This window comes from Arthrobacter sp. cf158, assembly GCF_900106835.1.
GTDB lineage: Bacteria > Actinomycetota > Actinomycetes > Actinomycetales > Micrococcaceae > Arthrobacter.
Map to the genome: position 1 here is coordinate 454,341 of NZ_FNNR01000002.1, position 56,456 is coordinate 510,796.

General features: G+C 62.3%; 57 protein-coding genes (2 of these 57 cut by a window edge). 48 read left to right on the top strand and 9 right to left on the bottom strand.

The features are described 5' to 3' along the window. From BLW08_RS05130 to BLW08_RS05200, 15 genes are all read left to right on the top strand, one after another. A protein-coding gene (locus tag BLW08_RS05130) for a glycosyltransferase (protein WP_091323725.1) crosses the window boundary here: on the top strand, positions 1–723 show its 3' portion. Its footprint begins 234 nt before the window's first position; only the last 723 of its 957 coding nucleotides appear in the window; its start codon lies beyond the left edge, outside the window; its stop codon occupies positions 721–723. 282 nt (positions 724–1,005) lie between these two features. Next, a complete protein-coding gene (locus BLW08_RS05135; RefSeq protein WP_090818573.1) occupies positions 1,006–2,118 on the top strand; it encodes an MraY family glycosyltransferase in 1,113 nt (370 codons plus the stop codon). 120 nt (positions 2,119–2,238) lie between these two features. Next, complete coding sequence (locus BLW08_RS05140; protein WP_091323727.1) at positions 2,239–2,730, top strand: Cg1360 family ATP-synthase-associated protein; 492 nt, start codon at positions 2,239–2,241, stop codon at positions 2,728–2,730. Beyond that, positions 2,717–3,052 (top strand): hypothetical protein, encoded by a 336-nt coding sequence (locus BLW08_RS05145; protein WP_090818579.1) that lies wholly within the window; start codon positions 2,717–2,719, stop codon positions 3,050–3,052. The genes BLW08_RS05140 and BLW08_RS05145 overlap by 14 nt, the downstream gene beginning before the upstream one ends. Before the next feature lie 81 nt (positions 3,053–3,133). Next, positions 3,134–3,934 carry a F0F1 ATP synthase subunit A gene (gene atpB / locus BLW08_RS05150; protein ID WP_017199729.1) on the top strand — a complete coding sequence of 267 codons (801 nt, stop codon included), beginning with the start codon at positions 3,134–3,136 and terminating at the stop codon, positions 3,932–3,934. Positions 3,935–4,011: 77 nt separating this feature from the next. After that, positions 4,012–4,215 (top strand): ATP synthase F0 subunit C, encoded by a 204-nt coding sequence (gene atpE / locus BLW08_RS05155; RefSeq protein WP_009356484.1) that lies wholly within the window; start codon positions 4,012–4,014, stop codon positions 4,213–4,215. Positions 4,216–4,271: 56 nt separating this feature from the next. After that, on the top strand, positions 4,272–4,829 hold the full coding sequence (locus BLW08_RS05160) for a F0F1 ATP synthase subunit B (RefSeq protein ID WP_091323729.1): 558 nt from the start codon (positions 4,272–4,274) through the stop codon (positions 4,827–4,829). Further along, a complete protein-coding gene (locus tag BLW08_RS05165) occupies positions 4,829–5,656 on the top strand; it encodes a F0F1 ATP synthase subunit delta (RefSeq protein WP_090818585.1) in 828 nt (275 codons plus the stop codon). The genes BLW08_RS05160 and BLW08_RS05165 overlap by 1 nt, the downstream gene beginning before the upstream one ends. 85 nt (positions 5,657–5,741) lie before the next feature. Continuing rightward, positions 5,742–7,379 (top strand): F0F1 ATP synthase subunit alpha, encoded by a 1,638-nt coding sequence (gene atpA / locus BLW08_RS05170; protein WP_011775259.1) that lies wholly within the window; start codon positions 5,742–5,744, stop codon positions 7,377–7,379. Between the two features lie 76 nt (positions 7,380–7,455). Then, positions 7,456–8,346: a F0F1 ATP synthase subunit gamma gene (locus tag BLW08_RS05175; protein ID WP_091323731.1), complete on the top strand. Its 891-nt coding sequence runs from the start codon at positions 7,456–7,458 to the stop codon at positions 8,344–8,346. An 84-nt stretch (positions 8,347–8,430) separates the two neighbouring features. Continuing rightward, positions 8,431–9,882: a F0F1 ATP synthase subunit beta gene (atpD, locus tag BLW08_RS05180; protein WP_090818587.1), complete on the top strand. Its 1,452-nt coding sequence runs from the start codon at positions 8,431–8,433 to the stop codon at positions 9,880–9,882. 1 nt (position 9,883) lies between these two features. After that, positions 9,884–10,168 carry a F0F1 ATP synthase subunit epsilon gene (locus tag BLW08_RS05185; protein WP_026540143.1) on the top strand — a complete coding sequence of 95 codons (285 nt, stop codon included), beginning with the start codon at positions 9,884–9,886 and terminating at the stop codon, positions 10,166–10,168. Between the two features lie 10 nt (positions 10,169–10,178). Next, on the top strand, positions 10,179–10,610 hold the full coding sequence (locus tag BLW08_RS05190) for a DUF2550 domain-containing protein (RefSeq protein ID WP_090818590.1): 432 nt from the start codon (positions 10,179–10,181) through the stop codon (positions 10,608–10,610). A 5-nt stretch (positions 10,611–10,615) separates the two neighbouring features. Beyond that, positions 10,616–11,914 (top strand): alpha/beta hydrolase, encoded by a 1,299-nt coding sequence (locus tag BLW08_RS05195; RefSeq protein WP_091323733.1) that lies wholly within the window; start codon positions 10,616–10,618, stop codon positions 11,912–11,914. Next, entirely contained in the window at positions 11,896–14,412 is a 2,517-nt protein-coding gene (locus BLW08_RS05200; protein WP_091323734.1) for a bifunctional lysylphosphatidylglycerol flippase/synthetase MprF, read from the top strand. The genes BLW08_RS05195 and BLW08_RS05200 overlap by 19 nt, the downstream gene beginning before the upstream one ends. 165 nt (positions 14,413–14,577) lie before the next feature. Here the strand turns inward: BLW08_RS05200 and BLW08_RS05205 are convergent, their stop codons facing one another. From BLW08_RS05205 to nucS, 3 genes are all read right to left on the bottom strand, one after another. Continuing rightward, positions 14,578–14,781, bottom strand: a complete 204-nt coding sequence (locus tag BLW08_RS05205) for a cold-shock protein (RefSeq protein ID WP_018776337.1) — start codon at positions 14,779–14,781, stop codon at positions 14,578–14,580. Between the two features lie 265 nt (positions 14,782–15,046). Then, a complete protein-coding gene (gene nagA, locus BLW08_RS05210; protein WP_091323736.1) occupies positions 15,047–16,294 on the bottom strand; it encodes an N-acetylglucosamine-6-phosphate deacetylase in 1,248 nt (415 codons plus the stop codon). A 45-nt stretch (positions 16,295–16,339) separates the two neighbouring features. Next, positions 16,340–17,035, bottom strand: a complete 696-nt coding sequence (nucS, locus tag BLW08_RS05215) for an endonuclease NucS (RefSeq protein WP_090818602.1) — start codon at positions 17,033–17,035, stop codon at positions 16,340–16,342. A gap of 57 nt (positions 17,036–17,092) precedes the next feature. On the opposite strand from nucS, the gene BLW08_RS05220 reads away from it, so the two are divergent. Beyond that, on the top strand, positions 17,093–17,437 hold the full coding sequence (locus tag BLW08_RS05220) for an ATP/GTP-binding protein (protein WP_091323738.1): 345 nt from the start codon (positions 17,093–17,095) through the stop codon (positions 17,435–17,437). A gap of 18 nt (positions 17,438–17,455) precedes the next feature. Continuing rightward, positions 17,456–18,250 (top strand): alpha/beta hydrolase, encoded by a 795-nt coding sequence (locus BLW08_RS05225; RefSeq protein WP_090818608.1) that lies wholly within the window; start codon positions 17,456–17,458, stop codon positions 18,248–18,250. A gap of 190 nt (positions 18,251–18,440) precedes the next feature. On the opposite strand, the gene BLW08_RS05230 is transcribed toward BLW08_RS05225, so the two are convergent. Further along, the gene (locus tag BLW08_RS05230; RefSeq protein WP_091323740.1) at positions 18,441–19,733 is read right to left on the bottom strand and encodes an AI-2E family transporter; all 1,293 of its coding nucleotides are present in this window, start codon (positions 19,731–19,733) and stop codon (positions 18,441–18,443) included. A 202-nt stretch (positions 19,734–19,935) separates the two neighbouring features. On the opposite strand from BLW08_RS05230, the gene BLW08_RS05235 reads away from it, so the two are divergent. The 8 genes from BLW08_RS05235 (at position 19,936) to BLW08_RS05270 (ending at position 29,429) form a co-directional block, all read left to right on the top strand. After that, positions 19,936–21,693, top strand: coding sequence for a DUF8094 domain-containing protein (locus tag BLW08_RS05235; RefSeq protein WP_091323742.1), 1,758 nt, complete (start codon positions 19,936–19,938; stop codon positions 21,691–21,693). 38 nt (positions 21,694–21,731) lie between these two features. After that, a complete protein-coding gene (locus BLW08_RS05240; RefSeq protein ID WP_090818618.1) occupies positions 21,732–22,730 on the top strand; it encodes a tetratricopeptide repeat protein in 999 nt (332 codons plus the stop codon). Continuing rightward, a complete protein-coding gene (locus BLW08_RS05245; RefSeq protein WP_091323744.1) occupies positions 22,730–23,830 on the top strand; it encodes an NADH:flavin oxidoreductase/NADH oxidase in 1,101 nt (366 codons plus the stop codon). Before BLW08_RS05240 ends, BLW08_RS05245 begins: the two co-directional genes overlap by 1 nt. 40 nt (positions 23,831–23,870) lie before the next feature. After that, a complete protein-coding gene (locus tag BLW08_RS05250; protein WP_090818626.1) occupies positions 23,871–24,770 on the top strand; it encodes an ABC transporter ATP-binding protein in 900 nt (299 codons plus the stop codon). Further along, on the top strand, positions 24,752–26,323 hold the full coding sequence (locus BLW08_RS05255) for a transporter (RefSeq protein ID WP_091323747.1): 1,572 nt from the start codon (positions 24,752–24,754) through the stop codon (positions 26,321–26,323). The genes BLW08_RS05250 and BLW08_RS05255 overlap by 19 nt, the downstream gene beginning before the upstream one ends. Before the next feature lie 88 nt (positions 26,324–26,411). Next, complete coding sequence (nagB, locus tag BLW08_RS05260; protein ID WP_091323749.1) at positions 26,412–27,194, top strand: glucosamine-6-phosphate deaminase; 783 nt, start codon at positions 26,412–26,414, stop codon at positions 27,192–27,194. A gap of 8 nt (positions 27,195–27,202) precedes the next feature. Continuing rightward, the gene (locus BLW08_RS05265) at positions 27,203–27,541 is read left to right on the top strand and encodes a DUF3039 domain-containing protein (RefSeq protein ID WP_089595519.1); all 339 of its coding nucleotides are present in this window, start codon (positions 27,203–27,205) and stop codon (positions 27,539–27,541) included. Between the two features lie 112 nt (positions 27,542–27,653). Further along, complete coding sequence (locus tag BLW08_RS05270; protein WP_090818635.1) at positions 27,654–29,429, top strand: DEAD/DEAH box helicase; 1,776 nt, start codon at positions 27,654–27,656, stop codon at positions 29,427–29,429. Between the two features lie 96 nt (positions 29,430–29,525). Here the strand turns inward: BLW08_RS05270 and BLW08_RS05275 are convergent, their stop codons facing one another. Together BLW08_RS05275 and BLW08_RS05280 are read right to left on the bottom strand one after the other, a co-directional pair. Beyond that, entirely contained in the window at positions 29,526–30,152 is a 627-nt protein-coding gene (locus BLW08_RS05275) for an isochorismatase family protein (RefSeq protein WP_091323751.1), read from the bottom strand. Beyond that, a complete protein-coding gene (locus BLW08_RS05280) occupies positions 30,152–31,480 on the bottom strand; it encodes a nicotinate phosphoribosyltransferase (RefSeq protein ID WP_091323753.1) in 1,329 nt (442 codons plus the stop codon). The genes BLW08_RS05275 and BLW08_RS05280 overlap by 1 nt, the downstream gene beginning before the upstream one ends. A 37-nt stretch (positions 31,481–31,517) precedes the next feature. On the opposite strand from BLW08_RS05280, the gene clpS reads away from it, so the two are divergent. The 6 genes from clpS to rdgB all read left to right on the top strand — a co-directional run bounded on the left by clpS (position 31,518) and on the right by rdgB (position 35,835). Continuing rightward, the gene (clpS, locus tag BLW08_RS05285) at positions 31,518–31,880 is read left to right on the top strand and encodes an ATP-dependent Clp protease adapter ClpS (protein ID WP_090818644.1); all 363 of its coding nucleotides are present in this window, start codon (positions 31,518–31,520) and stop codon (positions 31,878–31,880) included. After that, the gene (locus BLW08_RS05290) at positions 31,873–32,439 is read left to right on the top strand and encodes a DUF2017 domain-containing protein (RefSeq protein ID WP_090818647.1); all 567 of its coding nucleotides are present in this window, start codon (positions 31,873–31,875) and stop codon (positions 32,437–32,439) included. Before clpS ends, BLW08_RS05290 begins: the two co-directional genes overlap by 8 nt. 64 nt (positions 32,440–32,503) lie before the next feature. Continuing rightward, positions 32,504–33,571 carry a glutamate racemase gene (gene murI, locus BLW08_RS05295; protein ID WP_091323755.1) on the top strand — a complete coding sequence of 356 codons (1,068 nt, stop codon included), beginning with the start codon at positions 32,504–32,506 and terminating at the stop codon, positions 33,569–33,571. Then, entirely contained in the window at positions 33,568–34,365 is a 798-nt protein-coding gene (locus tag BLW08_RS05300; protein WP_090818652.1) for an MBL fold metallo-hydrolase, read from the top strand. The genes murI and BLW08_RS05300 overlap by 4 nt, the downstream gene beginning before the upstream one ends. Positions 34,366–34,411: 46 nt before the next feature. Further along, on the top strand, positions 34,412–35,170 hold the full coding sequence (gene rph, locus BLW08_RS05305; RefSeq protein ID WP_011775233.1) for a ribonuclease PH: 759 nt from the start codon (positions 34,412–34,414) through the stop codon (positions 35,168–35,170). Continuing rightward, positions 35,167–35,835, top strand: coding sequence for an RdgB/HAM1 family non-canonical purine NTP pyrophosphatase (rdgB, locus tag BLW08_RS05310; RefSeq protein WP_091323757.1), 669 nt, complete (start codon positions 35,167–35,169; stop codon positions 35,833–35,835). Before rph ends, rdgB begins: the two co-directional genes overlap by 4 nt. Before the next feature lie 103 nt (positions 35,836–35,938). On the opposite strand, the gene BLW08_RS05315 is transcribed toward rdgB, so the two are convergent. Continuing rightward, positions 35,939–36,703 (bottom strand): DedA family protein, encoded by a 765-nt coding sequence (locus BLW08_RS05315; RefSeq protein WP_090819164.1) that lies wholly within the window; start codon positions 36,701–36,703, stop codon positions 35,939–35,941. Between the two features lie 130 nt (positions 36,704–36,833). Between BLW08_RS05315 and BLW08_RS05320 the strand changes: the two genes are divergently transcribed. From BLW08_RS05320 to BLW08_RS05340, 5 genes are all read left to right on the top strand, one after another. Beyond that, positions 36,834–37,235 (top strand): GntR family transcriptional regulator, encoded by a 402-nt coding sequence (locus tag BLW08_RS05320; protein WP_254779695.1) that lies wholly within the window; start codon positions 36,834–36,836, stop codon positions 37,233–37,235. Continuing rightward, positions 37,232–38,170 (top strand): ABC transporter ATP-binding protein, encoded by a 939-nt coding sequence (locus BLW08_RS05325; RefSeq protein ID WP_091323759.1) that lies wholly within the window; start codon positions 37,232–37,234, stop codon positions 38,168–38,170. Before BLW08_RS05320 ends, BLW08_RS05325 begins: the two co-directional genes overlap by 4 nt. Next, positions 38,167–38,853 carry a hypothetical protein gene (locus BLW08_RS05330; protein WP_091323761.1) on the top strand — a complete coding sequence of 229 codons (687 nt, stop codon included), beginning with the start codon at positions 38,167–38,169 and terminating at the stop codon, positions 38,851–38,853. The genes BLW08_RS05325 and BLW08_RS05330 overlap by 4 nt, the downstream gene beginning before the upstream one ends. An 87-nt stretch (positions 38,854–38,940) precedes the next feature. Beyond that, positions 38,941–39,951, top strand: coding sequence for a 3'-5' exonuclease (locus BLW08_RS05335; RefSeq protein WP_090818666.1), 1,011 nt, complete (start codon positions 38,941–38,943; stop codon positions 39,949–39,951). A 68-nt stretch (positions 39,952–40,019) separates the two neighbouring features. Then, the gene (locus BLW08_RS05340) at positions 40,020–40,571 is read left to right on the top strand and encodes a DUF4395 domain-containing protein (protein WP_090818669.1); all 552 of its coding nucleotides are present in this window, start codon (positions 40,020–40,022) and stop codon (positions 40,569–40,571) included. A 32-nt stretch (positions 40,572–40,603) separates the two neighbouring features. Here the strand turns inward: BLW08_RS05340 and BLW08_RS05345 are convergent, their stop codons facing one another. Next, a complete protein-coding gene (locus tag BLW08_RS05345; protein ID WP_090818673.1) occupies positions 40,604–41,674 on the bottom strand; it encodes an ADP-ribosylglycohydrolase family protein in 1,071 nt (356 codons plus the stop codon). An 82-nt stretch (positions 41,675–41,756) separates the two neighbouring features. On the opposite strand from BLW08_RS05345, the gene BLW08_RS05350 reads away from it, so the two are divergent. From BLW08_RS05350 to BLW08_RS05375, 6 genes are all read left to right on the top strand, one after another. Beyond that, positions 41,757–42,113, top strand: coding sequence for a YidH family protein (locus BLW08_RS05350; protein ID WP_175538584.1), 357 nt, complete (start codon positions 41,757–41,759; stop codon positions 42,111–42,113). A gap of 2 nt (positions 42,114–42,115) precedes the next feature. Then, positions 42,116–42,460, top strand: a complete 345-nt coding sequence (locus BLW08_RS05355; RefSeq protein ID WP_091323763.1) for a DUF202 domain-containing protein — start codon at positions 42,116–42,118, stop codon at positions 42,458–42,460. Between the two features lie 153 nt (positions 42,461–42,613). Then, positions 42,614–43,564, top strand: a complete 951-nt coding sequence (locus BLW08_RS05360) for an MIP/aquaporin family protein (protein ID WP_090818678.1) — start codon at positions 42,614–42,616, stop codon at positions 43,562–43,564. 71 nt (positions 43,565–43,635) lie between these two features. Beyond that, entirely contained in the window at positions 43,636–44,826 is a 1,191-nt protein-coding gene (locus tag BLW08_RS05365) for an exonuclease SbcCD subunit D (RefSeq protein ID WP_091323764.1), read from the top strand. After that, positions 44,823–47,909 carry an AAA family ATPase gene (locus BLW08_RS05370; protein ID WP_091323766.1) on the top strand — a complete coding sequence of 1,029 codons (3,087 nt, stop codon included), beginning with the start codon at positions 44,823–44,825 and terminating at the stop codon, positions 47,907–47,909. Before BLW08_RS05365 ends, BLW08_RS05370 begins: the two co-directional genes overlap by 4 nt. An 86-nt stretch (positions 47,910–47,995) precedes the next feature. Then, entirely contained in the window at positions 47,996–49,357 is a 1,362-nt protein-coding gene (locus BLW08_RS05375; protein WP_090818686.1) for an MFS transporter, read from the top strand. Here the strand turns inward: BLW08_RS05375 and BLW08_RS05380 are convergent. Beyond that, complete coding sequence (locus BLW08_RS05380; protein ID WP_091323768.1) at positions 49,348–49,959, bottom strand: TetR/AcrR family transcriptional regulator; 612 nt, start codon at positions 49,957–49,959, stop codon at positions 49,348–49,350. The two genes, BLW08_RS05375 and BLW08_RS05380, sit on opposite strands and share 10 nt — an antisense overlap. Positions 49,960–50,192: 233 nt before the next feature. Here BLW08_RS05380 and BLW08_RS05385 point away from each other — a divergent pair, with 233 nt between their 5' ends. The 6 genes in view from BLW08_RS05385 to BLW08_RS05410 are tightly spaced (at most 45 nt apart) and all read left to right on the top strand, a layout consistent with a single transcriptional unit that may run on beyond the window. Further along, the gene (locus BLW08_RS05385) at positions 50,193–51,881 is read left to right on the top strand and encodes an amidohydrolase (protein WP_091323770.1); all 1,689 of its coding nucleotides are present in this window, start codon (positions 50,193–50,195) and stop codon (positions 51,879–51,881) included. 45 nt (positions 51,882–51,926) lie between these two features. Next, positions 51,927–52,919, top strand: coding sequence for an ABC transporter substrate-binding protein (locus BLW08_RS05390; protein WP_091323771.1), 993 nt, complete (start codon positions 51,927–51,929; stop codon positions 52,917–52,919). Between the two features lie 26 nt (positions 52,920–52,945). Beyond that, positions 52,946–53,719, top strand: a complete 774-nt coding sequence (locus BLW08_RS05395; protein ID WP_091323773.1) for an ABC transporter permease — start codon at positions 52,946–52,948, stop codon at positions 53,717–53,719. Then, a complete protein-coding gene (locus BLW08_RS05400) occupies positions 53,719–54,498 on the top strand; it encodes an ABC transporter permease (protein WP_091323774.1) in 780 nt (259 codons plus the stop codon). The genes BLW08_RS05395 and BLW08_RS05400 overlap by 1 nt, the downstream gene beginning before the upstream one ends. Further along, on the top strand, positions 54,495–55,349 hold the full coding sequence (locus BLW08_RS05405; RefSeq protein WP_091323776.1) for an ABC transporter ATP-binding protein: 855 nt from the start codon (positions 54,495–54,497) through the stop codon (positions 55,347–55,349). The genes BLW08_RS05400 and BLW08_RS05405 overlap by 4 nt, the downstream gene beginning before the upstream one ends. Next, positions 55,346–56,456, top strand: partial view of a sulfatase-like hydrolase/transferase gene (locus BLW08_RS05410; protein WP_091323777.1) — the 5' portion only. Its footprint extends 500 nt past the window's final position; 1,111 of the gene's 1,611 nt are visible here — the first part of the coding sequence; it begins with the start codon at positions 55,346–55,348; its stop codon lies beyond the right edge, outside the window. The genes BLW08_RS05405 and BLW08_RS05410 overlap by 4 nt, the downstream gene beginning before the upstream one ends.

Sequence of the window (56,456 nt, forward strand, 5' to 3'; positions counted from 1 at the left end):
GGTATGGAACGTGCCCTTCTGGACCACGGTGCAGACCACGTGTGGATTATGGACGACGACACGGAACCGCAGCCCTCCGCGCTGAGCGAGGCCCTGGACGTTTCGCAGGCCTACCAACAGGAAACGGGGGACACCCCGGCTTTTATTGCCAGCCGCGTGGTGTGGACCGATGGCAGGGACCACCCCATGAACCGCATGCGTCCCAGGATGGGCGCCGCTGAAGTAGCCCGCAGCGCAGCCGCCCGTGTCGGCGCCACCCAGATCCGCAGTGCCTCCTTTGTGTCTGTACTGATCCGGGCGGAAGAGATCAGGAAGCATGGTCTGCCAATTGCCGATTACTTCATCTGGAATGATGACCTTGAGTACACCGCCAGGGTCTCCCGCCGTGCCACCGCTCTGACCACCAATGCATCCGTGGCAAATCACCACACCAAGGTTTTTGGTGACGCCGGTGCCGATCCGGGAGCACGTTTCTACTACGAAGTCCGCAACAAGGTGTGGGTCTACACCCGCTCCAGTGCGCTGGCACCGTGGGAGAAGCTTCTCTTTACCGGCGCTTCCTTGCGCAACTGGACCCGGACCATTGCCGCTTCCCCGAACCGTAAAGTGCTGCTGGCGGGCCTTTTCAAGGGCTTGCGCCACAGCCTGAAATCCCCGCGCTCCAACGCTCAGGTGCTCGAGGGAATCTACGCTCTGCGCAACGTCCAGGGACCGGTCAGCTAACAGAAATGCAGCCAAACCCCGGCCAAACAAGCTGGGGCCTTGCGGCTGCGTCACAGGGTGGTCACGGCCGTTGGCATTAGTATCGTGACTAGAGTCCACAGAAATCCCGCAACATTCGGCACAGCCGGTGCAGGCATGGCGACGGAGTAGTTCCATTTATCCACAGACAGAATTCCACACCTTGAGCTGCCCGGAAACCACCGGCTTTCAAGCGACGCACCGGCTGCGTTCGCCCGTCACGGTTTCCGGTTCGCTAGGCGGGCTGCTCCCGGGAGCCGCGTCATGATCATGTATCTGCTCATGGCGCTCACGGCCGCCGTGGTGTCTTATGCGGGGACCTGGGGTGCCCGCGTGGCCGGTAACAAACTCCGGCTGTACCGTCCCATCCGCAGCCGGGATATGCACTCTGCCCTGATTTCCAAGCTCGGTGGACTGGGAATCTTCACTGGCTTCTTTGTGGCGCTGGTGGTCGCGAGCAACTCTTTCTTCGTCAAGGACATCTTCAGGCACAACGACGCGCCGTGGGGGATACTGGCCGGTGCCGTCGTGATTGTCGCGGTAGGAGTCGCCGACGACATCCTCGACATCCGGTGGTGGATCAAACTGTTGGGACAGGGAGCCGCTGCCTTCATCGTGGCAATTTGGGGCGTGCGGATGTCGGTGGTGCCTTTCATTCCCGAACCGATATTCCTTGATTCTGAAATCCTGCAGATCGTGCTCACCGCTGGCCTGATTGTTACCACCATGAATGCCGTCAACTTCATTGACGGACTGGACGGTTTGGCAGCAGGAGTGGCCATCATCGGTGGCGGAGCCTTCTTCCTCACGGCGTACTGGGTTCATCGGAACAACCCGTCCACCGACAACTCGGACCTCGCGACACTGCTGATGGCCATTCTGGTGGGAAGCTGCATCGGGTTCCTGCCGCACAACTGGTTCCCCGCCAAAATCTTCATGGGGGACTCCGGAGCCATGCTTATTGGCCTGCTCATGGCCTCCGCTGGCGTAGTGGCCACGGGGCAGATTGGGTCAGGGCTCTACGATCGCGCAAACGGTATTCCCACGATCGTTCCCATCTTGCTGCCTTTCGCGGTCCTGTCCCTTCCCCTTCTTGACTTGGGGATGGCCGTCGTCCGGAGGACAGCCAGGGGGCAGTCCCCATGGTCGGCCGACCGTGGGCACCTGCACCACAAGCTCGTGGACCTCGGGTACTCACACCGCACAGCCGTCGTCATGCTCTATGTGTGGACGTGCATCCTCGCCTTCGGAGGCGTTGCGTTTGCCGTATTCCCGTGGCAAATTGTGCTCATCGTCGTCATAGCAGCGGCGCTTGTCATGGCTGCCGTGACGGCGTGGCCTTACTTCACCCGGAACTCGACGCGGCCGGGGGAGTAGTTGTGACGGCCGGTTTAGGGTCACAGTTCTATCTCATGTAGAATTCTTTCTGCGGACAGTCACTCGCCCGTAACCCCACTTTGAGAATATGGCACCTGTGCCACGAGGATTGGTATCCCCATGACATCCAACGCCGATTCCGGACGCCCGTCCGGTAGACGTGGCATTGGAGTTTCCGGCGCGACACCGAACCTCTGGCTTCGATTGCTCTTCTTGAGTTCCAGTGCCTCTTTGGCCGGTGTAGTGGTCACTAGCATCGTGGCAGCAATCGTAGATGGCCACCAAGGCGCCCTCTCGGCAGCCTTCGGCGGCGGACTCGTGATGGCCTTCTTCGCCATCAGCCTCCTGATCGGCCACTTCGTCGGTCGCAACAATCCTTCCGGTGCGGTTGGCCTGTTTGTGGCGACCTACTTTGTGAAGGTCGTTGGATTCGCCGTTGTGCTCTTCGCGATCGGCACCCCCGAATGGCTGGCCAGCCGGTGGTTCCTCATCGGCGCGGTCATTTCCGTGGTCCTTTGGCAGGCCGCAGAAATCTATGGTTTCAGCAAGGCCCGTCTCCAGATCTATAACGATCCTGAAGAACGGAAGGGTGGCCCGGATGTCTCCGCGTAAGCGTTATTCGCGCCCAGCCGCGCAAGCCCAGCAACCTCGAAATGTCCATGGAACTGTGGACGCCGGAAACGACGGCGGATACAACGCCGGCATCGCCGTCTTCAGCTACATTGTTGGCGGGATCATTGTCTGGAGTTTGATAGGCTGGGGTCTGGATAATCTGTGGGGGACCCGCTGGATTGTGCTCCTTGGCGCTCTGCTGGGAGCCGCAGGAGGGTTCTATCTTTCCCATATGCATGGCCTCACCAGGCAAAGCTCCTCTTCTGGCGAGAGCAACGCAGACAGCGGTCCGTCCACGGACGGGGACAGTAATGCCAAATAATTTCACATGGATTACGGATGCGTCCACCGCGTCCATATTCCAACCAATGCCCAATGATGGACACAGCAGAGAGGAAACGCGTTGATCGCGCTTGCGCTCCCCGCCCAGGATTCGGGGTCATTCACCCCACCCGGAATCGACGAAATGCACCTGCCGGCAATCCTGCCTTGGGGTGCGCACGACGGATTCTCCAAGCAGATGCTGCTGGTGATCCTTTCGGTCGTCATTATCGCTACATTCTTCATCCTCGCTGCACGTAAGCAGCAGCTGGTTCCCGGCAAGCTGCAGTTCGCAGGCGAGATGGCCTACGGCTTCGTCCGCAACAGCATCGCCAAGGACATCATCGGCGGCAAGGACTTCATCAAATACGTCCCGCTGCTGTTCAGCTTGTTCTTCTTTATTCTGGTGAACAACATCTACGGCGCCATCCCGGTGATCCAGCTCCCGAGCTTCTCGCACGTAGGCGGCGCCTATGTGCTGGCCGGCATCGTGTACTTCACGTGGATCATCATCGGCATCAAGAAGAACGGTCTGAAGTACTTCAAGCTCGCAACCGTTCCCTCTGGTGTTCCGTGGTACATCCTCCCGATCGTCGTACCGATCGAGATCATCTCCAACTTCCTGGTTCGCCCTGTCACGCACAGCCTCCGTCTGTTCGCGACCATGCTGGCAGGCCACTTGATCGTCATGCTCGCCGGTTCCGGCATCGAGTACCTGGTAATGCAGGAAAACGTCCTTTTGAAGGGCACCTCGGTTCTGGTGCTGGTAGGGGCTATCGCCATGTACATGCTTGAGGCATTGATCATGGCCCTGCAGGCTTACGTGTTCACCCTGTTGACCGCGATCTACATCGAAGGCGCCCTGCACGCCGACAGCCACTAGGCACAAAAACTTCCCCTGATGGGGATTGAAGTAAACCAAACAACCTGCCACATGGGTGGCATCTTGAAAGGAAAAAAATGGAAGGCAATCTCAACCTCGTAGGTTACGGTCTGTCCGCAATCGGCGGTGGTATCGGTGTGGGTCTCGTATTCGCGGCTTACATCAACGGTGTTGCTCGTCAGCCGGAAGCTCAGCGTGTGCTGCAGCCGATCGCGTTCCTTGGTCTGGCACTGACTGAAGCTCTCGCCATCCTCGGCCTCGTCTTCGCTTTCGTTCTCTAGTCTTCGGATCCAGAGCAAAGCGAATTCCGCAACCGAGTAGATAGGACGGGTGAAATATGAATCAGCTGATCATCTCAGCCGCCACTGAAGGCGAAGAGGCCGCCAACCCTCTCGTTCCCAATGTCTGGGAAATGGGCGTCGTCCTCGTCGGCTTTGCGGTCCTCCTGTACATCGTGGTCAAGTTCATTGTCCCGATGTTCGAGAAGACCTTTGCAGAGCGCGCCGAAGCAATTGAAGGTGGCATTGCAAAGGCCGAAGCGGCCCAGGCAGAAGCTTCTGCAGCTCTTGAAGAGTACAAGCAGCAGCTCACCGACGCCCGCGCTGAAGCCAACCGCATCCGCGAAGAAGCACGCGCCGAAGGCGCCCAGATCCTCGCGGACCTCAAGGCCAAGGCCGCTGCTGAGGCTGCACGTATCACTGAGCAGGCACACGCAGCCATCGAGTCGGAGCGCCAGGCAGCAGTTGTCTCGCTCCGCTCTGAGGTCGGCACCCTGGCCACCACACTTGCAGGCCGCATCGTTGGTGAAGCACTCACCGACGACCAGCGCTCCGCACGCGTTGTGGACCGCTTCCTTGCAGATCTGGAGACCCAGAGCGCAGGTGCAGCTAAGTAATGGCAGGAATATCGAGCGAATCGCTGACCACAGCGCTGGCGCAGCTGGAAGCCAAGCTTCCCTTCGCCTCGTTGCAGTTGGCTAAGGACCTCTTCGGAATCCTGGGAACGGTGGACAGCTCGGCTGGCTTGCGCCGCGCCCTGACTGACCCGTCCCGCACTGGAGACGAAAAGTCGGCGCTGGTCAAGCAGCTGGTTGGCGGAAAAGTCTCCGCTGATGCTGCTGAAATTGCTGCCGGGTTGGCCAGCTCACGCTGGGCATCGGCACGCGATATCGGCGATGCACTCGAGACGCTTGCTGCCACGGTGGTTATTGCCGTAGCTGAAAACAAGTCGGCCGTTTCTGCCTCCGGTATCACGGGGCTGGAAGAGCTGGAAAACGATCTGTTTGCTTTCAACCAGACCGTTGCTTCCAGCCACGAAGTACAACGTGCTTTGTCTGAGCCGCAGGCATCACCTGCGGCGAAGATTGCACTGGCCGAGAAACTTCTTCCTGGCAGCAGCGAGGAAGCCAAGGTTCTCATCAGCCAGGCAGTTACGCAGCCGCGCGGTGTCAAGCCGAGCAAGCTCGTCGAGTCTTTCGCCAAGCTTGCAGCCAAGCGTCAGCAGCGCTGGATTGCTACTGTCAGCGTTACCCGTCCGTTGACGGAAACGCAGGCCAGTCGTCTGCAGGCCGGGCTGGATGCCCTGTATGGCCGCGAACTGAAGGTCAACGTCAATGTTGACCCCGCACTGATCGGTGGGATCCGTGTTCAGGTAGGTGACGAAGTACTCGATGCTTCGGTTATCGCCCGCCTGACCGAGCTCCGCCGCCAGCTCGCTGGCTAGCGAAGACAAAGCACAACTTAACTGATATAAAACCCGGTCATCGTGAGCAACGATGATCACGAAAACAGGAGAGCAGGGACTGCAGATGGCCGAATTGACCATCAACGCCGACGACGTCCGTAATGCGTTGAACGAGTTCGCGGCGTCCTACGAACCCGGTAACGCAGAGCGCGTAGAGGTTGGTCGTGTGACCACCGCAAGTGACGGCATCGCCCGTGTTGAGGGTCTTCCCTCGGTCATGGCGAACGAGCTGCTTCGCTTCGAAGATGGCACGCTGGGCCTGGCCCAGAACCTTGACGTCCGCGAGATCGGTGTCATTATCCTCGGTGACTTCACCGGCATCGAAGAGGGCCAGGAAGTTCACCGCACCGGTGAAATCCTGTCCGTTCCGGTTGGCGATGCCTTCCTGGGTCGCGTTGTTGACCCGCTGGGCCAGCCGATCGATGACCTCGGCGAAATCAAGGCCGAAGCCACCCGCGCGCTGGAGCTTCAGGCTCCGGGCGTTACCGAACGCAAGTCGGTCCACGAACCCATGCAGACCGGTCTTAAGGCTATTGACGCCATGATCCCGATCGGCCGTGGCCAGCGTCAGCTGATCATTGGTGACCGCCAGACCGGCAAGACCGCAATTGCCGTGGACACCATCATCAACCAGAAGGCCAACTGGGCTTCGGGAGATGTCACCAAGCAGGTACGTTGCGTATACGTCGGTGTTGGCCAGAAGGCTTCCACTATCGCAGCTGTCCGTCAGACCCTTGAGGACCACGGCGCACTGGAGTACACCACCATCGTGGCTTCTCCGGCATCTGACCCCGCTGGCTTCAAGTACCTGGCACCGTACGCAGGCTCGGCCATTGGCCAGCACTGGATGTACGGCGGCAAGCACGTTCTGGTGATTTTCGATGACCTGTCCAAGCAGGCCGAGGCTTACCGCGCCGTTTCCCTTCTGCTGCGTCGTCCGCCGGGACGCGAAGCTTACCCGGGTGACGTTTTCTACTTGCACTCCCGTCTGCTGGAGCGTTGTGCCAAGCTCTCCGACGAGCTCGGTGCGGGTTCGATGACCGGCCTGCCGATCGTCGAAACCAAGGCAAACGACGTTTCTGCCTACATCCCCACCAACGTGATCTCCATTACCGATGGTCAGATCTTCCTCCAGTCGGACCTCTTCAACGCCAACCAGCGCCCCGCTGTTGACGTTGGCGTGTCCGTCTCCCGTGTTGGTGGTGCTGCACAGGTCAAGTCCATGAAGAAGGTCTCCGGTACCTTGAAGCTGGACCTGGCACAGTACCGCGACATGCAGGCATTCGCGATGTTCGCCTCTGACCTGGATGCTGCTTCCCGTCAGCAGCTGACCCGTGGCGCACGCCTGATGGAACTGCTGAAGCAGGGCCAGTACTCACCGTTCCCGGTTGAGAACCAGGTTGTTTCCATCTGGGCCGGCACCAACGGCTACTTGGACGACGTTCCGGTTGAGGACATCAGCCGTTTCGAGTCCGAGTTCCTGGAGCACCTCACGCACAAGTCCTCCATCCTGACCACGCTGGCTCAGACCAACGTCCTGGATGACGACACCGCTGCAGCTTTGAAGGAAGCCATCGTTTCCTTCAAGAAGGGCTTCTTCGGCGAAGGCGACAACCACTTGGTTGGCGCTGGCCACGAAGAGCACGCAGCGATCTCCGGCGGCGACGTCGACCAGGAAAAGATCGTCAAGCAGAAGCGCTAGTTCCGATAACCTGCTCTGCCGGGGTCCGAAAGGGCCCCGGCAGGGCAGCACATCGGAAACTTAGGAAAGGATAAGTATGGGAGCCCAGATTCGGGTCTACCGTCAGAAGATCAGCTCGACGACGTCGATGCGCAAGATCTTCAAGGCGATGGAACTGATCGCTACCTCGCGCATCGGTAAGGCCCGCGCCCGCGTAGCAGCTTCACTGCCTTACGCGAACGCGATTACCCGCGCCGTTTCTGCTGTCGCAACTCAGAGCGAAATCGACCACCCGCTGACCACCGAACCGGACCAGATCCGCCGCGCCGCAGTCCTGATTATTACATCGGACCGTGGCCTTGCTGGATCCTACTCCGCGAGCGTGCTCAAGCAGGCTGAAGGTCTCACCGAGCTTCTTCACGCAGAAGGCAAGGAAGTCAAGGCGTACCTGGTTGGCCGCAAGGCGCAGGCGTACTTCGATTTCCGCAACCGGTCCTACGCCCGCGTATGGACCGGTGGCACGGACGCACCGGAATTCGAAACCGCGCAGGAAGTCGGAGCTGCACTTCTTGAAGACTTCTCCACTGACTTCGAAGAGGGCGGCGTGGATGAAATCCACGTTGTATACACCCGCTTCAAGTCCATGGTGACGCAGGAGCCCACGGTTATCCGTTTGCTCCCGCTGGAGGTCGTCGAAGAGGAAGCAGCCTCGGAATCCGAGCTGTTGCCGTTGTACGAGTTTGAACCGGAGACAGAGCAGGTGCTCGACGCACTGCTTCCGCGTTACATCGAGTCCCGCATCTTCGCAGCCATGCTGCAGGCCGCAGCTTCTGAGCTCGCAGCCCGCCAGCGCGCTATGAAGTCGGCCGGTGACAACGCTACCGATTTGATCAAGAAGTACACGCGCCTTCGCAACACGGCCCGCCAGGCCGAGATTACGCAGGAGCTTTCCGAAATCGTGGCTGGCGCAGACGCCCTCGCGTCCTAGCCTGCAACGCATTCGGCTCGAAGCCGTACCTGCACCAAACAGATAAACTTAAATCCACGCCATCTACTGAGTGAAGTGAGAGAGATGACTGCCACTGCTACCGAACACGTAGCTACGGCCGGTGCCACCGGCCGCATTGCCCGTGTTATTGGTCCGGTTGTCGACGTCGAATTCCCGGCTGACGCAATCCCCTCGATTTACAACGCTCTGACCACTGAGATCACTCTCAACGGCCAGACCAAGACCATCACGTTCGAGACGTCACAGCACCTGGGTGACAACCTCGTTCGCGCCATCTCCCTGCAGGCAACCGACGGACTCGTCCGCGGGACCACCGTGCAGGACTCCGGCGCTCCGATCTCCGTGCCCGTCGGCGACGGTGTCAAGGGCCACATCTTCAACGTTCTCGGCAAGCCGCTGGACGTTGACGAGTCGGAGATCAAGGCTGACGCCTACTGGCCGATCCACCGCAAGGCTCCGTCCTTCGCCTCCCTCGAGGGCTCCACGGAGATGCTCGAGACCGGCATCAAGGTCATCGACCTTCTCACCCCGTACATCAAGGGTGGCAAGATTGGCCTGTTCGGCGGCGCCGGCGTTGGCAAGACCGTTCTGATCCAGGAAATGATCACCCGTGTTGCCCGCAACTTCGGTGGTACTTCCGTCTTCGCCGGTGTTGGTGAGCGTACCCGTGAAGGTAACGACCTCTGGGTTGAAATGGAAGAGGCAGGCGTTCTCAAGGACACTGCCCTTGTGTTCGGCCAGATGGATGAGCCGCCGGGAACGCGTCTGCGCGTAGCCCTCTCCGCTCTGACCATGGCGGAGTACTTCCGCGATGTCCAGAACCAGGACGTGCTGCTCTTCATCGACAACATCTTCCGCTTCACGCAGGCAGGCTCGGAAGTCTCCACGCTGCTCGGCCGTATGCCGTCTGCTGTGGGCTACCAGCCGAACCTTGCTGACGAGATGGGCCTCCTCCAGGAGCGCATCACCTCCACCAAGGGTCACTCCATCACGTCTATGCAGGCCATCTACGTGCCGGCTGATGACTACACCGACCCGGCTCCGGCAACGACCTTCGCACACCTCGACGCGACCACGGAACTTTCCCGTGAAATCGCATCCCGTGGTCTGTACCCGGCCGTTGACCCGCTGACGTCGACCTCCCGTATTCTGGATCCCCAGTACATCGGCAAGGACCACTACAACACGGCTGTCCGTGTTAAGCAGATCCTGCAGAAGAACAAGGAACTCCAGGACATCATCGCCATCCTCGGTGTTGACGAACTGTCTGAAGAGGACAAGATCGTCGTGTCGCGTGCACGTCGTATCCAGCAGTTCCTCTCCCAGAACACCTACACCGCCAAGCAGTTCACCGGCGTCGAGGGCTCCACCGTGTCCATCAAGGACACCGTGGAAGGCTTCACGGCTATCTGCGACGGCGAGCTGGACCACATCGCAGAGCAGGCGTTCTTCAACGTCGGCGGCCTGGATGACGTCGAGCGCAACTGGGCCAAGATCCAGGAACAGACCAAGTAGTATGGCTGAGCTCGAGGTTGAGATTGTCGCAGCGGACCACTTCGTGTGGTCCGGCGCGGCCAAGATGGTGAAGGCCCGCACCAGCGATGGTGAAATCGGAATCCTGCCGGGCCACTCGCCCCTACTGGCCATCCTGGCCGAGGGCGAGCTGGCAATCCAGCCGGTTTCCGGTGACCGTATTGCGGTAGTAGTCGATGGCGGATTCTTCTCCGTCGACAACGATCGCGTGGTCATTGTTGCTGACAACGCCAAATTGGGCGAAGCGGCTACAGCGGGGATCCGATAGCACGACCTTGATGGACGATTCCCTTATTCCGTTCATCGCTCTGGCAACAGCGTTTACGTTGCTGATCATTTCACTGTGCCTTTTCGGGGTGCGCCGCTTCAACCTGCGGCGTGCCCTGGGCACGGTCGACGCCTCCATTTGCACGGCTGGAAACAGCTGGCAGATGGGGGTTTGTCGTTATCAGGACAATGAGCTCGAGTGGTTCCGCTTGATGTCCCTCAGCGTGATCCCCAAGCACAGGTTCAAACGCAGTTCCTTGGAACTGCTGGGTCGCCGGCAGCCGACTGAAGATGAACTGGTCAGGGTGCAGCCCGGTGTGGTTGTTGTTGAACTGCAGTACGAAGGCAAGAAGTTCATGCTGGCCATGAACTTCGACGCGTACGCAGGGTTGTCTTCCTGGCTGGAGGCCGGGCCGGTCATCGGCGTCGGAACCTGGCGTTAGGCGCCATGGACTTTTTGTCGGACGTCAGCCTGGTAGACGGGCCGTTCCTCTGGTTCAGCATTGTTTGCGGTGCGGGCGGTGGAGTGTATCTCCTGTGGCGGCGTCGGCGCCGGTGGCCGCTCGTCGTCGCCGCCTCCCTGGCTGTTTCCGTGGGGGTGGTGGCACTCGTTCATTGGATCCTGATCGATCTGATGGCCACGTTTTCCGAAAACCTTCCCTTTGAAACTCTGGCCTGGTCGGTCCCAGCGGTCATGGCACTGGTTCTCTGCGCTTTCCGGTTTCCGCGAAACACTGCCAAGGGCCGTTCGCTGAGTGTCGTGGCCATGCTGGGGGTCGTCCTCCTCAGCGTCGTGCAAGTAAATCTGTACTTCGGCCTGAACAATTCGGTCGCCGATTTGATGGGTACCGCCGTGGCGCGGATCCAGCCGCTGGAAAGCGGCCTCAAACGTCTTCCCGGCGGCAACCCCGGCCCTGCGTTATCCACGTGGAAACCGCCGGAGTCCATGCCTAAAACGGGCACCCTGCGGAAGGCCGACATTCCCGGGACGATTTCCGGATTCACAGCGCGGGACGCCTACATCTATCTTCCCCCCGCGTACCAGACGACGCCCCGTCCCGTCCTCCCGGTGTTGGTTCTCTTCTCAGGTCAACCTGGCGGTCCTGCTGACTGGTTGACTGGCGGCCAGCTCCGGTCACAACTGGATCGCTATGCCGAAGCCCATCATGGCATTGCTCCGGTGACGGTGGTGGTGGATCCCAATGGTTCGGGCAGCGCCAACACCATGTGCATGGACAGCCTGATTGCGCCGGCCGGCACCTACCTGTCCCAAGATGTACCCGCATGGATTAAGTCCACGTTGGACGTCTCCACCGATCCTCAGCAGTGGGCGGTGGGTGGATTTTCCTTCGGTGGCACTTGTGCCATGCAAATGGGAACGGCACATCCGGAGATCTTCCCAACCGTGCTCGCATTCTCTGCAGAACGGGAACCTGCGCTTGCGAAGGACCGCAACAAGACCATTGGAGACGCATTCGACGGCGACGCGGCGGCCTTTGAGGCCAAGACGCCCTTGGTCTTGATGCAGCAGCGCAACTACGCAGGCAGCGGCGTTTACTTGACGGCCGGCGAAACAGACCATGAATTTACTGCCTATATGCACGAGCTGGCGGACGCGGCAAAGAATGCGGGATTCGAAACAGAAGAGCACTCGATCCAACACGCCGGGCACTCCTGGGACGCAGTGGTCCGGGGCATGCCGGGAGCGCTGGATTTCCTGGCCACCCGGTGGAGGCTGCCGCGGTGAGCCTCGCCCTCAACAGTGTGGTCAAGCCCGCGATTCTAAAGGCCGGCAGGCATCTACGGGCAACACCTTTCACCTTGCTGGTGCTCGTGTTGTTCGTGGGATTGTCACTGGCGGCCGGTAGTTTCCTGTCCGGCCCGCCGGAACCATGGCTTTCTGTGGCAGGGGTGTCGCTCGATGGGCTCAGGGCGGGGGAGTGGTGGTCCATCTGGACTTCGCTCTTCTTCACCACCAATCCTTTGGCATACGCCACGGCGATCATGATGTTCCTGCTCCTTCTGGGTCTTGCAGAGCGACGCTTCGGTTCTGTCAGAACGGCCGGAGTGTTCTTTGGCAGCCAGTTTGCCTGCGTGTCGGCCTTCCTCCTGGTCACCCAGGTTGCGCGGTATGCCGATGACGGGTGGCTTTCCCGGATGGCAGGAACCCGGCTGATCGGGCCGTATGGTGCCGTTCTTGCAACAGCCCTCGCTGCCAGCGCCCTCCTTCCGACGCTCTGGCAGCGACGCCTGCGGACCGTGGTGCTATCAATCTCACTGCTCTTGGTGCTGTACGTGGGGCACGCAGAGACGGTGGTGGGATTCCTGGGCGCTCTGATTGGCTTGGCCGCGGGATGGTGGATGCAAAGCAGCAAAGGTCATCTCCACCTTCACCGGTCCACGGGCAGGGAGGTGCGAAACCTTCTGTCGTTGACCATGGCAATCTTTGCGGTGGGACCCATCGTGACCGCAGCGGCCAAGAGCCCGTCCGGCCCCTTGGCCTTGCTGCGCGACGTCATCCTGAACCCGCTGCCCACCCTCACGCAATTGGAGAGCAACTGCGGAGGCACCATTGACGTGACGTGCTTGGAGGTCGGCCGGCAGGGTTACACAGGCCCCTTCGGATTGGCCTTGGCCGTGGTGCCGGTCGTCCTGCTTCTGATCTGCGCTGACGGCATGAGAAGGGGACGAAGGCTCGCCCTGGGGATCGCGATCGGTGTGCAGCTGGTGGTGGTGGGTCTTTCGACGATCTACCTGGGCCTTTTTGCCGGTATGCCCAGGCCGCAGGGGCGGCCGCACGTGGGGATGCTGAACTCTGCGGTTGTCCATTTGATCCCCTTGGTGGTGGTCCCGCTGGTCCTGGCCGTTCTCTTGTTTGTCTATCGCGGCCATTTCAGGGTGGTCTCTTCGGATCGGCTCCGACGCAGGGTTTTCTGGTTGGTGGGCCTGACGGGACTGACGCTTGGTCTCATTTATACGGCTGTGTGGCTGGCTTCCGGCGGCATGGACCGCGACGGCGGCTTGTTGGGTCTGGCCGCGGAGCTCGCCAGACAGTATCTCCCGGTTCCACTGCCTGGCGTTTACCGGAAGGTTTTCGCAGACCGGGATGTGCTGGAAGTGTTCCTCTTCTCCTACTCCGGCACGGTCTTTTGGCTGGTGGCCCTGGTGGGTGTGTGGATTTTGCTCATCCGGGGGCACCATTCCGGGGGACTGGACCATCAATCGCGGGAAAGAGCCCGCACGTTGGTCAAGTCCGGTGGTGACTCCTTGTCCTGGATGGCTCTCTGGGAGCCGAACAAATACTGGTTCAATACCGAAGGTACCGGGGGCGTGGCCTACCAACAGCATGGCCACGTGGCCTTGACGCTGGCTGGTCCCTTTGGAGCAGCGGAACACCGTGGGCATACGGCCAGCGGTTTCCTTGACTACTGCACCCGGCATGCGCTCACACCTTGTCTCTATTCCTGCACGGATGAGCTATGGCCCATGCTGCAGCCCCGAGGCTTCCGCAGGGTCGCAGTGGCCCAGGAAACACGGCTGCGGATCACGGATCTGGAGTTTCGCGGCAAGGAGTGGCAGAACGTCAGGACTTCCCTGAACCGTGCTCGGAAGCTGGGGATTTCGGCCAGCTGGGGCCGATACTCGGAGTTTCCGCTGAGTGTGCGCGCTCAAGTCAGTGAGGTGTCGGAGGAATGGGCGGCCCAGAAGAAGATCCCTGAAATGGGCTTCACCTTGGGTGGCTTGGACGAGCTCGACGACGCGGACGTCCAGTGCTGTGTCGCCGTGGACGAAGCTGGCTTTGTCTATGGAGTGACCAGCTGGCTACCGGTCTATGAGAACAGCGTGGTTGTCAGTTGGACACTGGACTTCATGCGTCGGCGGGGTGACACGTTCCCGGGTGTCATGGAATTCCTGATTGCTTCGGCTATCCAGCACTTGCGCGGGTCCGTGGAAGTGATCTCGCTGTCCGGCTCGCCCCTGGCACGGGAGAAGGGCGAGATTGAACAACAGGCGGAAGGCCTGGCCGGCATTCTTGATGTGGTGGGACAGGCACTCGAACCGGTTTATGGATTCAGGTCGCTGGCGTCTTTTAAGTCGAGATTCCAGCCCGAGTACAGAACTCTGTACATGTATTACCAAGACCCTCTGCATCTGCCCGCAATGGGACGTGCGCTGAGCCGGGCATACCTTCCGGGATTGTCTGTGCGGCATTCTGCACGACTCCTCCGAACCTTGGTTGGTTGATTAGTCAACGCCATTTTGGGGTGGGGATTTCTTCTTTCTTCACGGTTTGTAACAGTCGTTGTCGAAATATCAGACATTACCGGTCTTAAACGTGTTGACCCCGGCTCGAAAGCCGGGGTCAACACGTTTGTTGTAGCTGCAACAAGCAGAATTCAACAGTTAAGGCTAGACGACGGTAACGCCGGTTGCCTGGGGGCCCTTGGCGCCCTGACCGATCTCGAACTGAACGCGCTGGTTCTCATCGAGGGTCTTGAAGCCGCCGGTCTGGATCTCGGAGTAGTGGACGAAAACGTCGCCATCCGAGTCATCCGGGGTGATGAAGCCGAAGCCCTTTTCAGCGTTGAACCACTTGACGGTTCCCAGTGCCATGTATTTCTCCTCATTGTGGAACATCAGTCCGATACACTTCGTACCGGCTTTGTTACTCCGCGAGAAGACCTTTGAATCCGGCCAGGCCAGGCCCGGTTGGTTTCGAAGGAGCTTCACGCTCGCAACTCGTCTTGCGAGCATGAAAACCACCTACACAAAGACTGCTACAACACTTTCATGAGCCCTGCCGGAGGTCAACGGTCTTTTGGGCAATTCGGGAAAATTTTCGGTAAAAAGAAGGTAACGCAGACCCGTGCAATTCACGCTAGGACAACCACTGGCCGTTCCGCATGACGCCGGTCAGTTCCAGATCCTCGTTTGTCACAACAACGTCGGCACGAAGGCCTCTGCGCAATCCACCAATTTCGTCGGAAAGCCCCAGGACTGCGGCGGGCACCGCTGTGGCGGAACAAATAGCGTCCGGTAGTGCGACGCCGGCCGCTACGGTCTTGCGGACGACCTCCAGGAGGGTGGCAGTCCCGCCCGCGATGGACCCTGTTGCATCCAGCGTGGCGACGCCATCACTGACCGTCACGGGGGAGGGGCCCAGCATGTAGCGTCCATCCGACAGACCGGCAGCGGCCATCGAGTCTGTCACCAGCACGATGTTATTGGCTCCGACGAGTTGGAAAACCGTAGCCACGGTGCTGGGGTCAAGGTGAGTGCCGTCGGCGATAAGTTCCACCACGGCCTTACCCTCCTGCGCCATCCGGAGGCAGGCGGCGACCGGACCGGGCGCTCTGTGGTGCATCGGCGGCATCCCGTTGAAAAGGTGCGTGACAGTGGGAAGCGAGCTGACGCCGTCGAACCCTGCCGACTCCAATCCCTCCCTGGCGGCGGCCAGAGACGCTGCGGCGGTGGCGTCGTCGCAGTCAGTGTGCCCCAGCGAAGGCGTCACGCCATGGGACGTCATCAGGTCCACCAGCGCAGCGGCTCCCGGCAGCTCCGGCGCATAGGTCATGGTGGCGAGCTTGCCGGCTGCGGCGCCCACCAGCTCGTCCATGAGATCCAGGTCCGGTTCCAGCAAATAATCCGGGTTCTGCGCACCGCAGCGGGCATGGGAAAGGAATGGTCCCTCAAGGTGAATACCGGCCACAAGGCCTTCGTCCACCAGTTTTACGTAGAGCTGGATGCCGCGAAGAAGGTCCTCCCGGGGAGCGGTGACCATGCTCGCGAGGAAGGTGGTTGTTCCCGAGCGGTGCAGGAAATCCACTGCTTTGCGCGCCGAAGTCTCTTCACCGCCGGGAAAATCGCCACCGTTACCACCATGGCAGTGCACGTCCACCAGGCCAGGGACCAGGTAACTGCCGTTGGGTACCCCAAGGCGGACTGCGCTCTGGAAGCCTTCAAATGCCGCGGGATCGAATCCGTTGGCAGGCCCGGCATAGGCAATCCGGTCGCCGTCGATGGCTATGAGGCCGTCCTCCACCACCTCGCCGTCGCTGACAAGCGTTCCTTTGATGATCTGGTGGCTTGGCGCGGAGGAAGTGGGAAAGGGGGATGCGGCAGTCATGTCTTGATTCTAGTGGCCTGCGGCACACCGTCCTGAAGGAAGTGCTTAGAAGAGTCGGGACTCGCTGTCATCCACGCCGCGCATGGCGTCATAATCCAGAGTGACGCAATCGATGCCGCGATCATTGGCGAGCACCTTGGCCTGCGGCTTGATCTGTTGCGCTGCGAAGATCCCACGTACCGGTGCCAGCAGGGGATCCCTGTTGAGCAATTCCAGATAGCGCGTGAGCTGTTCTACGCCATCGATGTCGCCACGGCGTTTCAGTTCGACAGCGACTGTGGCGCCGCTGGCGTCCCGGGCCAGGATGTCCACCGGGCCGATGGCCGTGAAGTACTCGCGACGGATAAGGGAGTATCCGGTTCCCAGCGTTTCGATCTGCTCAGCCAGGAGCCGCTGGAGGTCTGCTTCCACGCCGTCTTTGATCAGGCCGGGATCGGTACCCAGATCGTGTGAGGTGTCGTGCAATTGCTCGTAGATGTTGATGATGAGCCGGTCATCTGTCTTGGCAGATTGAACCGTCCACTGCTCCACGACGCCTTCCTCCACCTCCGTTTCCTCCGGGGTGGTCACCCGCAGCGTGGCAGGTGGGCTCATCCAGTTCAGCGGCTTGTAGGAACCGCCGTCCGAATGTACCAGCACGGAGCCGTCCGCCTTGACCAGCAGCAGCCGGGTGGCGAGGGGGAGATGGGCCTTGAGGCGGCCTACGTAATCAACAGAACAACGGGCTATGACGAGTCGCACCCGCCCCACATTACCGTCTCACCATCTGCAACTGCGTGGCTGGGGCAGAATGGAAGCATGCCCCGCTCCAACCGCCCCCGTCGCAACGCGTCCAGCACACGCTCCGGCAACGCTGGCGGCAAATGGGCGGAACCGGTGCCTGAGCTGGATCTTGAGCGTGCGCGTGCCGGGATTGCCCGGCGCGAAAGCGCACCGGACGGCGATTGGATGGTCCGGACCATGACGGCAAAGAAAGCGGAAAAACAGTACATCTGCCCTGGCTGCGCCACTGCGATCGTTCCGGGCATCGCCCACTTGGTGGTGTGGTCGGACAGCCACTTGTTCGGGCAGGCCGCCGGGCTGGCCGAACGCCGGCACTGGCACACCAATTGCTGGACCGGCCGGACGTACCGATACCGCTGATTCGCTAGGCTTGGCACCATGACTTTCGACCCCGCCTCGTTCGTGTTCACTCCGCAGGATTCACCCTCGGAGATCCGTGCTTCCACGGTTCTGCCTGCCCAGCGCGAGAATGTGGAGTTCACCACCGAAGACGGCAAAGTACTGCGGGGTGAGCTTGCATTGCCTGCATCCGGCGGGATCACCGCCACGTTGATCACTCTCCACCCGCTGCCCACGCACGGTGGCTTTATGGATTCGCACGTCTACCGCAAGGCTTCGTACAGACTGCCTGCGCTGGCCGGGGTCGCCGTCCTGCGGTTCAACACCCGCGGCACGCAGTCGCCACGGGGAACCAGCGATGGCCAGTTTGAGGAAGGCATCGGTGAGCGGTACGACGTCGAGGCTGCCGTGCGGTTCGCGGTGGAACGCGGCTTGCCTAACCGCTGGCTGGTGGGCTGGTCCTTCGGCACTGAACTTGCGCTGATGTACGGAGCAGTGGAGCCAGTGGCCTCAGCGATCGAGGGAGCGGTGTTGTTGTCCCCGCCGCTGCACCGGGCGACGGATGTCCACCTCAAGGAGTGGGCTGCGTCCGGCAAACCGCTCACGGTCCTGGTGCCTGAACACGACGATTACCTGCAGCCAGCTGAGGCGGCCGAACGGTTCAGCCTGGTACCGCAGGCCCGGCTTGTTGGCGTCGACGGCGCCAAGCACCTCTGGGTGGGCGAGAAGTACGCGGCGCGCGTCTTGAATGAAATCGTCGACGACGTCACCCCGGCAGGTGCGGGAGTGGACGGCCTGCCTCGCGAGTGGGCGGGGCCGGTTGCGACGGCATAGCCCGGTTGCGACGGCTTAGCCCGGGTGCGGGTGCTTAGCCCGGGTGCGGGTGCTTAGCCCGGTTGCGACGGCATAGCCCGGGTGCGGGTGCTTAGCCCTGTTGCCAGTGCCTGAGCGAGTCGCCTCCGGAGACGACTCATGCCCCCGAACCGGGTGTTCGGGGGCGTGAGTCGTTAAGCACCTAGGTCGGTCAGTGCCTGTCCTGGCGCATGATGAAGACTTCCTTGATCAGCAGCATGATGGCTGCCGCCGTCGGGATGGCAATAAGTGCACCCAGCACGCCAAGGAGGCTGCCTCCGGCGATCACGGAGATCACGGCCACAGCACCCGGGACCGCCACGGCACGCTGCATGATGCGCGGCGAGATGAAGTACGCCTCGAACTGCAGGTAGGCGAAGTAGGCGATGGCGTAAACCAGAGCTGTCTGCCAGCCTGCGGTGAGTGCCACCAGAATGACCACCACCGCGGCGATCAAGCCACCAACCAGCGGAATAAATGCCAGCAGGGCGACGACGAACGCCAGCAGAACGCTGAACGGGATGCCCAGGATGGTCATCAGGATGAAAGCGAAGATCGCGTTCAGGAGGGCGACACAGACCTGGCCAATGACGTAATTGCCCACGGAATCGGTGATTGCCTCGGACAGCGCTTCAACGCGGGGACGGCGGGATCGGGGTGCCAGACGGTAAGCCCACTTTTTCATGGACGGCAACGCAGCCAGGAAGTAAAGGCTCAGGACCAGGACGATCAGCGAACCGAACAGGCCATTGGCAACGGTGGAACCGAAGCCCACAACGCCGCCGAAAATGCCGCCCATGGCTTCGGGGTCCTTGACGAACTTATCCAGTTCAGTGGTGATCCGGTCACGCACCCCGAACTGGCTATCAGCGTTGCGGAAGAAGTCAGAGTCCAGGAAGCCGCGGATCCAGTCCGGGGCCTGGCGCACGATTTCAGAGACCTGTTCAACGATGGTGGGGATCAACGTTGCGAAGAAGCCGGCCACTGCAAGCACCAGTGCCGACACCGAGATGAGGATGCCGGCAGGCCGGGGCACTTTCCGCGACTCGAGCCAGCGGACCACCGGGTCCAGGCCGAGTGCGATGAAGAGCGCGGCCACGATCCACAGGATGAGTTGGGTGGTGTTGCTTGCGATGTAGAACACCGCCAAGGCAATGCCGACTCCGGCGGTCCCCATGAAGCCGACATAGAGAGGGTGCTGGGATGACATCCGCGGGCCGGGCGCGCCAAAACCGTGGTCGTCCTCGGGACGCGGTTTGTCGCGTTCCCCCTCGGCCTCGTCTTCCGGAGGCATCTCAAATCGGACGCGGTTGCGGGCTCCCGGAATGGGCTGCCTTAGTCTGCGGCCAAGGGCAGCCAGGCGTCCGGTACGGACAGGAACCGTAGCAGCGGTGCCGTCCGTGGAAGCATCCACCGCACTTGACCCGGGCTCATCGGCGGGACGGGGCTCCAAGTGGTCTTTCACGCGGTTTAGCTGCCTTTTCATTGGTGGTAAAGGGGCGATCCAGGCACCGGAAGGCCCGGATATCATGATCATCGCCACACTATCAGGACCACTGAATGACGCTACGGAGCCGCGATCGCGGGCATTTCAGGATGTCGTGGGGATCACCACGATCTGACTCTCTCATAACAAAACGGTTACCCTTTAAGTTCAACGACCGCTGATGATAGGTGATCCTGTGCGTTTGAAGACTGCAGCCTTGCTGGTGCTGCTGGGCCTGCTGACGATGCTGGCCGGCATTGGCCAGCTGACTTTCTGGGCTCCCTCCGAGACCGTGACGGCCTCGGTTCCCAGTGATACCAAAGCTGCCCCGCTGACCGTGATCGACCAAAAGTTGATCGCCCTCCATGACGGGCCGGTGAAGATCAAGATCCAGGGTGAAGGAAACTTCATCGTTGCTACCGGGCGCCCGGATGACGTCGAAGCCTGGGTGGGTGACACTGCCCACACCACGTTGACGGGCGTGTCGGCGGACCAGAAGTCACTCGAGGTGAGCTCTGTTGATGGCGAAGCCACTGCCCCCTCACCGGCTGGATCCGATCTGTGGGTCAGCACCGAGGACGCCAGCGGCGAGCTCGACTACACCTGGAATCCGCCGGCAGATGGTGAGTGGTCCCTGCTGGTAGCCGGCGACGGAACCAAGCCTGCGCCGTCGTCGATTTCCATGACCTTCCCGAACAACGCCACCACCCCCTGGGCTGTGCCGCTGATTGTTCTGGGCATCATCATCATCCTGGTGGGGGCGGCCTTGCCTTTCGTAGCGAAGGCCCTCAGCAACCGACGCAAAGACGATGGCGATGACGGATCGCACGGTGAGGGCGAAACCACCACCTTGCCTGTGCAGTCGCCAGCCGGCGACGCCGCCCGTCGGCGTGGTGCCGAAACTGAGGGACCCGCCCTGAGGGTCACCGCTATCGCTGCCGCACTGGCCGCTGTCATGGTTGGCGGGACGGCTGTGGCCGCCCAGGCAACGACGACTCCCGAGGCTACCTCCACGTCCTCCGCTGCGGCCCCCGCAGAAGGCGACGGCGGCACACCTGTCCTCCTGGAGTCCCAGCTGCAGAGGATCCTGGAACAGGTGGCGAGCACGGTTGATGCAGCCGACGCCGCCAAGGATGCTCCCAAACTGGCTCCCCGCGTGGACAAGATGGAATTGCAGATCCGGACGCAGAACTACAAGATCCGTTCGGCTGTTTCGGCCTACGAAGCCCGTATGCCCGTTCGTGCCACCAAGCTTCAGAGCAGCGTTATCAGCACCAAGCGTGAGTGGCCCCGTACCGTCTTTGCCCTGACGCAGGGCGATGGAAACGTCGTGCCGCAGGTACTGACCCTGGTCCAGCTTTCGCCTCGCGAAAACTACAAGCTGTGGGGCAGTGCACCCCTGCAGCCGGGCACCAACTTCCCGTCGTTCCCCATTCCCCGTGAAGGAACCCAGCCCGTGCCGGCCGGGGACAACACTGGTTTGGCTTACAGCGGCAACGAGGCTTTGGGAATCCTGGCCGAAATGCTGACTACGCCTGACTCGCCGAACCGAAGCAAACTGGCGGACGGGCAGTCGTCCCCGTACATCGCGGGCGCCCTTGCTTACCAGGCTGACACTGTGAAGAACGGAACCAGCGCCAACTTCAAGTTCACCCACACCCCTGTAACCAACCAGACAGTGGTGTTGCGAACTGCCGACGGCGGCGCTTTGGTGGTGGGACGCCTGGACTTCGCGTTCGAAGGTACGCCCAAGGCGGCCGGCGACAAGCTCCTGCTGGAGGACGATTCCGCAGTCTTCGCCGGGGGCAAGGAAACCACAACGGGCATGGTCCTGAACTTTGCCGAGTCCGTCGCGGTGTACATTCCGCCGGCAGGCTCTGCTGATCCCATGAAACTCGTGGCCGCGACGCGTGGCCTGGTGGGAGCCAGCTTCAAGTAGGACATGGCCCTGGCAGGGCAGCGGCTAGAGTGGAACGTATGAGTTCGCCCGGATACCGACCCACTCCAGCCGCTGCCAGCCAGCTCAACCTTCGCGGCGCCGTCGACCTCTCGTCGCTGCGCCGCCCGGCCTCGCCGCCGGTGCCTCCCGCTTCGGCTTCGCCGGATGGCGGCGCCCCAGGGGGCGGTGAGCCCGTCGGTGGCGATGCCGGCAAAGCGCCTCTTCGCGTGGATGCCACCGAAAGTAATTTCCAGGATCTAGTGCAGTTGTCTGCGCAGATCCCCGTACTCTTCCTGCTCTGGTCGCGTTACGCGGCCGAATCGCCGGCTGTCCTTGAGGCCGCCGAACGCGTGGTTGAAAGCTACGGCGGCCGTTTGGTACTCGCCGCCGCGGACGTTGACGCTTTCCCGCAGCTCGCGCAAGCATTTCAGGTGCAGGCTGTACCTACAGCCGTGGCCGTGATCAAGGGCCAGCCCGTGCCCCTCTTTCAAGGACCCGCAGATGACGCGCAGATCCGGGACCTCGTGGAAGAACTCCTTAAGGTTGCGGCAGCCAATGGCGTCACGGGGAGCATCGGTGATGGCGCCCCGGGTGAAGACGCCGAACCCGCACCGCTGCCACCGCTCCATCAAACGGCCATCGATGCCATCGAAGCCGGTGATTACGCAGCAGCTGCTGCGGCCTACAAGCAGGCCCTCCTGGAACAACCCGCAGATGCCGATGCCAAGGCAGGCCTTGCCCAAGTTGATCTGATGGCCAGGTTGGAAAACCTCTCCGCCCCGCAAGCAGACAGCCTCCGCGACCTCGCCGCGCGGGAACCGGACAACATGGACGCCCAGCTTGGCGTCGCCGATCTGGACGTCTCCGGTGGGCACATTGAAGACGCCTTCCAGCGGATCATCACGTTTATCGGCAGGAATTTCGGGCCTGAGCGTGAGACTGCGCGTGTCCGGCTTCTTGAGCTCTTCGAGGTAGTGGGAACCCAGGACGAGAGGGTGGCCAAGGCCCGCCAGGGGCTCGCGAGGGTTCTCTTCTAGTGCCGTCCGCGCTGTTTTCTCCACTGCAGCTGCGCTCTCTCACCGTGCCTCACCGCGGCTGGGTTTCGCCCATGTGCCAGTACAGTTGCCACCCGGAAACCGGAGAGGGTGTCCCCAACGATTGGCACCTGATGCATCTGGGCTCCTTTGCCGCCGGCGGTGCCGGGCTGATCATGAGCGAGGCAGCCGCGGTCAATCCGGCAGGCAGGATCAGTCCGCTGGACGCCGGCCTGTACAGCGATGCGCAGGCCGAAGGCTGGGAACGCATCATCCGTTTTGTCCATCAGTATGGCGCCGTGGATTGCAAGATAGGGGCCCAGCTTGCCCACGCCGGACGCAAGGCATCGACGTACTGGCCGTTTTCCGGCCGCTCGGGTTCCGTTCCAGGGTCCGACGGCGGATGGGTCACCGCCGGGCCGACGAACCAGCCGTTCGATGGCTACTCCGAACCGGCGGCGATGAGTGAGGCCGAGATCCAGGGCGTCGTGGCCGACTTCGCGGCGGCCGCTTCCCGCGCAGTTGCAGCGGGCTTCGACACCGTTGAAATCCACGGTGCGCACGGTTACCTCCTGCATCAGTTCCAGAGCCCGCTCATCAACACCAGGACGGACAGCTGGGGTGGGAGCGAGGAGAAGCGGAACAAGCTCATGCTCGCTGTGGTGGATGCGGTGAGGGCTGTCATCCCTGATTCCATGCCGCTCCTGCTGCGGATCTCCGCGTCCGACTGGGCTGAAGGCGGAGTGGACGTCGGGATATCGGTGAGGCTGGCGCGTGCTGCCGCTGAGCGGGGCGTCGACCTGGTGGATGTTTCCAGTGGCGGTGCTGTGGCGCACCAGCGCATCCATGCTGTTCCCGGCTACCAGGCCGGGTTCGCCGAGCAGGTCAAGCGCGAGGCGGGCGTCCCCACGGGTGCGGTGGGACTGCTGACGAGTGCCACGCAGGCCGAGGACCTTGTTGCCAACGGCCGGGCTGATGCTGTCTTCATGGCCCGTGCAGCGCTGCGCGATCCGCATTGGTGGCTCAGGGCTGCCTACGAACTGGGCCACGACATCACGTGGGTTCCGCAGTACGAACGTGCCGTTCCCCGCCACGGCTTCTAGAACCGTAACGGGCTCACGATTGCGAGGTTAGGCTGGTCACATGACGGAACCACGCCATGAAACCACGCCCATGTCCGCGCCGCCTCAATTTCCCGTGCCGCCACAGGGTGATGTGCCGGCACAAGGTGGGACGCCACCCCGCGCCGCCGCGCCGCTCGGCCACCAGGGTGCCCCCGGCGATGCTCCGCTGGCCGCACTGTCCATTCGTGGCCTGGCCAAGCGGTTCGGGGACAAGATTGCCGTGGATGGCGTGAGTCTGGAGGTGCCTGCGGGCTCGTTTTACGGGATGGTTGGTCCCAACGGCGCCGGCAAAACCACGACACTTTCGATGGCCACCGGCCTTCTCCGTCCCGATTTTGGGACTGCGTTGATCCACGGCGTTGACGTTTGGGCGCGGCCGCTGGAAGCCAAAAAGCTCATGGGCGTGCTGCCTGACGGTGTGCGCCTCTTTGACAGGTTGACGGGCGAACAGTTGGTCACGTATTCCGGACTGCTCCGCGGCATGGACCGCGATGTGGTTGCTTCACGGGTTTCGGAACTTTTGGCGGCCCTTGACCTTGAGGCCGACGCCGGTTCCCTGGTGGTTGATTATTCTGCTGGCATGACCAAGAAGATCGCCTTGGCCTCAGCACTGATTCACGCGCCGCGTCTCCTTGTCCTGGACGAGCCGTTCGAATCAGTGGATCCCGTATCCGCTGCGAACATCCGCGGGATCCTGGAGGGATACGTCTCTTCCGGAGGCTCCGTCATTGTTTCCAGCCATGTGATGGATCTGGTGCAGCGCATGTGCAGCCACGTGGCGGTGGTGGCCGGTGGCCGCGTTCTGGCGGCGGGGTCCGTGGACGAGGTCCGTAACGGTTCCACCTTGGAAGAGCGCTTCGTTCAGTTGGTGGGCGGCGGACACCGGACGGAGGGGCTGGAATGGTTGCGCACCTTCTAGGCCTCAAGTGGCGCCTTCTCCTCAACGGCTTCAAGCGAAGCCCCTGGCAGTTGGTGGGCATGGCCCTGGGTCTGTTGTATGCGCTGGGAGTCTTGTCCCTCCTGATTGGCGGGTTGGTGGCCCTGCGTTGGGCCGACGCCGAACTTGCCCATACCGTGGTGGTGCTGGGCGGCGCGGCCACAGTTTTGGGTTGGGCCATCATCCCGCTGGTTGCATCTGCTGCGGACATGACCTTGGATCCTGCCCGGTTCACCACCTTCGCGATTCCGCCGCGGCAACTCCTGACTGGCCTGGCCCTCGCTGGCTTCATTGGCATTCCTGGCCTGGCCACCCTGCTGGCGGCCCTGGGCACCGTGGGAACATGGTGGCGCAGTGTTCCTGCTGCCTCCGGGGCGTTGCTTGGCGCAATCCTGGGTGCCCTCACCTGCGTGGTGTTGTCCAAAGTAGTAACGACGGCAACTGCCGGTCTGGCATCCTCGCGGCGTTTCAAGGACGTCAGCAGCATCATCGTGTTCATACCACTGGTGCTTCTGGGGCCCATCATGGTGGGAATCGTCGACGGCGTCCGTGGCAGTGCCGACTACCTGCCGGTGCTCGCCCGCACGCTGTCCTGGACACCTCTTGGTGCGCCGTGGTCCCTTGGTGGCGATCTTGAATCCGGCAATGCTGGAGCGGCAGGCCTGAAAGTCCTGATTTCCGCAGCGACCATTGCCGGCTTGCTCCTGTGCTGGCATGTTCTGTTGCAGCGGGCGTTGGTGACGCCCCCGTACTCCGGAGGGTCATCAAAGAAGGGCGGAAAACTTGGGCTGTTCGGCCTTCTCCCGGGAACTCCGGCAGGTGCAGTTGCTACCCGTGCTTTGATCTACTGGATGAAGGATCCACGGTACGCGGCATCCTTGGTCATTGTTCCGCTATTCCCTGTCCTGTTTTTCTTCAGCGGATCACAGAGCGGCAGCTACGGCCTGCTCATGATCCTGGGGCCTCTGACTGCTTTCGTCATGGCGTGGTCCATCTGCGCTGATGTCTCGTACGACAACACGGCCTTCGCCCTCCATCTTGCCGCTGGGGTCCGCGGAATTGACGACAGGCTGGGCCGTGCCCTCGCCTGCCTGGCAATCTCCCTTCCGGTTGTTTTGGTCTTCACTGTTGGGCCGTTGTTCGTCACGGGGGATTGGCAGTGGCTGCCGAACCTCTTGGGCCTGTCGATCGGAACACTCCTCACTGGCCTGGGACTCTCCTCGGTGATCTCGGCCCGCTACAACATCGCCGTGCCTTTGCCGGGCGACAGCCCGTTCAAGAAGCCGCCGGGAAACGTCGCCCAGACCCTGGCAGTCCAGGCGGTAGGGATGGGCGTCCTGGCCCTCCTGCTGATCCCGGAGCTGGCGCTGGTGGCTGTTCAGGCCTTCAGCGGAGGCCCGGGGGCCGGATGGATCAACCTCGTAGTTGGTCCCTTGCTCGGCGTCATATTGTTCGTCGTCGGCGTCCGCCTCGGGGGAAAATGGCTGGAGGCGCGGGGCCCGGAAATGTTCGCCCAGCTCAGCGTGAACCGCTAGCCGCGTAACAACCATGCCCAAAGGTGGGACATGGGATAACGTCTGTTTCAGATAGCTTGAAGACCCCTTACCTAGAAAGGCCGTGACGATGGAAGTTGTCATTCTCCCTGGCACCAAGCAGATAGGTGTGCTTGCCGCCGATGCCATTGAGGCGCTGGTCCGCCGCAAGCCGAACGCAGTGCTGGGCCTGGCAACTGGATCATCTCCGCTGCCTGTCTATGACGAACTGGCGAGTCGCTACGAAGCCGGTGGATTGGACTTCAGCCAGGCCCATGGATTCGCCCTGGATGAGTACGTTGGACTCGCGGCCGGACACCCGGAGTCTTACCGTGAGGTTATCCGTCGCGAATTTACCAACCGCGTGAACATCAAGCCGGAAAATGTCCATGGTCCGGACGGCGCAGCCGAGGATCTGGAAGCAGCGTGCCAGGCCTACGAGGACGCAATCAAGGCCGTGGGTGGAGTGGACCTCCAGATCCTGGGCGTGGGAACGGACGGTCACATCGGGTTCAACGAGCCTGGCTCATCGCTGGCCTCCCGGACGCGGATCAAGACGCTGATTGAGCAGACACGGAAGGACAACGCCCGCTTCTTTGACAGCATTGACGACGTCCCACACCACGTAGTGACCCAGGGATTGGGGACCATCATGGATGCCCGCCATGTTGTCCTGGTGGCCACGGGCGCCCAAAAAGCCCAGGCCGTACGTGACTTTGTGGAAGGCCCTGTGGCTGCTATTTGCGCGGCATCCATTCTGCAGATGCACCCGCACGCCACCATTTTGGTGGACGAAGCTGCCGCGTCATCGCTGAAACTGGCTGATTACTATCGGCACACCTACGACAACAAGCCGGAGTGGCAGGGCCTGTAGACGGTAAGATGTTTGGCATGACTACGCTTCCTCCGGATCCATTCGAAAACGACCCCATGCGCGAGCTTTCCGGAGCCGGAACGTCCACAGCCACCATTGAGCGCGAGGAAACGCGCCAGGAAGTGGAACCCGGCGACCGTGAGCGGTTTTCCCACTACGTCCGCAAGGAAAAGATCATGGAGTCGGCGTTGACCGGCGAGCCCGTCATTGCCCTCTGCGGCAAAGTATGGACGCCGGGGCGCGATCCCCAGAAGTTTCCGGTCTGCCCGGAGTGCAAGGAGATTTACGAAGGCCTCCGCCCCGGTAACGACGGTGGAAAAAACGGCGGCCCGGGCAACTCCAAGTAGTGGGTGGGAAGAGAACACGGGCCCCTTCTGATCGCTGCCGCTTCGCGGTTCGCTGCGGCGTGCCCGGAAAGCCGAGGATAGTTTTCGCTGCCATCAGGCCGGGGGAGTCAGCATGACAGAAACACTTTTTGGCGGTCCATCACTGCCTCCGGCGTACCCGGAACGCGCAGCTTGGGGCACGGCACCCAAGCTGCGCGCCTGGCAGCAGGAGGCTCTTGACCTCTACATGACCCGCAATCCGAAGGACTTCCTCGCCGTGGCCACGCCTGGTGCAGGTAAGACAACCTTCGCGCTGCGCATCGCCACCACACTGTTGGACAGTGGCGTGGTCAACCGCATCACGATCGTGGCTCCTACGGACCACTTGAAGCGTCAGTGGGCGGACGCGGCTGCCAAAGTTGGCATTGCGATTGATCCCAACTTCAAGAACTCCGATGGCCAGCACGGCCGTGGTTTCGTGGGCGTTGCAGTCACCTACGCGCAGGTAGCCAGCAAGCCCATGCTGCATCGTGCGAAGACCGAAGCAGCCCGCACCTTGGTGATCCTGGACGAAATCCACCACGGCGGCGAAGCGTTGTCGTGGGGAGACGGCCTGCGTGAGGCCTTTGATCCTGCGGCGCGGCGCCTGTCCCTGACGGGTACCCCGTTCCGATCCGATACCTCGCCGATTCCCTTTGTTGAATACGCGGAGGACCGTGATGGTATCCGCCGTTCCAAGGCTGACTACACCTACGGTTACGGCAATGCGCTGCGGGACCACGTGGTGCGTCCTGTGCTGTTCATGGCCTACTCGGGCCAGATGCGCTGGCGGACCAGCGCCGGCGACGAAATGGCGGCGTCTTTGGGTGAAGCCGCTGTCACCAAGGACATCACGTCACAGGCGTGGCGAACTGCGTTGAACCCTACGGGTGAGTGGATTCCGGCCGTCCTTGCCGCGGCAGACAAGCGCCTCAGCGAGGTCCGGCGTACGGTTCCTGACGCTGGTGGGCTGGTCATCGCCACTGACCATGATGACGCCCGGGCCTATGCGGGCCAGCTCAAGAAGATCACGGGCCAGTCGCCCACGGTGATTCTCTCGGATGATTCCAAGGCGTCCAGCAAGATCGAAGAGTTCTCCGCGGGGGAGCAGCGTTGGATGGTGGCTGTCCGCATGGTGTCTGAAGGCGTGGACGTTCCGCGCCTCTCGGTAGGCGTCTATGCCACCTCAACTTCAACGCCCCTGTTCTTTGCCCAGGCAGTGGGACGCTTCGTGCGTGCCCGCAAGAGGGGGGAAACGGCGTCGGTGTTTCTGCCGTCCGTTCCGCCGCTGATGATCCTGGCCAACACCATGGAGGCCGAGCGCGACCACGCCCTGGACCGCCCTGAGAAGGACGATGACGGGCTGTTCAGTCCGGAAGAGAACCTCATGGCGGAAGCCAACCGGGAGGATAAGGCCTCGGACGAGCTCACCAAGGGCAAGTTCGAAGCCTTGGACTCCCAGGCGTCGTTCGACCGCGTCCTGTTCGATGGCGGTGAGTTCGGTACGGGCGCGGATATCGGTTCTGACGAGGAACTCGACTTCCTGGGAATTCCGGGACTGCTCGACGCCGAACAAGTAGGCACGCTGTTGCGGCAGCGCCAGCATGAACAGCAGTCCAGGAAGAAGCGCCAGTCACCGCTGGCGGCAGCGGCGTCACCGGCAATCCCCGATCACCGCATGCTCATGGATCTGCGCAACGAATTGGCCAAAAACGTTGCCGCGTGGTCCGCGCGGACCGGTACACCGCACGGCGTGGTTCATACCAAGTTGCGCGAGGTATGTGGCGGCCCGGCGGTTGCCCAAGCCAATGAGGAACAGTTGCAGGCACGCTTGCGTAAGCTCCAGGATTGGTTCATCGGCCGCAAGTAACCGGCTTCGCACCAGGTATGCAGGGAAAATCCAGCAGGTATGGGAAAGGGCGCCGCAACCGCGGCGCCCTTTCCCATACCTGCTGCACTTGCCGGATCAGCCGCGTTCAACCTCGACGCCGGCCGCTTCCATGTCCTCGAAGGCCTCGGTGAGGTCGTCGGCGATTCCAGCGGTAAGCTCAGCGATGACGGTGGTGGTGTAGCCGGCCTGGACAGCATCCAGCGCTGTCGACTTGACGCAGTAATCCGTCGCCAGGCCCACCACTACTACCTCCTCGACGTCATGGCTCTGCAGCCAATCGTCAAGGCCGATAGCGTCTTCATCCAGGACCTCAGCCACCGCGGCGCCGGCCTTGAGGTCTCCTGAGGGAACGTCGTCCTCAGGAGCAAGGACGCCCTCAAACCCGGAGTAGGCCGCCGTGTACTGGCCCTTGCGGAAGTAGGCCTGGATGTATTCAGGGTCCAGGTCTTCGTGGAGCTCCGCGCCTTTGCTGCGGGCCCGGCAGTGCGGAGGCCAGGAATCAACCATGTCCGGTTCGTCCGAAAAATGCGTGCCCGGCTCAATATGCCAGTCCTGGGTAGCAACGATGTGGTCAAAGTGTTGCTGATTGGCGTCCACGTATTCAGTGATGGCGCCGGCTATTGCAGCGCCGCCTTCGACGGCCAGGGTGCCTCCCTCGCAGAAGTCGTTTTGCACATCGACGATGATCAGGGCCCGGGACATCAGTTCTCCTCGTAGATGGTGGGGATGGCAGCCTCGCCGCGCTGCAGGCGATTGACGACGGCGGGCAGCTCAGCCATGGTGGCTGCGTGCCGTTCCTTGGCCCGGACAACACCCTCGGGGCCCGTCCATCCGGGCAGCACCTCACCATTCTTGACGAAATGCTGAAGCAGGGAACGGTCGTTGCCGTCGTCCTCTGGCCGGTGGCCGATGCCCACGATTTCGTGGGTGGCACGGCCGCGCTCGTTGAGCTTCCGGAGGGCGTATTTGCGTCCGCCCACGCTTGCCTTGTTCTTGGCGGCCTTGGCTACCGAGACGAATTCCCCGGCGTCGTTGGTGCGGCTGACCAGCTTGTAGACCATGCTGGCCGTTGGGGCGCCGGAACCGGTGACCAGCGAGGTGCCCACGCCGTAGGAATCCACTGGAGCGGATTGCAGGGCTGCGATGGCAAATTCGTCGAGGTCGGACGTCACCACGATCCTGGTGTTGACGTTGCCGAGGTCATCGAGCAGCTGCCGGACCCACTGCGCCTGGGCAATGAGGTCGCCCGAATCCAGGCGGACAGCCCCAAGTTTGTCCCCGGCAAGTTCGACCGCGGTGCGTACGGCGGTCTCGACGTCGTAGGTGTCCACCAGCAGCGAGGTCCCGGGGCCGAACGTGGCAATCTGTGCCTCGAATGCTTCACGCTCAGTGTCGTGGAGCAGGGTGAAGGAGTGGGCAGCAGTGCCCACGGTCTTGATGCCGTAGCGCCGTCCGGCCTCCAGATTGGAGGTGCTGGCGAAGCCGGCGATCACAGCGGCGCGGGCGGCCGCCGTCGCCGATTCTTCCTGGGTGCGACGCGAGCCCATCTCGATGCAGGGCCGGGTGCCGGCCGCCGTCGTCATCCTGGATGCAGCAGAGGCTATCGCGCTGTCGTGATTCAGGACGGACAGGATGTACGTTTCCAGGATGCAGGCCTCAGCGAACGTGGACTCCACGATGAGGATGGGGGAGTTGGGGAAGTACGCATCGCCTTCGGCGTAGCCCCAGATGTCACCGCTGAACTTGTAGTTCGCGAGGTAGTCCAGGGTCTCCTTGTTGACTACTTTGTTCTGCTCCAGGAATGCGAGCTCGGCCTGGCCGAACCGGAAGTCGGCTATGCCTTCCAGCAGGCGTCCGGTACCGCCCACCACACCGTAGCGGCGGCCGTCAGGCAGCCGCCGGGCGAAGGCTTCGAACACCGACCGGCGGTGCGCCGCCCCGGAGTGCAGGGCGGCCTGCAACATGGTCAGTTCGTAATGGTCTGTGTACAAGGAAGTTGCGGGGTGGTCCCACGACGTGGCTCTACTCACGAATTCACTCTAGTGCGAGCCGCCATAGAATGGACAGATGAGCCCTAGCGTTGCGTTTGGCACAGACATCGATGAGCGGACCAAAGCTGCAGAGCAGTCGTCCACCGATGTCCTGACGGCCCCCGATGTCCCTTGGAACCTTGTGATCTGGAATGATCCCGTGAATCTCATGAGTTACGTGAGCTACGTGTTCCAGAGTTACTTCGGCTACTCCGAGTCCAAAGCACACAAGCTCATGATGGAGGTCCACAAGAAGGGCCGGTCCATCGTGGCGCACGGCAGCAAGGAACAAGTGGAGCAGCACGCGGTTGCCATGCACGGGTTTGGTCTGTGGGCCACCGTGGAAAAGGCTGCAAGCGGCAACGAGACACCCGGAAAGGGCGGCCGCCAACGTGGCTAAGGCATTCAAGTACGGACTCAAAGGCATCTCCGGGTACCTTGAGCCCGCGGAGCGCGATCTCCTGCGCGGACTGTTGGACGATGTCATTTCGATGCTGGAGCAAGACGTCCGGGAGAACGAGGACCCGTTGGCGGCGCTGATCGGCCTGGACATGGACGTGAAGCAGCCAACCGACAGGGCTCTTCTGCGGCTCCTCCCCAACGTCATGAAGGACGACGACGGCGGCTCCCTGGAGTTCCGGCAACTCACCGAACGCTCGGTGCGGGAAAACAAGATCGGGGCCCTGAAGGCTGCCGCCATGGGTCTGGACAAGGACGACCTCGTCCTGACGCCGGAGGATGCGACGCGTTGGTCCATGGCCCTGAACGATGTCCGCCTGGTGTTGGCTGAACGCCTGGACATCCGGGATGAAGCGGACGCCGAGCACATCCACAGCATGCAGGACTGGAGCCAAGCGGAGGACGTGGAGAGCTACTTGGCCTTGGTTTACAACTTCACCACATGGCTTCAGGAGTCACTGGTGCAGGCCATGCTGGACGCAAGGCAGGCGAAATCCTGATCCGGACGGCCTGTGGAGCAGCCAGCCTTGTGACACATCAGACACGAGGCGGAGACCACAGGTAATGGCCGCACACCGTGGGAAGCCTTATTCTCGAATAATTATGACTTCAGCATCGGGTTCACCAGGCGACGCCCTGGGCAGTGGCGACCCCATCAGCAGCGGCGAACTCGCAGGGCCGCGCCCGATCGGCATTTTCGATTCCGGCGTGGGCGGGCTGACGGTAGCGCGGTCCATCATTGACCAACTCCCCAACGAATCAATCCTGTACGTTGGCGATACCGCCAACGGTCCCTATGGTCCACTCCCCATCGCCGAGGTACGTGCCAACGCTTTGGGTGTCATGGATGAACTGGTGGACTCAGGTGTGAAGTTGTTGACCATCGCCTGCAACTCGGCCTCCGCTGCCGTGCTTCGCGATGCGAGGGAACGCTACACCGCCCGCTACGGCATTCCGGTCATCGAGGTCATCCAACCGGCCGTGCGCCGTGCAGTTTCGGCTACGCGCTCGGGCAGGATCGGCGTCATCGGGACGTCCGCCACCGTCGGCTCGCGTGCCTACGAGGACACGTTTGCTGCCGCCCCGGACCTCACCATCACCTCTGTGGCTTGTCCCGCCTTCGTTAATTTCGTCGAGGCCGGAGTCACCACAGGGCCTGAGCTCCTGGCCGCTGCCAATGAGTACCTGGCCCCGCTGAAGCAAGCTGGCGTGGACACTGTTGTCCTGGGGTGCACGCACTACCCGTTGTTGACCGGCGTCATCTCGTTCGTCATGGGTGAGGACGTTACCCTGGTTTCCAGCGCTGAAGAGACGGCCAAGGACGTCTACCGGGCGCTGGCGAACCACGGCATCCAACGGACAGAGCGCAATGCCCCCAGCCACGAATTCATTGCTACCGGCGATGCCGCCCAGTTCGAGACCCTGGCCCGCCGCTTCCTGGGGCCCGAAGTGCTCTCGGTGAAGCATGTGGACCATGTGGCAGCTCAGTACCCCACGGGCAGTCTGGCGCGAATCACCCCCGAAATGCTCGAAGCCGCACGTTCAGGATCCGGACTCTCCCGGCGTTCCTACTTCGTGCAACCGGAAGGAACCTCCGCAGGCTCCGGCGCAACCATCGGGCGGGGACTGTGAAACTGACCATTGTGGGATGCACCGGTTCCTTCCCCGGGCCTGGATCACCGGCGTCGTGCTATTTGGTGACGGCGCACGATGGTGAGCGCGAGTGGAAGATCGTCATGGACTTGGGTAGCGGTGCCCTGGGTGCCATCCAGCGGTACACCGATCTGGAGGACATCGACGCGATCTTCCTCACCCACCTGCACCCGGACCATTGCATGGACCTTTGTGGGCTTCACGTCGCGGTGCGCTGGAAGCCCGGCGGATGGGGTCGCGACCGGTTGCCCGTGTGGGGGCCGGCAGCTACGGCGGACAGGATGGCCACGGCCTATGGGCTGGACCTGGATCCGGGTATGCACGAGGAATTCGACTTCACTCATTGGGCGGAACTCCAACCTGTCACCGTTGGGCCGTTCACCGTCACTCCGTATGCCGTGAACCACCCGGTTGAAGAGGCATATGCGTTGCGTGTGACTGCCACGGAGCCGGGCAAGGACGGTGTCCCTGTCACCAAGATCCTGACCTACTCGGGGGACACGGATTCCTGCCAGGGGCTGGAAGACGCAGCCAAGGGCTCTGATCTGTTTCTGTGTGAGGCAGCTTTCGAGGAAGGCCGGGACGACGACATCAAGGATGTCCACCTCACTGGCAAACGAGCTGGCGAGGCCGCGACAAACGCCGGGGCCAAGCGACTCCTCCTCACCCACATCCCGGTATGGACCTCCCAGACCAAGGTGCTGGCCGAGGCCAAACCTGTCTTCACCGGTGACGTTGCCGTGGCGGTTGCCGGAGTCCACTACACGATCTAGGGGATGAAGCGTCGGGCGCTGCCGTTGGCTTGGCTAAGCTTGGAGCATGACTTCTGAAGCTACAGCCACCCCCGTTATCCGTGCCGACGGCCGGACCCCCGACCAACTGCGCCCTATCAGCATTACCCGCGGCTGGTCCAAGCAGGCTGAGGGCTCCGCGCTGATCGAGTTCGGCAACACCCGGGTCCTGTGCACAGCTTCCCTGACCGAGGGCGTGCCGCGCTGGCTCAAGGGCGAAGGCCGCGGCTGGGTCACTGCGGAATACGCAATGCTTCCCCGCGCCACCAACACCCGCTCCGACCGCGAGTCGGTAAAGGGCAAAATTGGCGGACGCACCCACGAGATCTCGCGACTCATTGGCCGCTCGCTGCGTTCCATCATCGACACCAAGGCGCTCGGTGAGAACACGATCGTCCTGGACTGCGATGTCCTGCAGGCCGATGGCGGTACCCGTACGGCCGCGATCACCGGTGCCTATGTGGCGCTCGCGGAAGCCATCCGCTTCGCCCGGGAGAACAAGCTCATTGCCCGTAACGCCGAGCCGTTGGTGGACACGATTGCTGCCGTCTCTGTAGGCATCATCGACGGCGTGCCGATGCTGGACCTGCCATACGTGGAAGACGTCCGCGCCGAGACGGACATGAACGTGGTGGTGACCGGCTCCGGTAAGTTCGTTGAAGTCCAGGGCACCGCTGAGGGCGCGCCGTTCGACCGCGACGAACTCAACGCCTTGCTTGACCTCGCCTTGCTGGGTACCACCCAACTCTCAGCCATCCAGCGCGAGACACTCGCGGAGGCTCCGTGAGCGGCGCACAGGAACCTGCGGCCCCACGCCTGGTCCTGGCAACGCACAACAAGGGAAAATTGAAGGAACTCCGTGAACTCCTTCGGGGCCAGGTTCCAGGACTGGACGTCGATACACAGGTGGTTGATGCCTCTGCGGCCGGTGCTCCTGACGTTGCGGAAACAGGTGTGACCTTTGCCGAGAACTCGCTCCTCAAAGCCAGGGCCGTAGCTGAAGCTACCGGCCTCATAGCAATCGCTGATGATTCCGGACTGGCCGTGGATGTCCTGGGCGGGGCTCCGGGCATCTTCTCGGCGCGGTGGTCCGGAACCCATGGGGACGACGTCGCCAACTTGAAGCTGCTTCTGGCGCAACTTTCTGACGTTCCGGATTCGTTCCGTGGTGCGGCCTTTGTCTGTGCCGCAGCGTTGGCGGTGCCCGGATCTGACGGCATTGCCCATGAGACCGTGGAATACGGTCAGCTGGAAGGGACTCTGCTGCGTGAACCCCGGGGTGAGGGCGGCTTCGGCTATGACCCTGTGCTGCAGCCTGCCGGAATGGATCGCAGCTGCGCAGAACTGAGTTCCGATGAAAAGAATGCCATCAGCCATCGCGGCCAGGCGTTCAGGGCTTTGCTGCCCGCCATCGTGTCTGCGCTTTCCGCGGCCGAGGCGCAGCAGTCATAGTGCGCACTACCCGCTGAGTGGCAAACGGCAAACAAAAAGGCACCCCCTGGGGGGGTGCCTTTTTTGTGCGTGCATTGACTCGGGCCGGGATCCTTGCGGAGCCTCAGTGCTCGCTGTGCTTGCCGCCGTCGTGTTCTTCGATGAATTCCTCAACGGGGTCGGTGCCCTCGGCCGCAGCCTTGCGCTTGGCGATGAAACCGCGGGCCACCTCAATGAACACCGGGATTACCGAGAGGAGGACGATGACGATGAAGATAATGTCCAGGTTGTTGCTGACCCACGGCACACGGTCGCCGAGGACGTAACCAAGCAGGGTGACGCCGCCGCCCCACAGGACGGCACCGATGACGTTGAAGAGGAAGAACTTCCGCTTGTCCATCTGCGCGACGCCAACGATCACCGGCACAAAGGTGCGGATGATGGGGACGAACCTAGCCAGGATCAACGCCTTGCCGCCGTGCTTTTCGAAGAAAGCGTGGGCGCTTTCGACGTTTTCCTTCTTGAACAGCTTGGAATCGGGACGGTTGAAGATGGCAGGGCCGGCCTTGGATCCGATGAGGTAGCCGGTTTGGTTACCGATGATCGCAGAGACAATGATGAGCCCAGCCAAGGCCCAGATGTTGAACTTGATGGTATCTGTGGCAACCAGGAGCCCCGCGGTGAACAGCATGGAGTCTCCAGGCAGGAAGAAGCCCACCAGCAGGCCTGTCTCAGCAAAGACTATGCCGCACACCAGCAGCACAACCCACGGTGCAAGGGCGGGATCGGCCAGGAAGATCTGGGGGTTCAACCAGTCCGGCAGGAATGACGCCATGGACGGCTGAACCGGGCCTGCGCCTCCGAAAGTGGATACGGCAAGGTCGCTTATCGCAGAAAAGATCACCCCACAAGCCTACTTGACCGCTGTTGCGGCGACTGTTCCGGCAATCTCTTGACATCGGCTTAGTTGCTTATATGGTTAGTTACATGAGTAATGAACCAGTAAGGCGGTGGTGCTCATGATCGATGACAGCAAGCCGATCTTTATGCAGATCGCCGAACTCATTGAGAACGGAATTGTGGACGGCAGCATGGCCGAAGAATCCCAAGTGCCCTCCACCAATGAGTTCGCAGCCTTCCACCGCATCAACCCGGCAACTGCTGCCAAGGGCGTCAATGTGCTGGTGGATTCAGGAATTCTCTACAAACGCAGGGGGATAGGGATGTTCGTAGCGACCGGGGCGCGGTCCCAGCTGGTAGCCCGCCGGACCGAGGAGTTCTTCGAACAGTACGTCAAGCCGCTGGCATTGGAGGCCCGGAAACTGGGCATCTCGGCAGAGCAGCTGAACACCATGATTGAACGCAGCTCCGGGCTTGTCCCGGAACCCGGGACAGACAAGGAAAGGAGCGCGGCCCTGTGAACGACACCATCGTCGAGGCCCGTAACCTGATCAAGCACTACAAAGACCTCAACGCTCTGGACAACGTCAACCTCAGCCTCTCTGCGAACCGTATCTACGGCCTGCTGGGACGCAACGGCGCCGGCAAGACCACGTTGATGTCCGTACTTACTGCCCAGGCTTTCGCCACCTCCGGGGAAGCGCTCGTCTTTGGCGCAAACGCCTACGAGAACGACGCCGTCCTGTCCCGGATCTGCTTCATCCGTGAATCGCAGAAATACCCGGATGATTTCCAGCCGCGGCACGCCTTTCGCTCCGCTGCGCTGTTCTACAAGAACTGGGACCAGGGGCTCGCGGACAGATTGGCTGCGGACTTCCAGCTTCCCGTCAAACGGCGGATCAAGAAGCTTTCGCGCGGTCAGTTATCCGCCGTCGGAGTTATTATCGGCCTTGCCTCGCGCGCGGAACTGACGTTCTTCGACGAACCGTATTTGGGGCTCGACGCCGTCGCCCGCCAATTGTTCTACGACCGGCTGGTGGAGGACTACGCAGAGCACCCGCGCACCATCATCCTTTCGTCGCACCTCATTGATGAAGTGGCGAACCTCTTGGAACACGTGGTGGTGATCGACCGCGGCCGGATCATCATGGATGCCGATGCCGAGGAAATCCGCGGCTCCGCCGTCACCGTTTCAGGCTCTGCCGAGAAGGTTGACGCATTCCTGGCCGGCCGGAAGATCCTGCACCGCGAAACGTTGGGGTCGCTGGCATCAGTGACCGTCGATGAGTCCCTTGGTAGCCGGGAACGCGCCGAAGCGCAGGAACTGGGCCTTGAACTATCGCCCGTTTCCCTGCAGCAATTGGTGGTCCGCAAGACCATGGCCGGTGCCGGTGGTGCCGGCCACACAGCAGGCACTGGAGATTTCTCCGATGACACGTTGGAGGCAAGGCGATGAGCAGGACCGTAGCAGTTGCCCGGATGCAACTGATCAACAAATGGACGTATATCGGATGGCCGTTGACCATCCTGCTGGCTTCATTCCTGATGTCACTCGCCATCTTCGCCCTGATTCCCGTCCAGGAAGGCAAGTACGGGGGAGGGAGCCAAGCGCCTATGTGGTATTTCCTCGTCCTCGGCATCCAGAGCATGACCTTGGTTTTCCCGTTCTCCCAAGGCCTGAGCATCAGCCGCCGCGCCTTCTACCTGGGAACTTTGAGCCTCTTCTCACTCATCGCCGTCGGGATGACGGGGCTCTACTTGCTGGGTGGCGTCATCGAGAAGGCAACCAATGGCTGGGGAGTCTACGGCTACTTCTTCAGCATTCCTTGGGTCACGGACGGTCCTTGGTACTCCACCGCAGCCTTCTTCTTCGTGGTGATGATGTTCATGTTCATCATCGGGTTCTGGTTCGCCACGATTTTCAAGCGGTGGGGGACCAGCGGAACCCTGGTCTCCACCTTGGGGTCGGCAGTGGTCCTGATCGGCCTTGCAGCCCTCACCACGTTGCTCGAATGGTGGGGTTATGTTGGGGCATGGTTCGCCCAACAAACGCCATTGAGCATCAGTGGCTGGGCCGCGTTGCTCTGCGTTGTCTTGGCGGCCGGATCATACTCAACGCTGCGGCGGGCAACACCGTGATGTAGCGTTCGCCACAATACTGGCCGGAAGGGCCGCCCCGCCGCGCAAATCGGCAGGGGCGGGCTTTTCCGGCGGTAACCTTGTCCAGTGGCATTGGACTTTACGGCGATCGACTTTGAAACAGCCAACGGCTTCAGGGGATCGCCCTGCTCGGTAGGCCTGAGCAAGGTCCGCAATGGAATTGTGGTGGAAGAAGCATCCTGGCTGATGCGTCCCCCGGAGAACCACGATCACTTCGAGTTCCACAACACCCGTATTCACGGCATCCGCGCCGAAGACGTGGCCGGCCGCCCGAGGTTCGGCGAGCTCTTCCCGGAAATTGGGGCCTTCATCGGCGGTGATGTCCTGGCCGCCCACAATGCAGCCTTCGACCTCGGCGTTATCCGGTCGGGCCTGGAAGTCTCCGGCCTGGCCGGACCTGCCTATCACTACGTCTGTACGGTGATGCTCTCCCGCCGCTGCTACTCGTTGGTGTCCAACTCCCTGCCCTATGCCGCCGAAGAGGCGGGGGTCCCCCTGGTCAACCACCACGACGCAGCGGAGGATGCCCGTGCCTGCGCGGGCATCCTTGTGGATATAGCCCGGCGCAACAATGCGAACAGCGTTGCGGAGCTATATCTGTCGCTGGGCCTCAACCTGCCCCATCAGCCGGCATTCCATCCCTCTGAAGGCCTCTCCAAGGCGACCATGTCAGCGCTCGCGGCCAGGACGGGCAGTTCCCTTGAACGAAACCTGGAGGGGGCCCTTGGCGGACCCAGCGGCTGGTCGGCTTGGCCGGAGGAAGGACCCAACCCCCTGCCGAACCCCGCAGCCGAACCGGGACATCCACTCTTTGGACAGACCGTGGTGTTCACGGGTGACCTCGCCATCACGCGGCCGGAAGCCAAATCCCGGGCCGCAGACATGGGCGCGCGGCCCGAGAGCCGCGTAACTGCACGAACCACAGTGCTTATTGTTGGCGACGGTTTTGTGGCAGGTGACTTGAGGGCCGGTCGTCTCACAGGCAAGGCAAAACGGGTCCTTGAACTGCACGCGAAAGGTCAGCAGATCGAGGTGGTCTCTGAGGGTGAGTTCCTGCAGATGGTGGGCGGCGCCTAGAGGGGCCTTCGGGTCATAGTGCGCAACAATGCTTTCGGTCAGTGGAGCAGCGCTCCTAGCCTTGGTGCATGACCAAGCCCAGCCTTCCCCAAGCACCGGCGCGCCAATCTGCGGACACTTCCGGAAACAGCGGGGTTGATTGGCGGGCTGTTTTCGCTTTTCCCAACCCCGTCAACGAATATGCGGCCCGGATCACGGCTGGGCTGGTTACTGTGCTGGCAGTCGCCACACTGCTGACCGGATGGGGTTGGGGGCTGATCGCCCTGGCGGCCGGCTTCTGGCTGCGGGTGCTGTTTGGTCCCAGAATCTCCCCGCTGGCCCTGCTGTCGGTCAAAGTGCTGGCGCCGCGGATCGGGCACGCCAAGCTGGTGGCCGGTCCTCCCAAGCGTTTCGCCCAAGGCATCGGTGCCGCCCTGACGAGTGCCGCCGTCGTCCTGTTCTTCACCGGCTTCCAGCCGGCGGCGTGGGTACTGCTTGCGATGTTGATCGTGGCAGCGTCGCTGGAATCGTTGGTGGGCTTTTGCCTTGGCTGCGCCATCTTCGGGTTCCTGCAGCGCCTGGGGCTTATTCCCGCTGAAGTATGCGAGGCATGCAACAACATCGCCCTGCGCGGCGCGTAGCAGGGCTACTTGGCAGCGGGGCGTAGTGCCCCTCAGCCGGTGGTCACGGCGAGCAGCCGGTCTGCCATGCCACGGATAACCTCAGGGGCCTCCAACGCCTCCAGCCAATCAGCGGGGAGGCATTGCTCCCCGTAGTGGGCCCCCAGGATGTTCCCGGCGATGGAACCCGTGGAGTCACTGTCGCCATTGTGGTTGATGGCCACCGCGATCGCCTTGCGGAAATGCTCGGCAGGGCTATTGCCGCTGGTGGACAGGACAGCATAGAGCCCGACGGCGAGTGCCTCCTCGGCGACCCAACCCTCGCCGAGCGTTGATATCAGTTCTTCCGGACCCAACGCTGTGGGCTCGGCGGACAGCTGCAGGGCAGCTTCCAACTTCCCACCCAGCTCGGGCGCCTTGGTGGGCACTCCGTTGACGAACACGAGCGCCTCGTTGGCGGCGCTGCGGATATCGCTGCCGGCCACGATGTTATGGATCAGCAGGCTGAACGCAGCTGCGCTGAGCCGCGCCGATGGATGCCCGTGCGTGAGCGAGGCAGCGTCGGAGCTGAGTTTGTAGACAGCTTCCCGCGAGATGTGCGGGATGAGCCCGAACGGAGCCGAGCGCATCACGGTGCCGCATCCCTTCGAATCGGGGTTCACCGGCCGGGCCACCGTTCCCATCTCACCGGTTGCCAAGCCACTCAGGCAGGCGTTCCCCGGTGCGCGGCGGTGCCGCAGAACGTCCTGGGTGTCGATCCACCGCGGCTGCGGGACGGGGGCGGAGGCTGAGACAGCGACGTCCTGGGTGCCGAGCCAGCGCAAATATGCCAGCCACAGGCAGGCGATTTCGTCGGCTGCCACGCCGTCGTTCGCCCACTCGAGGGCTTCCACCAACCCATCAACGGTGTACAACGTCATCTGGGTGTCGTCCGAGAAGTGGCTGCCGCCGTCGAGCTGTCCAAAGGAGGTCAGGCCTGCAGCACCGAAGCGTCCCCGAATCGCCGCAAGGGAATCGAACTCCACCTCATAGCCAAGGGAATCACCCAGCGCGCCACCCAAAAGTGACCCATAAACCCTGGATTCGAAGGACGGCGCGGCGGGGGAGGAAGCTTCAACACTCATGCCAGTAACTTACCGTGCCCACCAAGCTGCGCTGGTATGGTGATGAAGCTGCCGGCACCGATGAAACCCTTGGAGAGACAACGTGCGCGAACCTGCTTGGCGACGAACAGGCAAGACACCTGACTACAGGTTCTCGTTGGCCAATGAACGTACCTTCCTGGCATGGATCCGCACCTCCCTGGCGTTGCTCGCAGGTGCCGTAGCCGTTGACCAACTGGCGCCGAACATCGCGCCGACGCCCGTCCGATTGGTCCTGTGCGTCCTGCTGGCACTCGTCGGTGCAGGCCTGGCCGCTTTGTCCTACCGCCGATGGGGACAGATGGAGGCAGCGATGCGCAACGACCAAGCGCTTCCTTTCTCCCGGGTGATGCTGTTCATGACCATCGTGGTGGCTGTAGCGGCGTTTGCCTTCGCTGTGCTGATTTTGGTGGCTCGGTAAGCGTGGAAGTCCGCGACCCCGGCTTGCAGCCGGAGCGCACCACGTTGGCGTGGCGCCGGACGCTGATCTCTCTGGTTGTGGTGGACCTGTTCATCTGGCGCAGTTGGCTTACTTCCGAACCGTCCACAGGGAACCTCGTGGCGGGCCTCCCGGGGCTCGACTACCAAGGTCTCTGCGCGTTGATGGCTGCTGCTGCCACCATCGTGCTGGCCACGGTGGTTTGGGTCCGCTCCCGCCAGCTCCAGACGGGTACCGGGCCGGCATCGGCGCGGCTGGTGCTGGTCAGTACTCTGGCAGTGATGGGCCTCGGGGGTACTGCAATCGCGGCAATTGCGTTGGGCGGCTAAGCTCGGAGGCAGGATTCAGCAACTGCCCAGACTCGGCTGGCAAAATGCTCAAGGGCCCCAGGTTCTCACCGGGGAATACCCATGGCACATCATTGTGCAGCCCTATGCGGCAGGCCAGACCTGCTTCACACCAACCGTAAGGACACACTCACCATGACCTCTCCTGTGCAGGCCACTTCCGAACCCCAACCGGGACTTGTTGCCCGGCTGTCGGCTGAAGCCCTGGGATCGATGTTCGTTGTGGTCGCCGCTGTAGGTGTGGGGATCTTTTCCAATCCCGGTGGTGCGCCTTTGCCGGTAGCCCTGGCGACCGGCCTCACCGTGACGGTCGCGATGCTGGCTTTCGGCTACGTCTCCGGCGGCCATTTCAACCCGGTGATCACTGTGGGCAATCTGATTGCCGGCCGAATCCGGGCTGTGGCGGCCGTAGCTTACGTTGCGGCGCAAATCATCGGAAGCGTGGTTGGCGCGGCGCTGATGTACTTCGTGGTGACCACGGTTCCGGTCCTGACAGATGCCAGGGCGGCGTTCGACGTCGTGTCCCCGGCTTTTGGCGAGCATGCCGCCGCCCAAACGCAGATGGCCGGGGTTCTGCTGGTTGAAGTCCTTGGTTCGGCCCTGTTGGTGGCAGTGTTCCTTGGCGCTACCGCCGGACGCCGGGCGGTTCCCACCTTGGCCCCCTTTGCGGTGGGCCTTGCCATGGCAGTTTTGCTTCAGCTCGGCCAGGTCCTGGGTAACCTTCCCTTCAACCCGGCGCGTGCAACAGCCCAGGCATTCTTCAGTTCATCCTGGGCGCTGGGGGGCCTGTGGCTCTTCTGGGTGGCGCCGCTGATGGGCGCCGCGCTTGCCGGACTCGCTTTCCGAGGCTTCCGGGGCCTGTCGACCGTGGCCAGCCCCGACGAGTTCGCCGGCAGCACCGATGATGGCGTCAACGACTCCTTCGACGCCGACGAGGACCCCACCGAGGACGGCGTGAAAACCGTTGTCATCGGGGGCAAGCAGGAAACGGCGGACGCCAAGGCTGAACCCACTCCGGCGGCTGAGGCTCCGGTTGCGTCGGCCAACGACGACGCACGCGATTTCTTCGACGGTAAAAAGGGCTAAGAACCGGACGGGTTCGACGACGGACGGCTGGCCTCCGCTTTAATGTCGGGGGCCCCGGATAACTTGGGAATATGCGGTTACTTCACACGTCCGATTGGCATCTTGGCCGGTCCTTCCACGGCGTTGGGATGCTTGAAGCCCAACGCAGCTTTGTGGACCAGTTGGTGTCGCTCGTCGAAGCCAAATCCATTGACGTCGTCCTGATAGCCGGCGACGTTTACGACCGCGCGCTGCCTGGGCTGGATGTCGTGAAACTGCTGGACGATGCCCTTGTACGCATCACGCAGGCCGGAGCCAGCGTTGTACTCACCAGCGGCAATCACGACTCCGCCATCAGGCTTGGCTTTGCCTCCCGCCTGCTGGAACGCGGGGGAGTGCACCTGAGGACGCGGGTGGAGGACCTTGATGTGCCGGTTCTGGTCCCTCTTGAAGGGGATGGAAACGGCAAAGATGATACTGGCGGTGGCGTGGTTGCCATTTACGGCATCCCGTACCTTGAGCCGCGGCTCGTGGCTGAACGTCTGGGCGCTGAAAATGCCAATCACTTTGATGTCACCTCCGCGGCAGTGGAGAAGATCCATCGGGATGTTGAGGCCCGCAGCGCATCAGGGCCCGTCTATCCCGTGGTCCTGGCACACACTTTTGCCAGCGGAGGCATTACCTCCGAGAGCGAGCGGGACCTGAGCATCGGCGGGCTGGGAGCAGTTCCCCTGGACCTCTTTGAAAACTTCTCCTACACCGCTCTGGGCCATCTGCATGGTCGGCAGGAGTTGGCGCCCCACGTCCGCTACTCCGGTTCACCCCTGGCCTATTCGTTCTCAGAGGCCAAGCACCATAAGGGCGCTTGGCTGGTGGACATCGACGCCGACGGAGTGACCGGGGTTCAGGACGTGACCTGGGAAGCGCCAAAGGCCCTGGCCGTGCTGCGCGGAACACTGGATGACGTGCTTGGTTCCGTGGAGTACTCCTGGGCGGAAAGCGCGTATTGCCAGATCACGTTGACGGACGCGCAACGTCCCGCGCAGGCCATGGAAAAGCTGCGTGCCCGCTTCCCCGGGACCTTGGTTCTTGCCTTCGATCCCGATTGCGCTGAAGCCCGGTCCAAGACCAGCTACAGCAGTCGGCTTGCGGAGGCCGAGGACGACCTTGGGGTTTGTTGCGGTTTCCTGGAACATGTCCGTGATCGCACGGCCGGCGACGCCGAAGAAGCTGCACTGCGCGAGGCCCTCGAGGCTGTTCGGTTGGAGGAAGCGGAGCTGTGAGAATACACCGCTTGGACATTGAAGCGTTCGGTCCGTTTGCCACGCCCCAGCACATCGACTTTGACCAGCTGAGTGCACAGGGACTCTTCCTCCTCAATGGCGCCACCGGGGCCGGCAAGACCAGCATCCTCGACGCCATTTGCTTCGCCCTTTATGGATCGGTGCCCGGTGCCCGCCAAGACGGAAAGCGGCTTCGCAGCGACCATGCGGCCCCCGGGGCAGAACCCCGTGTGGTCTGCGAGTTTTCCGCGCGCGGACGTCGTTTCGAGGTATCGCGGTCACCTGCATGGGAACGGCCCAGTGCCCGCGGTCGCAACGGCTTCACTACACAGCAGGCCAAGACGCTCCTCCGTGAGCGGGTAGGCGGCAGCTGGGAAGAAAAGTCATCCAGAAATGACGAAGTGGGTGCAGAACTCGCCGACGTCCTGGGTATGGATCGCGAACAGTTCACCCGGGTGGTGATGCTGCCACAGGGGGACTTCGCGGCATTCCTGAGGTCCAAGGCCAGCGATCGTCTGGAACTTCTGCAGAAACTGTTCGGCACGCAACGCTTCGAGGCTGTTGAACGGCAACTCGCCCAGCAAGCCGCTTCGGCGGCCCACGCCGTGCGGGAGAACGCAACAGAGCTCAAGGCACTTCTGGACAGGGTTGCCTCAGAGCGGGACCAGTTAGGCCTTTCTGCCGCTGGCAGCGAGGAAGCAGACGCCCTGGATGCCAACGCCCTGGACGGCAAGGCCCAGGGTGCCGGCTTAGCAGCGGCAAGCCCTTCCGAACCCTTCCCTGCGCACGAGGAACCAACAGTGTGGCTCGCCGGGGTGGAAGCGGCGGTCAAGGATGAACTGAAGCGCCGGGTTGACCTAGCCAGTGAGGCAGAATCCCTGTCTGCCCGCCTTGCGGCGAGCTTCCAGGAAGCCCAGGAGAAATCCCTGCGTCACGGGCGCCTCGCCGCAGCAAAGCAGCGGCGGGTCCTGAATGAGTTGACGGCTCCTCGCGCGCTTGAGAACAGGGAAGCGCTCGGAAAGCACCGTCGCGCCGCTGTTTTGAGCGGCCAGATCGAAGCCGTGGATGCGGCCGCCCGCAAAGTCACAGCTGCCGTCGCACGGGTTACAGCAGCCCGGGAGAAACTGGCGGCCGCGGGAGTGGACGCAGCTGACCCTGCCGCGGCCCTTGACGTGGTGAAGTCATCCCATGCGGTTCTTGAAGCCCGTCTTCCAGAGGAACATCGCATGTTGGACGTCGCAGACCGCCTCGCCGCTCAACGTGATGAACTGACCGGCCATCAAGGGGCTGCGGAATCAGCAGCCTCTGCCCTGGAACAGTTGGCTGGCGATGCAGCAACGGTGGAGTCACGGATCCGGCCGCTGGAGCCACTGGCCGGCATGCTCGCGGAACGGGAGCGGGAGGCAGTGGCGGCTGCTGAACGGGTGGGCATCGTAGCCCGCCACAGCACCGCAGCCGCGGAGCTGGAAACTATCACTGCGGAGCACCTCCAGTCCAGGTCCGCCTCGCAGGACCTTCGGCAACAATGGCTGGACATCCGTGAGCTCCGGCTTGCCAACGCGGCGGGGGAACTGGCAGCGGCCTTGGAAGCTGGCCGGCCATGCGCTGTTTGTGGCAGTGCGGACCACCCCAGTCCTGCCGCTGCCGTGCGGTCGGCACTCTCACTCGCCCAAGACGAGGAGGACGCCAGGCTGTACTTTGAAACAAGTGAAAAAGCCGTGGGGATCCTCGCCGGGAAGGTTTCGTCCGCAGCGCAGTTTCTCGCCGGGCTGGTGGCTCAAGGCGGTTCCCTGGATGCCGCCGAAGCGGAGGCGATGCTTGTGACTGCCCAAGCACTGGCGTCTGAGTCCCGTGAGGCAGCGGTCATGCTGGAGGGGCTTCGTGGAGAGCACCAGGCCCTCACACAGCGCATTGACAACGCGCGCCAGGAACACTCGGGGGCTGTGAGCGCAGCTGCCCAGGCATCGGCGGCCATCTTGCTGCTTGAGGAACAGCACTCAGCCCTGGCCACCGAGCTGGCAGGCTTGCGGGGCGACTTCCCCAGCCTTCGTGAACGTTTGGAAGCCTTGTCCGCAGAGCGTGCATACCTTCAGGCGGCAGCCGAAGCGGACCAGGAACTGGAACGTGCCGGGCAGCTCCAACGTGACGCCGCTGCTTCACTGGATCGGGTTTTGCCGGAATCGGGATTCCACTCTGCAGAGGAAGCCCGTCGGGAGCTTCTCTCACCCGCAGACGTGGTGGGCTTGGAGAAAGACCTTGCCGATTTCGACGCTGAGACATCCCGCCTGGATGAATTGTTTGCCGGTGAGGACCTGGTTCTGGCGGCGAAGGAAGCCAGCATCGGCGAACTGCCCATGCCAGAGGCCGCACGTGCTGAAGCAAAGCTGCTTGCAAACAAGGCCGCCGAGGATGCGCGGTCCGCGGCTCTGGCAGCAGGCCTGGCCGGGAAGTCCGCGGAGGCCGTTGTACAGCTCCGCGCGGACTATCATCTCCTTGCAGCGTCCGGTGAAGAACCGCGTAAAAAGGCCCGCGTCCTGGCTGATCTGGCAGACACGGTACGCGGGGCAGGAGACAACAACTACCGGATGAGCCTGAACAGCTATGTCCTGGCCGCGCGTCTGGAGCAGGTAGCCATCGCCGCGTCGGAGAGGCTCGTTGCCATGAGCGACGGCCGCTATACGCTGCAACACACCGACGCGAAGGCCGCGCGGGGCGCTAAGTCCGGACTCGGATTGGAAGTCGTTGACGAGTGGACGGGCCAGCACCGTGACACGTCCACCTTGTCCGGCGGGGAATCATTTATGGCTTCCTTGGCTCTTGCCTTGGGTCTTGCAGACGTGGTTCAACAGGAGGCCGGCGGCGTGGATATTGAGACGTTGTTTGTCGATGAGGGTTTCGGCAGTCTCGATGAGCAAGCACTGGAGCAGGTCATGGATGCCTTGGAAGGTCTGCGCGATGGCGGCAGGGTAGTGGGCCTTGTCAGTCATGTTGCGGAAATGAAGCAGCGCATCACCAGCCAACTGCAGGTGCTTAAGGGACGCCAGGGGTCCACGGTGCGAATTGCCGAGGTAGCTCCGGTCTGACGGCTATCCGATAGACTTAACCCGTTACACCGGGTCGCGCGCATCGGGAGGAGGGACGATGCGCACCTTTTAGCGAACCCGGATTAATGGAAAAATCTTCAGTGGCCTCCAAGCCCTCGTCATCTGCACCCCCACGCCCCTCACGTCTGCCAGGCCGTTTCGCCCGGCTTCCGGAACTGGCGGGCCCCGGATTCCTGCCGTTGGGCCTCTTTGCCCGGCTTCCGCTCGCCATGCTTACTGTCGGTACCCTGACGTTGGTGACAGCGGTGAGCCACTCGTATGCCATCGGTGGCATGGCTGCAGGGGCAGTGGGCATTGGCTCAGCGCTGGGGGCCCCGGTCCTCGGGTCCCTGGCTGACCGTGCAGGGCAGCGGGTGGTGCTCCTCGTGGCGGCTGTGGTGAATACCCTCGCCGTAGCAGGACTCCTCGCTGCCGCCTACATCACGCCCGGCTACGGATCCGTTAGTGATGCCGCGGGAGTGCTGGTTGCCGCCTTCCTTGCTGGTGCAAGCTGTCCGCAGGTAGGCCCGATGGCCAGGGTACGGTGGATGGCGCTGACCACACGCAATCTTTCCCCTGGCGCGGGCGCCGGAAGCAAAAGTGTGGCAGCCAACCGTGCCGATCTGGATACTGCCCTTTCCTACGAAGGCACCGCTGACGAGATCACCTTTGTGCTTGGGCCGGCCTTGGTTGGTGTCCTGGCCAGTTTGGTGGCGCCGTGGTTGCCGCTCGCGCTGGCGGCCGTCATGACCATCACGCTGGTCCCCGCTTTCGCTGTCCATCCCAGCCAGCAGGCTGTGGCGCCGGCACCCCGGAAGCCGACTGCCGGCGTCGTTGATTCCGGTGCGGAAAGCGGCCAGGCGAATCCTCAGCGGCGCAGCCGTTGGGCCAACGCAGTGGTGGCTGTCCCGGTGGTGGCCATGGTGTGCATGGGTACTTTCTTTGGGGCAACCCAGAACGCGCTGAGTGCCTTCTCCGCGCAGTACGCAAATGCGGAGATCGCGGGGCTCCTTTACGCGGTAATGGGCCTCAGCTCGGCCGTGGCGGCGTTGTCTGTTGCGTTCTGGCCACAACGATTCAGCCTTGCTTCGCGCTGGGTTGCCGCGGCGCTGGCCATGTCGGTTTTGTCGCTGCTGCTCCTGCTCCCAGCCGGAATCTGGCCAATGGTCTTTGTCCTGCTGATACTGGGCATTCCGGTGGGACCTGTGATGGTGACGGTGTTCAGCATCGGGGGCGTGGTGGCCCCCGCGGGCCGAATGGCAACGGTGATGACGGCCCTTGCCAGCGGCATCGTCGCAGGAACCGCGTTGGGCTCCTACTTGGCCGGGCAGCTGGCCGAGACGCAGGGGCCGGCTGCGGCGTTCGTTGTTTCCATGGCGGCTGCCGCGGGCCTGCTGCTCCTGGGGGTCGTCACGTCCCTGGTGATGAAGCGCCAGGCTCAGGGGTAGTCGAGCGCTCCGGCGAGGGACCGGGCCATGAGTTCCACCAGCCGCTGGGACCGTTGTTCGTCGGGGTCGGCCAAATGCTGCATGCTGATGCCATCAATGCCGGAGATGAACAACCGGGTGATGTCCTCCAGATTATCCGGGACGGGTTCCCCGGCTGCCTCAGCAGCGCCGCGGAACAACTCGAGGGTTGAGCTGACCCAGCCGTCATACATGGAGCGGTTCATGAGCAATGCCTGCGGCTGGTCTTCGGCTTCCACCCGGAAGCGCCGGAGCAACAGCTCAAACGTGGTGACCTGCTCATGCGGGTTCTCCAGCATACGGCTCCAGATGCGCCGGGCGTGGACGCCCACCATGTGGCGCAGTCCCATTCCAGGGTCGGTCACAGGTTCCAGGGCTTTGGCGTAGTCCCGGCTGAGGAAGTTGTAGACCTCCTCAAGGAGCTCATCCTTGCTCCGGAAACAGTAGTGCAAGGCTGCAAGCGGGGCGTCGGCTTCACTGGCGATCCGACGTGTAGTCGCCGACGCCAGTCCATCCTGGGCGATCACCCTGGCCGCGGCTTCGACGAACTGCAGCCGCCTTTCCTCGGCGGGAACCCTGGCCATGCACTCACCTTCTTCTTGTTCATTCCACCCTTGGTTGAGTCCACCAACCCGGCGGTCTCATCGATCGTAGGCGTTATCCGCCAGGACTGCCCTGTGGCCGTGCCGTCGAGGTGAAAATGTCCTCTTGGAGAAATTTTACGTCAAAACCTAGTCAAGTGACCAAGTCAAGCGACATACTTCTTTCAGGAACGTTGTCCGCATCACATTTAGGTGCGGTGACCTGAGGAGAATCGATGCAGGATTTCGCTGATCTGGTGATCGTGAATGCCGCGGTCCACACCATGGACCCGACGCGACCACACCGAATGGCTGGTGCCATCGCTGTCAAGGACGGCCGAATTGCAGGGCTTGGCCGCCACGAAGTGAGTCACATGACCGGCCCCAACACCACGGTTATTGATGCTGCCGGTGGGGCAGTTATTCCGGGCATCAACGATGCCCACCTGCATTTCGTTTCAGCAGCCATGGCCGCCCATGGCTATGTGCGGGTGGATCCGGCTGCGGCGCCGGACTGGGCGGCCGTCGTCGACGTTGTCAACGCGGCACCCGCGGGGGAGGACGGCTGGGTTCGTGCCCATGGTTGGGACGAGGCCATCCTCGGTACGGCTTCAGGCAACCTGCTTGATTGCCGGCCCGGCGCACCGCTCGTGGCATTCGACAGCACGGGCCATCAGCTGCTGGCTAACCGGGAGGCGTTACGCCGGGCGGGTATCACCGCTGAAACGCCGGACGTCGACGGCGGCGTGGTGGCCAGGAACGCTGACGGCAGCCCCACGGGCCTGCTACAGGACGGAGCCATGGAGCTTTTGTCGCGCGCAATGCCGCCCGTTCCCGCATCCACGTTGAGGCCGGCTCTGATGAATTTCCAGCAGGAGCTGCATTCACTGGGAATTACTTCCCTCACTGATCCCGGCCTGGGTCCAGCCAGCGCGGGACTCATGGATGGTGCCGGTTCGACGGCGGCACTTGAGTTACTGGGCGACCTCGCCGCGGCGGACAAACTGACGCTAAGAATCAACGTCCTGATGCTCTTCGCAGGAACGGGGGGAGCCAACGCCCGCGCCGTTGCAGATGGCCTGTCCAGCGGACTGGGTGAATGCTTTGCTGACCGCGGCATTGATCCGCAGCAGTTGCGGATTGCCGGCGTCAAGGTCTTCGCTGATGGTATTCCGCGCAGCGGCACGGCGTGGATGAGTGAGCCCTATGGCAAAGCCTGTACGCATGGAAGCCTGGTGATCCAAGGCGCCAGCGATGAAGAGCGGGTCAAGGAGCTCAACAAGATCCTGGAGCTCATTAATGATGCCGGGCTGCAAGCTGGTGTCCACGCCACCGGAGACGCGGCCACCGCGGTGGCCGTCCAGGCCATGATCGCTGCGTCCAAAAACGCCGGAGGTGCCGGCCAACGTCACTACGTCATCCATGGTGCCTTCAGCGACGCCGACACCCTGGCAAGCATGGCTGCACACGGGATCGGCTACAGCACCAACCCCCTGATCCGCCAGGAAGCCGGTGACATCATGCGGCGCGTGCTCGGCGAGGACCGGTTCTCCCATCATCAGCCCCTGCATTCAGCCCTCGAAGCAGGCGTTCGATTCAACCTCGCTTCTGACGCCCCGGTGACAAGTGCGGATTGGCGGCGCACCGTCGTGGCTGCCGTCCGCCGGGCCACTCGTTCCACGCCTGGTGCGCCGGGGGATCCCGAGCGGATCACCGGCCTGCAGGCGCTCGCTGCCATGACCATCGACGCCGCGTGGCAGGACCACGCAGAACACGTCAAAGGCGCGCTTGTCCCTGGCATGACGGCTGACCTGTGTCTCCTGTCCAACCCGTGGCCGGCCGACGAAGAAATTGAGAAGCTCCTCGACAACGAGGTCAGGCTCACCCTCAGTGGTGGCCGCGCAGTCCACCAATCAACCCGCTAGAACCATCCCTATCCGTTCCACCCTTCGTGATTCAAGGAGCACCATATGCGACGCACTATTCCTTTGGCCGTGGCCGCAGCCCTTTCCATGGCTCTTGCAGGCTGCGGGGGCGGTTCGGGCCCTGCCGCCACACCCGCCGCCGACGGCACCACAACCCTCAAGGTAGGTACCATCGGCATCGGGTCCGACGCCGGCATTCGCCTCGCGGCTGACAAAGGATATTTCAAAGAGCAGGGTCTCAACGTCGAGATTTCCGTGATAGCCAACCCGCCGGCGGGCATTGCTGCTGCACAGAGCGGCCAGATTGACCTCACCTACACGCCCTCCATCCCGCTGCTGAATGCCCTCAGCCAGAACGTACCACTCAAGATTGTGGCTGCCGCCGACGGCTACAAAGATGGAGCAGGAGAATCCAGTGACCTCAAACGCGTTGACGACACAGGCCTCCTTGTCCAGAAGGCGTCCACCATTACCCGGCCGAAGGACCTGGAAGGCAAGAGCGTCAGTGTTCCTGCCCGGAAGGCCCAGCTGGAGGTTACGGTCAGCAAACTGGTCAAAGACGATGGGGGAGATCCCGCCAAAGTGAATTGGATGGTCCTTGACCCGTCCTCGGCGCTCCAATCGTTGAACTCCGGGCGCGTTGACGCCGCATCGCTGGTTGCCCCGTTTACGTCCAAAGGGGTATCTGAAGGCAACCAGCTTCTGGCGTCGCCCGGCGTCGAGTTTTTCGAGCAGGGGGCCATTGGCCTCTGGGTAGCTGGCTCCGGAACCGTGAAGTCCAAGGAGAAGGCACTGCTGGCCTTCAAGACTGCCATCTACAAAGCCAATGCCTACGCCAACGGCCACACCGATGAAGCGCAGCAACTCAGCGCCGAGATCACCAAAACACCGCTGGACGTGGTCAAAGCGGGCGCTGTGAATTACTGGCCGGAGGAGGTTCGCATGGAAGACATCGAGCGGGCCAACAACAACCTTGCTGATCTTGGCTTCCTGAGTGCACCTGTGAAGCTGCCCGCCGACGTTATTTTCGGCAAGTAGGCCGGAAGCGACGTGGGAGATTCATCATGAAAGTATCCATCCACCCCTATGCGCTCAGTGCGGTGGGCATCGCCGGCGCCCTCGTTATTTGGCAGATTCTCTCCGCAGCGAACCTTGCAGGAAACGCCCTGCCCGCGGCAACCACAGTATTCGCAACTCTCGCCAGCATCCTGGGGACAGGCGCCTTCTGGTCATCCTTGGGTGCCACCCTCGGTGTGGCATTGCTCGCCTTGGCGGTAGCGGCTGTGGCGGGAGTAGCCCTTGGGTTGCTCGTTGGCAGCTTCGAACCCGTCCGCTACGCCACCGCGGCAGTCTTGGAATTCCTCAAGCCAGTCCCGCCGATCGTCATTCTCCCTCTTGCGGTGCTGGTCCTTGGGCCAACCGCGGAGATGTCCTTTTTCCTGGTGGTCTTTGGGTGCTTGCTCCCCATCGTCATGCAAACTGTGGACGGGGTGCAGGGCGCTGACCCGGTGGCACGTGATACGGCCCGTTCCTACGGCATGGGCGAGGGAGAAATCCTGGCCCGGGTTGTGCTGCCCAGTGCCATGCCCTACATCGGTACGGCGATGCGGGTGGCGGCGCCCGCGGCCTTGGTGGTCACTGTGGTGGCAGGACTTCTTGGTGGTGGGCCCGGCCTCGGCCAGAACATTTACCAAGCCCAAGCGGCAGGTGACTATGCCAGTCTCTACGCCTTGGTGATTGTCCTCGGCGTCCTGGGTCTGTTGTTCCAAGCTGCTACCCGGCTGGCGGAGCGCCGGGTACTGCACTGGCATGAGTCCTACCGGGAAGTGGTGCACTGATGAGAAACCTTGCAATCCGAAACCTGGTCATCGGTACAGGCATCCCCGTGCTGCTGTTGGTGGCGTGGTGGTTTCTCTCAGCCAACTCCGCAGACCCGTTCTTCCCGCCGTTGGAAACCATCCTCCTCCGTTTCCAGGAGCTCTGGCTGTTTGACCACTTCCAGTCCGATGTACTCCTTAGCTTGGGAAACCTGTTCCTGGGCTTCGCCATCGCAGCGGTGGCCGGGGTCGCCCTGGGCTTCGCTACTGCGCTGGTCCCTCCGGTCCGGTGGATGATCGATCCGTTGATCCATTTCCTTCGTGGCATTCCTCCCGTTGCACTGGTGCCGATCTTCATCTCCCTCATTGGCTTCGGGACACAAATGCGAGTGACCAGCATTGCGCTGGCGGCGTTCTTTCCCACCATGATCGCCACAGTGGACGGGATTCGGAGCGTCAGCAACGATCTCATGGACGTTGCAAGGGTTTACCGGCTGAGCCGAAAGGAACGGGTGCTCAATGTACTCCTTCCCGCAGCGATGCCCCAGATCTTCTCCGGGCTGCAGGTGAGCCTTCAGGTGGCCTTCATCGTGATGATCGCCAGCGAGATGCTGGGCAGCTCGCAAGGGATTGGCGCCATGACTTTGCTGGCCCAGCAGAGCTTCATGGCCGCCGACATGTGGGCCGGAATCCTGCTCCTGGGCGTCATTGGCTTCCTGGTCAACATCCTCTTCGGCCTGCTCAGGGGCAAGGTCTTGTCCTGGTACATCGGATCACGTCGCCTGGCGCGTGCAGCATGAGCATCCGTCAGGCCCCGGCTCTCACCACCCACAACAGAAAGTCCACCATGGCACAGCAACCAGAAACCCGCGTCAGCGCAACCACGCCACGGCTGCACGTCGCGCACCTCGCCAAGACCTATGGCAGCGGCGGGAAAGCCCGGACAGTCATCGAAGACCTCACCTTTACTGTGGATGCAGGTGAAGTTGTCTGCATTGTGGGTCCTTCCGGCGTTGGAAAGACCACGCTCCTGAAATGCCTGGCCGGGCTGCAGCCGGCCAGCAGCGGAACGGCGGCCATTGACGGCCGGACCATCAGTGGCCCACCTCCGGAAATGGCCCTGGTGTTCCAGGACTACAACCGGTCTCTCATGCCGTGGCTTACCGTCCGGAAGAACCTTGTGCTTCCCTTGCGGCACCTCAAGTTGCCCGCGGCGGAACTGAAGGAGCGCTGCGACAGTGCGCTGGCCGCCGTCGGCCTTTCCCATGCCGACAACCAGTATCCCTGGCAATTGTCAGGCGGCATGCAACAACGCGTGGCGATCGCCAGGGCACTGGCCTACCGGCCGGAGATCCTCATCATGGACGAACCCTTCGCTTCAGTGGACGCGCAAACCCGCTTTGACCTGGAGGATCTGTGCCTGAAGATCCGGAAGGACTTCAACATGACGATTCTGGTGGTGACCCACGATATCGATGAAGCTGTGTACCTTGCAGATCGTGTGGTGGTCCTCGGTTCAAGGCCTGCGCGCGTTCTCAGGGTGGTGGAGGTGGATCTGCCTGCGCCACGTGACCAAATCACCACACGCTCATTGCCGGAGTTCGCACGGCAGCGGACCGATGTGTTGTCCCTCATTAAGAGGCCCGCATGACGCGGCAGCGGAGCGCCTCCGTCAACCGCCGCCCCAACGTCTTGTTCATCATCGCCGATCAGCTCCGTGCGGACCATCTGGGCTTCGGCGGCAACGTCATTGTGAAGACGCCACATCTGGATGCGCTCGCAGCCAAAAGCGTGGTTTTCGAGAATGCCACGGTGGCCAACCCCACCTGCATGCCCAACCGTGCCAGCCTGATGACCGGCAGGTGGCCGTCGGCGCATGGAACGCGATGCAACGGCATCACTCTGGACCCGCTCACGCAGACCGTTCCCGGATCCCTGGGGGCGGGCGGCTACCGGACCGTGGGTGTGGGAAAGCTGCACCATCAAAACATGGGATGGGAATTTGAGCCGCATCAAGCCGACGAGATCCAGGCTGCTGATCCTCTGCTCTTGGAACGGGGAGTAAGTGATGCGCGGCGTCAGGCATTCTCCCCAGGGTGGGATCAGTGGGAAAACCGTGAAGCTCACGACGATCGCTTCATAGGGCTCCCCTCGGATTACTACGGATATCAGCACGTGGACCTCGTGATTGGGCATGGAGACCGGCCCGGCGGGCACTACGTGCACTGGGCCAGGGAACGGGGTGTTGATCCGGAAACCCTGGGCGGTCCAGGCAATTCATCCAGCACGTATGGCGGGTGGGACCAGGTGTACCAGACGGCCATTCCGGCCGAAGTACACCCCACGAGTTACGTGAGCGAAAAAGCAATCGAGCACTTGAAGGATGCCGCGGGCCAGGATCAACCGTTCTTCATGTTCGTTTCCTTCCCTGATCCCCACCACCCGTTCTCGCCGCCGGCTGGCTACTCGGATCTTTACGATCCGGCTCAATTGCCTCTCCCTCTCGGCTTCGAGCAGGACCACTCAGCTTCGCCAGCGCATGTGCGGGACATGATGGAACACCGTGGTGAGCCCAATGCGGACCCCACCATGACCTGGGCGGCCACTGAGGAACAGTACAGGTTCGCTGCGGCAGCCCAGTACGGGCTGATCACCATGATGGACGAGCACATCGGCCGGATCCTGGACGAGCTGGATCGCCAAGGCCTGGCCGAGGACACCATCGTGGTGTTCACCAGTGATCACGGGGACCTGTTCG

Excerpts from the sequence above, each read along its gene's own strand:
- BLW08_RS05275 (WP_091323751.1), bottom strand. The coding sequence starts at position 30,152 with ATGTCCCGGGCCCTGATCATCGTCGATGTGCAAAACGACTTCTGCGAG.
- BLW08_RS05185 (WP_026540143.1), top strand. The coding sequence starts at position 9,884 with ATGGCTGAGCTCGAGGTTGAGATTGTCGCAGCGGACCACTTCGTGTGG.
- BLW08_RS05375 (WP_090818686.1), top strand. The coding sequence starts at position 47,996 with ATGGAAAAATCTTCAGTGGCCTCCAAGCCCTCGTCATCTGCACCCCCA.
- BLW08_RS05365 (WP_091323764.1), top strand. The coding sequence starts at position 43,636 with ATGCGGTTACTTCACACGTCCGATTGGCATCTTGGCCGGTCCTTCCAC.
- BLW08_RS05320 (WP_254779695.1), top strand. The coding sequence starts at position 36,834 with ATGATCGATGACAGCAAGCCGATCTTTATGCAGATCGCCGAACTCATT.
- BLW08_RS05380 (WP_091323768.1), bottom strand. The coding sequence starts at position 49,959 with ATGGCCAGGGTTCCCGCCGAGGAAAGGCGGCTGCAGTTCGTCGAAGCC.
- BLW08_RS05265 (WP_089595519.1), top strand. The coding sequence starts at position 27,203 with ATGTTTGGCATGACTACGCTTCCTCCGGATCCATTCGAAAACGACCCC.
- BLW08_RS05405 (WP_091323776.1), top strand. The coding sequence starts at position 54,495 with ATGAGCATCCGTCAGGCCCCGGCTCTCACCACCCACAACAGAAAGTCC.
- nagA (WP_091323736.1), bottom strand. The coding sequence starts at position 16,294 with ATGACTGCCGCATCCCCCTTTCCCACTTCCTCCGCGCCAAGCCACCAG.
- BLW08_RS05175 (WP_091323731.1), top strand. The coding sequence starts at position 7,456 with ATGGGAGCCCAGATTCGGGTCTACCGTCAGAAGATCAGCTCGACGACG.
- clpS (WP_090818644.1), top strand. The coding sequence starts at position 31,518 with ATGAGCCCTAGCGTTGCGTTTGGCACAGACATCGATGAGCGGACCAAA.
- BLW08_RS05270 (WP_090818635.1), top strand. The coding sequence starts at position 27,654 with ATGACAGAAACACTTTTTGGCGGTCCATCACTGCCTCCGGCGTACCCG.
- BLW08_RS05220 (WP_091323738.1), top strand. The coding sequence starts at position 17,093 with ATGCCCCGCTCCAACCGCCCCCGTCGCAACGCGTCCAGCACACGCTCC.
- BLW08_RS05395 (WP_091323773.1), top strand. The coding sequence starts at position 52,946 with ATGAAAGTATCCATCCACCCCTATGCGCTCAGTGCGGTGGGCATCGCC.
- rph (WP_011775233.1), top strand. The coding sequence starts at position 34,412 with ATGACTTCTGAAGCTACAGCCACCCCCGTTATCCGTGCCGACGGCCGG.
- BLW08_RS05190 (WP_090818590.1), top strand. The coding sequence starts at position 10,179 with ATGGACGATTCCCTTATTCCGTTCATCGCTCTGGCAACAGCGTTTACG.
- BLW08_RS05330 (WP_091323761.1), top strand. The coding sequence starts at position 38,167 with ATGAGCAGGACCGTAGCAGTTGCCCGGATGCAACTGATCAACAAATGG.
- BLW08_RS05345 (WP_090818673.1), bottom strand. The coding sequence starts at position 41,674 with ATGAGTGTTGAAGCTTCCTCCCCCGCCGCGCCGTCCTTCGAATCCAGG.
- BLW08_RS05385 (WP_091323770.1), top strand. The coding sequence starts at position 50,193 with ATGCAGGATTTCGCTGATCTGGTGATCGTGAATGCCGCGGTCCACACC.
- BLW08_RS05400 (WP_091323774.1), top strand. The coding sequence starts at position 53,719 with ATGAGAAACCTTGCAATCCGAAACCTGGTCATCGGTACAGGCATCCCC.
- BLW08_RS05360 (WP_090818678.1), top strand. The coding sequence starts at position 42,614 with ATGACCTCTCCTGTGCAGGCCACTTCCGAACCCCAACCGGGACTTGTT.
- BLW08_RS05195 (WP_091323733.1), top strand. The coding sequence starts at position 10,616 with ATGGACTTTTTGTCGGACGTCAGCCTGGTAGACGGGCCGTTCCTCTGG.
- murI (WP_091323755.1), top strand. The coding sequence starts at position 32,504 with ATGGCCGCACACCGTGGGAAGCCTTATTCTCGAATAATTATGACTTCA.
- BLW08_RS05235 (WP_091323742.1), top strand. The coding sequence starts at position 19,936 with ATGATAGGTGATCCTGTGCGTTTGAAGACTGCAGCCTTGCTGGTGCTG.
- BLW08_RS05390 (WP_091323771.1), top strand. The coding sequence starts at position 51,927 with ATGCGACGCACTATTCCTTTGGCCGTGGCCGCAGCCCTTTCCATGGCT.
- BLW08_RS05140 (WP_091323727.1), top strand. The coding sequence starts at position 2,239 with ATGACATCCAACGCCGATTCCGGACGCCCGTCCGGTAGACGTGGCATT.
- BLW08_RS05135 (WP_090818573.1), top strand. The coding sequence starts at position 1,006 with ATGATCATGTATCTGCTCATGGCGCTCACGGCCGCCGTGGTGTCTTAT.
- BLW08_RS05340 (WP_090818669.1), top strand. The coding sequence starts at position 40,020 with ATGACCAAGCCCAGCCTTCCCCAAGCACCGGCGCGCCAATCTGCGGAC.
- atpE (WP_009356484.1), top strand. The coding sequence starts at position 4,012 with ATGGAAGGCAATCTCAACCTCGTAGGTTACGGTCTGTCCGCAATCGGC.
- BLW08_RS05225 (WP_090818608.1), top strand. The coding sequence starts at position 17,456 with ATGACTTTCGACCCCGCCTCGTTCGTGTTCACTCCGCAGGATTCACCC.
- atpD (WP_090818587.1), top strand. The coding sequence starts at position 8,431 with ATGACTGCCACTGCTACCGAACACGTAGCTACGGCCGGTGCCACCGGC.
- BLW08_RS05145 (WP_090818579.1), top strand. The coding sequence starts at position 2,717 with ATGTCTCCGCGTAAGCGTTATTCGCGCCCAGCCGCGCAAGCCCAGCAA.
- nagB (WP_091323749.1), top strand. The coding sequence starts at position 26,412 with ATGGAAGTTGTCATTCTCCCTGGCACCAAGCAGATAGGTGTGCTTGCC.
- BLW08_RS05205 (WP_018776337.1), bottom strand. The coding sequence starts at position 14,781 with ATGGCACTGGGAACCGTCAAGTGGTTCAACGCTGAAAAGGGCTTCGGC.
- atpA (WP_011775259.1), top strand. The coding sequence starts at position 5,742 with ATGGCCGAATTGACCATCAACGCCGACGACGTCCGTAATGCGTTGAAC.
- BLW08_RS05165 (WP_090818585.1), top strand. The coding sequence starts at position 4,829 with ATGGCAGGAATATCGAGCGAATCGCTGACCACAGCGCTGGCGCAGCTG.
- BLW08_RS05250 (WP_090818626.1), top strand. The coding sequence starts at position 23,871 with ATGACGGAACCACGCCATGAAACCACGCCCATGTCCGCGCCGCCTCAA.
- BLW08_RS05255 (WP_091323747.1), top strand. The coding sequence starts at position 24,752 with ATGGTTGCGCACCTTCTAGGCCTCAAGTGGCGCCTTCTCCTCAACGGC.
- BLW08_RS05240 (WP_090818618.1), top strand. The coding sequence starts at position 21,732 with ATGAGTTCGCCCGGATACCGACCCACTCCAGCCGCTGCCAGCCAGCTC.
- BLW08_RS05160 (WP_091323729.1), top strand. The coding sequence starts at position 4,272 with ATGAATCAGCTGATCATCTCAGCCGCCACTGAAGGCGAAGAGGCCGCC.